Source organism: Desulforamulus aquiferis, assembly GCF_030577015.1.
Lineage (GTDB): Bacteria > Bacillota > Desulfotomaculia > Desulfotomaculales > Desulfotomaculaceae > Desulfotomaculum > Desulfotomaculum aquiferis.
In genome coordinates this window covers 1-57,671 of the sequence record NZ_JARPTC010000021.1, presented here as the reverse complement: position 1 = coordinate 57,671, position 57,671 = coordinate 1, and the positions used below count along the sequence as shown (strand labels likewise).

The 57,671-nt window shown below is 42.1% G+C and carries 61 protein-coding genes and 4 tRNA genes (1 of these 65 running past the window's edge); 13 read left to right on the top strand and 52 right to left on the bottom strand.

Annotation, left to right across the window (positions count from 1 at the left end):
• The 13 genes from P6N53_RS13955 to P6N53_RS13895 all read right to left on the bottom strand — a co-directional run.
• A protein-coding gene (locus P6N53_RS13955; protein ID WP_304544196.1) for a motility associated factor glycosyltransferase family protein crosses the window boundary here: on the bottom strand, positions 1-718 show its 5' portion. The gene continues 1,205 nt to the left of window position 1, outside the view; the window shows 718 of its 1,923 coding nt (coding positions 1-718); it begins with the start codon at positions 716-718; the stop codon falls past the left edge of the window.
• 22 nt (positions 719-740) lie between these two features.
• Positions 741-1,007 carry a DUF8042 domain-containing protein gene (locus P6N53_RS13950; RefSeq protein ID WP_304544194.1) on the bottom strand — a complete coding sequence of 89 codons (267 nt, stop codon included), beginning with the start codon at positions 1,005-1,007 and terminating at the stop codon, positions 741-743.
• A 109-nt stretch (positions 1,008-1,116) separates the two neighbouring features.
• Positions 1,117-1,965: a flagellin N-terminal helical domain-containing protein gene (locus P6N53_RS13945; protein ID WP_304544191.1), complete on the bottom strand. Its 849-nt coding sequence runs from the start codon at positions 1,963-1,965 to the stop codon at positions 1,117-1,119.
• A gap of 214 nt (positions 1,966-2,179) precedes the next feature.
• A complete protein-coding gene (locus P6N53_RS13940; RefSeq protein ID WP_304544189.1) occupies positions 2,180-2,533 on the bottom strand; it encodes a hypothetical protein in 354 nt (117 codons plus the stop codon).
• 39 nt (positions 2,534-2,572) lie between these two features.
• On the bottom strand, positions 2,573-3,604 hold the full coding sequence (gene flgL, locus P6N53_RS13935; protein ID WP_304544187.1) for a flagellar hook-associated protein FlgL: 1,032 nt from the start codon (positions 3,602-3,604) through the stop codon (positions 2,573-2,575).
• A gap of 3 nt (positions 3,605-3,607) precedes the next feature.
• The gene (gene flgK / locus P6N53_RS13930) at positions 3,608-5,041 is read right to left on the bottom strand and encodes a flagellar hook-associated protein FlgK (protein WP_304544185.1); all 1,434 of its coding nucleotides are present in this window, start codon (positions 5,039-5,041) and stop codon (positions 3,608-3,610) included.
• An 18-nt stretch (positions 5,042-5,059) separates the two neighbouring features.
• Positions 5,060-5,542: a flagellar protein FlgN gene (locus tag P6N53_RS13925; RefSeq protein WP_304544183.1), complete on the bottom strand. Its 483-nt coding sequence runs from the start codon at positions 5,540-5,542 to the stop codon at positions 5,060-5,062.
• Positions 5,543-5,571: 29 nt separating this feature from the next.
• On the bottom strand, positions 5,572-5,868 hold the full coding sequence (gene flgM, locus P6N53_RS13920) for a flagellar biosynthesis anti-sigma factor FlgM (protein ID WP_304544181.1): 297 nt from the start codon (positions 5,866-5,868) through the stop codon (positions 5,572-5,574).
• Positions 5,869-5,938: 70 nt separating this feature from the next.
• A complete protein-coding gene (locus tag P6N53_RS13915) occupies positions 5,939-7,021 on the bottom strand; it encodes a protein-glutamate methylesterase/protein-glutamine glutaminase (protein WP_304544178.1) in 1,083 nt (360 codons plus the stop codon).
• Complete coding sequence (locus tag P6N53_RS13910; RefSeq protein WP_304544176.1) at positions 7,008-9,104, bottom strand: chemotaxis protein CheA; 2,097 nt, start codon at positions 9,102-9,104, stop codon at positions 7,008-7,010. The genes P6N53_RS13915 and P6N53_RS13910 overlap by 14 nt, the downstream gene beginning before the upstream one ends.
• A 17-nt stretch (positions 9,105-9,121) precedes the next feature.
• Complete coding sequence (locus P6N53_RS13905; protein WP_304544175.1) at positions 9,122-9,607, bottom strand: chemotaxis protein CheW; 486 nt, start codon at positions 9,605-9,607, stop codon at positions 9,122-9,124.
• An 18-nt stretch (positions 9,608-9,625) separates the two neighbouring features.
• Complete coding sequence (locus P6N53_RS13900; protein WP_304544174.1) at positions 9,626-10,384, bottom strand: flagellar motor protein MotB; 759 nt, start codon at positions 10,382-10,384, stop codon at positions 9,626-9,628.
• Positions 10,384-11,148: a flagellar motor protein gene (locus tag P6N53_RS13895; protein WP_304544173.1), complete on the bottom strand. Its 765-nt coding sequence runs from the start codon at positions 11,146-11,148 to the stop codon at positions 10,384-10,386. Before P6N53_RS13895 ends, P6N53_RS13900 begins: the two co-directional genes overlap by 1 nt.
• A 205-nt stretch (positions 11,149-11,353) precedes the next feature.
• Here P6N53_RS13895 and P6N53_RS13890 point away from each other — a divergent pair, with 205 nt between their 5' ends.
• Positions 11,354-12,145, top strand: a complete 792-nt coding sequence (locus P6N53_RS13890) for a 2-phosphosulfolactate phosphatase (RefSeq protein ID WP_304544172.1) — start codon at positions 11,354-11,356, stop codon at positions 12,143-12,145.
• A gap of 163 nt (positions 12,146-12,308) precedes the next feature.
• Complete coding sequence (locus P6N53_RS13885; RefSeq protein ID WP_304544171.1) at positions 12,309-13,166, top strand: hypothetical protein; 858 nt, start codon at positions 12,309-12,311, stop codon at positions 13,164-13,166.
• A 22-nt stretch (positions 13,167-13,188) separates the two neighbouring features.
• Here P6N53_RS13885 and P6N53_RS13880 read toward each other — a convergent pair whose 3' ends face one another.
• The 8 genes from P6N53_RS13880 to P6N53_RS13845 form a co-directional block, all read right to left on the bottom strand.
• Positions 13,189-13,692, bottom strand: a complete 504-nt coding sequence (locus P6N53_RS13880; protein WP_304544170.1) for a hypothetical protein — start codon at positions 13,690-13,692, stop codon at positions 13,189-13,191.
• Positions 13,693-13,838: 146 nt separating this feature from the next.
• Complete coding sequence (locus P6N53_RS13875; protein WP_304544169.1) at positions 13,839-14,243, bottom strand: (deoxy)nucleoside triphosphate pyrophosphohydrolase; 405 nt, start codon at positions 14,241-14,243, stop codon at positions 13,839-13,841.
• Positions 14,244-14,268: 25 nt separating this feature from the next.
• Positions 14,269-15,051 (bottom strand): lipase family protein, encoded by a 783-nt coding sequence (locus tag P6N53_RS13870; RefSeq protein ID WP_304544168.1) that lies wholly within the window; start codon positions 15,049-15,051, stop codon positions 14,269-14,271.
• A 61-nt stretch (positions 15,052-15,112) separates the two neighbouring features.
• On the bottom strand, positions 15,113-15,769 hold the full coding sequence (locus tag P6N53_RS13865; protein WP_304544167.1) for a YczE/YyaS/YitT family protein: 657 nt from the start codon (positions 15,767-15,769) through the stop codon (positions 15,113-15,115).
• A gap of 380 nt (positions 15,770-16,149) precedes the next feature.
• Positions 16,150-16,788 (bottom strand): HAD family hydrolase, encoded by a 639-nt coding sequence (locus P6N53_RS13860; RefSeq protein ID WP_304544166.1) that lies wholly within the window; start codon positions 16,786-16,788, stop codon positions 16,150-16,152.
• 144 nt (positions 16,789-16,932) lie between these two features.
• Entirely contained in the window at positions 16,933-18,828 is a 1,896-nt protein-coding gene (locus P6N53_RS13855) for an NADH-dependent [FeFe] hydrogenase, group A6 (protein ID WP_304544165.1), read from the bottom strand.
• Positions 18,782-20,716 (bottom strand): NADH-quinone oxidoreductase subunit NuoF, encoded by a 1,935-nt coding sequence (locus tag P6N53_RS13850; protein WP_304544164.1) that lies wholly within the window; start codon positions 20,714-20,716, stop codon positions 18,782-18,784. The genes P6N53_RS13855 and P6N53_RS13850 overlap by 47 nt, the downstream gene beginning before the upstream one ends.
• Positions 20,658-21,218, bottom strand: coding sequence for an NADH-quinone oxidoreductase subunit NuoE family protein (locus tag P6N53_RS13845; protein ID WP_304544163.1), 561 nt, complete (start codon positions 21,216-21,218; stop codon positions 20,658-20,660). The genes P6N53_RS13850 and P6N53_RS13845 overlap by 59 nt, the downstream gene beginning before the upstream one ends.
• A 160-nt stretch (positions 21,219-21,378) precedes the next feature.
• Here P6N53_RS13845 and P6N53_RS13840 point away from each other — a divergent pair, with 160 nt between their 5' ends.
• The 3 genes from P6N53_RS13840 (at position 21,379) to P6N53_RS13830 (ending at position 23,333) form a co-directional block, all read left to right on the top strand.
• On the top strand, positions 21,379-22,377 hold the full coding sequence (locus P6N53_RS13840; RefSeq protein ID WP_304544162.1) for a GGDEF domain-containing protein: 999 nt from the start codon (positions 21,379-21,381) through the stop codon (positions 22,375-22,377).
• A gap of 141 nt (positions 22,378-22,518) precedes the next feature.
• Positions 22,519-22,668 carry a DUF1540 domain-containing protein gene (locus P6N53_RS13835; protein WP_304544160.1) on the top strand — a complete coding sequence of 50 codons (150 nt, stop codon included), beginning with the start codon at positions 22,519-22,521 and terminating at the stop codon, positions 22,666-22,668.
• A 125-nt stretch (positions 22,669-22,793) separates the two neighbouring features.
• Positions 22,794-23,333: a hypothetical protein gene (locus tag P6N53_RS13830; protein WP_304544158.1), complete on the top strand. Its 540-nt coding sequence runs from the start codon at positions 22,794-22,796 to the stop codon at positions 23,331-23,333.
• Between the two features lie 39 nt (positions 23,334-23,372).
• Here the strand turns inward: P6N53_RS13830 and P6N53_RS13825 are convergent, their stop codons facing one another.
• The 3 genes from P6N53_RS13825 to P6N53_RS13815 all read right to left on the bottom strand — a co-directional run bounded on the left by P6N53_RS13825 (position 23,373) and on the right by P6N53_RS13815 (position 25,387).
• Complete coding sequence (locus P6N53_RS13825) at positions 23,373-23,780, bottom strand: hypothetical protein (protein ID WP_304544156.1); 408 nt, start codon at positions 23,778-23,780, stop codon at positions 23,373-23,375.
• 267 nt (positions 23,781-24,047) lie between these two features.
• Complete coding sequence (locus P6N53_RS13820) at positions 24,048-24,683, bottom strand: flavin reductase (protein ID WP_304544154.1); 636 nt, start codon at positions 24,681-24,683, stop codon at positions 24,048-24,050.
• Positions 24,684-24,817: 134 nt separating this feature from the next.
• On the bottom strand, positions 24,818-25,387 hold the full coding sequence (locus P6N53_RS13815) for a hypothetical protein (protein WP_304544152.1): 570 nt from the start codon (positions 25,385-25,387) through the stop codon (positions 24,818-24,820).
• Positions 25,388-25,561: 174 nt separating this feature from the next.
• Here P6N53_RS13815 and rnhA point away from each other — a divergent pair, with 174 nt between their 5' ends.
• Both rnhA and pepF read left to right on the top strand, forming a co-directional pair.
• Positions 25,562-26,026 carry a ribonuclease HI gene (gene rnhA / locus P6N53_RS13810; protein WP_304544548.1) on the top strand — a complete coding sequence of 155 codons (465 nt, stop codon included), beginning with the start codon at positions 25,562-25,564 and terminating at the stop codon, positions 26,024-26,026.
• 75 nt (positions 26,027-26,101) lie between these two features.
• Positions 26,102-27,889 (top strand): oligoendopeptidase F, encoded by a 1,788-nt coding sequence (gene pepF, locus P6N53_RS13805; protein WP_304544150.1) that lies wholly within the window; start codon positions 26,102-26,104, stop codon positions 27,887-27,889.
• Here pepF and P6N53_RS13800 read toward each other — a convergent pair.
• From P6N53_RS13800 to P6N53_RS13755, 10 genes are all read right to left on the bottom strand, one after another.
• A complete protein-coding gene (locus P6N53_RS13800; RefSeq protein WP_304544148.1) occupies positions 27,881-28,594 on the bottom strand; it encodes a zinc ribbon domain-containing protein in 714 nt (237 codons plus the stop codon). The genes pepF and P6N53_RS13800 overlap by 9 nt on opposite strands.
• 57 nt (positions 28,595-28,651) lie before the next feature.
• Entirely contained in the window at positions 28,652-29,767 is a 1,116-nt protein-coding gene (locus P6N53_RS13795) for a Nif3-like dinuclear metal center hexameric protein (RefSeq protein ID WP_304544146.1), read from the bottom strand.
• Between the two features lie 39 nt (positions 29,768-29,806).
• Positions 29,807-30,505 (bottom strand): tRNA (adenine(22)-N(1))-methyltransferase, encoded by a 699-nt coding sequence (locus P6N53_RS13790; protein ID WP_304544144.1) that lies wholly within the window; start codon positions 30,503-30,505, stop codon positions 29,807-29,809.
• 151 nt (positions 30,506-30,656) lie between these two features.
• The gene (locus P6N53_RS13785; RefSeq protein WP_304544143.1) at positions 30,657-31,106 is read right to left on the bottom strand and encodes a tripartite tricarboxylate transporter TctB family protein; all 450 of its coding nucleotides are present in this window, start codon (positions 31,104-31,106) and stop codon (positions 30,657-30,659) included.
• The gene (locus P6N53_RS13780) at positions 31,099-32,622 is read right to left on the bottom strand and encodes a tripartite tricarboxylate transporter permease (protein ID WP_304544141.1); all 1,524 of its coding nucleotides are present in this window, start codon (positions 32,620-32,622) and stop codon (positions 31,099-31,101) included. Before P6N53_RS13780 ends, P6N53_RS13785 begins: the two co-directional genes overlap by 8 nt.
• 89 nt (positions 32,623-32,711) lie before the next feature.
• Positions 32,712-33,701, bottom strand: coding sequence for a tripartite tricarboxylate transporter substrate binding protein (locus tag P6N53_RS13775; RefSeq protein ID WP_304544139.1), 990 nt, complete (start codon positions 33,699-33,701; stop codon positions 32,712-32,714).
• A 303-nt stretch (positions 33,702-34,004) separates the two neighbouring features.
• Positions 34,005-35,165: a UxaA family hydrolase gene (locus tag P6N53_RS13770; RefSeq protein ID WP_304544137.1), complete on the bottom strand. Its 1,161-nt coding sequence runs from the start codon at positions 35,163-35,165 to the stop codon at positions 34,005-34,007.
• 6 nt (positions 35,166-35,171) lie between these two features.
• Positions 35,172-35,450 carry a UxaA family hydrolase gene (locus P6N53_RS13765; RefSeq protein ID WP_304544136.1) on the bottom strand — a complete coding sequence of 93 codons (279 nt, stop codon included), beginning with the start codon at positions 35,448-35,450 and terminating at the stop codon, positions 35,172-35,174.
• A 93-nt stretch (positions 35,451-35,543) separates the two neighbouring features.
• A complete protein-coding gene (locus P6N53_RS13760; RefSeq protein ID WP_304544135.1) occupies positions 35,544-36,581 on the bottom strand; it encodes an Ldh family oxidoreductase in 1,038 nt (345 codons plus the stop codon).
• A gap of 21 nt (positions 36,582-36,602) precedes the next feature.
• Complete coding sequence (locus P6N53_RS13755; protein ID WP_304544133.1) at positions 36,603-37,544, bottom strand: hydroxyacid dehydrogenase; 942 nt, start codon at positions 37,542-37,544, stop codon at positions 36,603-36,605.
• Between the two features lie 372 nt (positions 37,545-37,916).
• Here P6N53_RS13755 and P6N53_RS13750 point away from each other — a divergent pair, with 372 nt between their 5' ends.
• Complete coding sequence (locus P6N53_RS13750) at positions 37,917-38,633, top strand: FadR/GntR family transcriptional regulator (RefSeq protein WP_304544131.1); 717 nt, start codon at positions 37,917-37,919, stop codon at positions 38,631-38,633.
• A 106-nt stretch (positions 38,634-38,739) separates the two neighbouring features.
• Here the strand turns inward: P6N53_RS13750 and P6N53_RS13745 are convergent.
• The 11 genes from P6N53_RS13745 to P6N53_RS13695 all read right to left on the bottom strand — a co-directional run bounded on the left by P6N53_RS13745 (position 38,740) and on the right by P6N53_RS13695 (position 48,339).
• Positions 38,740-38,815: transfer RNA gene (locus P6N53_RS13745), tRNA-Val, on the bottom strand.
• Between the two features lie 5 nt (positions 38,816-38,820).
• Positions 38,821-38,896 (bottom strand) — tRNA-Glu (locus P6N53_RS13740).
• A 103-nt stretch (positions 38,897-38,999) separates the two neighbouring features.
• Positions 39,000-39,074: transfer RNA gene (locus tag P6N53_RS13735), tRNA-Ile, on the bottom strand.
• 8 nt (positions 39,075-39,082) lie between these two features.
• Positions 39,083-39,157 (bottom strand) — tRNA-Asn (locus P6N53_RS13730).
• 123 nt (positions 39,158-39,280) lie between these two features.
• Complete coding sequence (gene rpoD, locus P6N53_RS13725) at positions 39,281-40,381, bottom strand: RNA polymerase sigma factor RpoD (protein WP_304544129.1); 1,101 nt, start codon at positions 40,379-40,381, stop codon at positions 39,281-39,283.
• Positions 40,378-42,198 carry a DNA primase gene (gene dnaG, locus P6N53_RS13720; protein ID WP_304544127.1) on the bottom strand — a complete coding sequence of 607 codons (1,821 nt, stop codon included), beginning with the start codon at positions 42,196-42,198 and terminating at the stop codon, positions 40,378-40,380. Before dnaG ends, rpoD begins: the two co-directional genes overlap by 4 nt.
• A gap of 208 nt (positions 42,199-42,406) precedes the next feature.
• Complete coding sequence (locus tag P6N53_RS13715; RefSeq protein ID WP_304544125.1) at positions 42,407-43,408, bottom strand: deoxyguanosinetriphosphate triphosphohydrolase; 1,002 nt, start codon at positions 43,406-43,408, stop codon at positions 42,407-42,409.
• A gap of 6 nt (positions 43,409-43,414) precedes the next feature.
• Positions 43,415-44,023: a flavodoxin family protein gene (locus P6N53_RS13710; RefSeq protein ID WP_304544123.1), complete on the bottom strand. Its 609-nt coding sequence runs from the start codon at positions 44,021-44,023 to the stop codon at positions 43,415-43,417.
• 99 nt (positions 44,024-44,122) lie between these two features.
• On the bottom strand, positions 44,123-44,704 hold the full coding sequence (thpR, locus tag P6N53_RS13705; protein ID WP_304544121.1) for an RNA 2',3'-cyclic phosphodiesterase: 582 nt from the start codon (positions 44,702-44,704) through the stop codon (positions 44,123-44,125).
• Positions 44,705-44,956: 252 nt separating this feature from the next.
• Positions 44,957-45,688 carry an SWIM zinc finger family protein gene (locus P6N53_RS13700; RefSeq protein ID WP_304544118.1) on the bottom strand — a complete coding sequence of 244 codons (732 nt, stop codon included), beginning with the start codon at positions 45,686-45,688 and terminating at the stop codon, positions 44,957-44,959.
• Positions 45,685-48,339, bottom strand: coding sequence for a DEAD/DEAH box helicase (locus P6N53_RS13695; protein WP_304544116.1), 2,655 nt, complete (start codon positions 48,337-48,339; stop codon positions 45,685-45,687). The genes P6N53_RS13700 and P6N53_RS13695 overlap by 4 nt, the downstream gene beginning before the upstream one ends.
• 214 nt (positions 48,340-48,553) lie before the next feature.
• Here P6N53_RS13695 and P6N53_RS13690 point away from each other — a divergent pair, with 214 nt between their 5' ends.
• On the top strand, positions 48,554-48,763 hold the full coding sequence (locus P6N53_RS13690) for a 3-hydroxyacyl-CoA dehydrogenase NAD-binding domain-containing protein (RefSeq protein WP_304544114.1): 210 nt from the start codon (positions 48,554-48,556) through the stop codon (positions 48,761-48,763).
• Here the strand turns inward: P6N53_RS13690 and P6N53_RS13685 are convergent.
• Positions 48,721-49,041 (bottom strand): hypothetical protein, encoded by a 321-nt coding sequence (locus P6N53_RS13685; protein ID WP_304544112.1) that lies wholly within the window; start codon positions 49,039-49,041, stop codon positions 48,721-48,723. The genes P6N53_RS13690 and P6N53_RS13685 overlap by 43 nt on opposite strands.
• A gap of 200 nt (positions 49,042-49,241) precedes the next feature.
• Here P6N53_RS13685 and P6N53_RS13680 point away from each other — a divergent pair, with 200 nt between their 5' ends.
• Together P6N53_RS13680 and P6N53_RS13675 are read left to right on the top strand one after the other, a co-directional pair.
• A complete protein-coding gene (locus P6N53_RS13680; RefSeq protein WP_304544110.1) occupies positions 49,242-49,967 on the top strand; it encodes a LytR/AlgR family response regulator transcription factor in 726 nt (241 codons plus the stop codon).
• Between the two features lie 416 nt (positions 49,968-50,383).
• Positions 50,384-51,262 carry a sensor histidine kinase gene (locus P6N53_RS13675; RefSeq protein WP_304544108.1) on the top strand — a complete coding sequence of 293 codons (879 nt, stop codon included), beginning with the start codon at positions 50,384-50,386 and terminating at the stop codon, positions 51,260-51,262.
• An 82-nt stretch (positions 51,263-51,344) separates the two neighbouring features.
• On the opposite strand, the gene P6N53_RS13670 is transcribed toward P6N53_RS13675, so the two are convergent.
• Complete coding sequence (locus P6N53_RS13670) at positions 51,345-52,235, bottom strand: 3'-5' exoribonuclease YhaM family protein (RefSeq protein WP_304544105.1); 891 nt, start codon at positions 52,233-52,235, stop codon at positions 51,345-51,347.
• Between the two features lie 689 nt (positions 52,236-52,924).
• Between P6N53_RS13670 and P6N53_RS13665 the strand changes: the two genes are divergently transcribed.
• The gene (locus P6N53_RS13665) at positions 52,925-53,545 is read left to right on the top strand and encodes a TetR/AcrR family transcriptional regulator (RefSeq protein ID WP_304544103.1); all 621 of its coding nucleotides are present in this window, start codon (positions 52,925-52,927) and stop codon (positions 53,543-53,545) included.
• Positions 53,546-54,410: 865 nt separating this feature from the next.
• Here the strand turns inward: P6N53_RS13665 and P6N53_RS13660 are convergent.
• The 3 genes from P6N53_RS13660 to P6N53_RS13650 all read right to left on the bottom strand — a co-directional run bounded on the left by P6N53_RS13660 (position 54,411) and on the right by P6N53_RS13650 (position 56,092).
• On the bottom strand, positions 54,411-54,827 hold the full coding sequence (locus tag P6N53_RS13660) for a DUF2178 domain-containing protein (protein WP_304544101.1): 417 nt from the start codon (positions 54,825-54,827) through the stop codon (positions 54,411-54,413).
• Between the two features lie 2 nt (positions 54,828-54,829).
• Positions 54,830-55,027 carry a helix-turn-helix transcriptional regulator gene (locus P6N53_RS13655; protein WP_304544099.1) on the bottom strand — a complete coding sequence of 66 codons (198 nt, stop codon included), beginning with the start codon at positions 55,025-55,027 and terminating at the stop codon, positions 54,830-54,832.
• A 507-nt stretch (positions 55,028-55,534) separates the two neighbouring features.
• Complete coding sequence (locus P6N53_RS13650) at positions 55,535-56,092, bottom strand: helix-turn-helix domain-containing protein (RefSeq protein WP_304544098.1); 558 nt, start codon at positions 56,090-56,092, stop codon at positions 55,535-55,537.
• 114 nt (positions 56,093-56,206) lie between these two features.
• Here P6N53_RS13650 and P6N53_RS13645 point away from each other — a divergent pair, with 114 nt between their 5' ends.
• Positions 56,207-56,791, top strand: a complete 585-nt coding sequence (locus P6N53_RS13645) for a LysE family transporter (protein WP_304544096.1) — start codon at positions 56,207-56,209, stop codon at positions 56,789-56,791.
• A 93-nt stretch (positions 56,792-56,884) separates the two neighbouring features.
• Here the strand turns inward: P6N53_RS13645 and P6N53_RS13640 are convergent, their stop codons facing one another.
• Positions 56,885-57,133, bottom strand: coding sequence for a hypothetical protein (locus tag P6N53_RS13640; protein ID WP_304544094.1), 249 nt, complete (start codon positions 57,131-57,133; stop codon positions 56,885-56,887).
• Complete coding sequence (locus P6N53_RS13635; protein ID WP_304544092.1) at positions 57,133-57,423, bottom strand: PadR family transcriptional regulator; 291 nt, start codon at positions 57,421-57,423, stop codon at positions 57,133-57,135. The genes P6N53_RS13640 and P6N53_RS13635 overlap by 1 nt, the downstream gene beginning before the upstream one ends.
• Positions 57,424-57,671: the final 248 nt, after the last annotated feature.

Here is a 57,671-nt window from a genome sequence, read left to right as displayed (position 1 = left end):
GTTTGTTTTTGTATATGTCCCCTGCAATAGATAATAATTCATCAATTCCAGGACTTTTTAAAAGTTCACCACAATTTAAAAAATTGTTCCTTATGCCGATTAAGCTATCTTCAGTATCGTTACCCATCATAAATATTTTATTAGTTTTCTGAAGTTCTATACTTTGTGATATCAATCTGCAAAACTTAAGATATTCTAAATCCATAATAGGTAAAGTTATTATTAATATATCGTTTAAATTAAAGGTAAATGAAGATACTACCCTGCAAACTTCTATACTAATTTTCTCTTTATTACCAACTATAAAAGATACGTTTTTAGAATTAATTTCTTCTGTAAGATCTTCGTGATGAAGAAGATGATACAACATATCAATATTATTTTCTATGATAATGACAACTGATTTCTCATTAATCCTCTTAACCACTTCCCGTAAGTGATATCCCATACCAACTCCGATTACTATGACAATCCGCCTGACCATATCTTTGGGCAATTTACGTACAGTATAATTCGCTTCCTCGGATGGATCATACATACTATTTATTTGTAGATAATGACCTTCAGGATTTTTTTTATACATTACATAGTGTCCCATAGGTGATTGAAGTACCCTAATGTTTTCATTATTATCCACATCTTTTATTGCAAGTAAATCCTCTACGAAATCATATTTCTTTTCTTTTAGAGCCTGTATATTTTTGTCTATTATTTTCATCCTTTAAACTCCTTACCGTCTTTTACTCAATTATTATATATTGGGGCAATTCATATTTTAATAGATCTACTAGATATACAACATCATGATGAAACATAGACAATTTAATTTCATTTATTAATGCGTTAAGTTTGTTAAGAAAGGCTTCCTCTATTTGCTCCCCTCGGGCTTGCTCATTATCTAATAATTTTGAAATATCATCGATTAAAAGATTAACCATTTCATATGCATTGTTAATATTTCCCTCTCTTATTGTTTCTACAACAACGTTAATTCTCCCCATCATCATTCTCCTTATATCATTATACTAGCTTTTTAAAACCAAATAAATTTTCTGATTGGTTTTAAAAAGCCAGCAAAATGTTTGCTGGCTCTAAAATATTTTTTAGTTAGTTTAACTATCTTAATAATTGAAGTACGCCTTGAGGCAGTTGGTTGGCCTGGGCCAGCATAGCCTGAGCAGCTTGGTTCAGGATGTTGGTCTTAGTGAACTCCATCATTTCCTTAGCCATATCTACGTCACGAATACGAGATTCGGAAGCCTGCAGGTTCTCAGCGGCAACATCCAGGTTCTTAATGGTGTGCTCCAGACGGTTCTGAATAGCACCTAATTTGGATCTTTGGGTAGAAACAGCGGTAATAGAGTTGTCAATCGAAGTAATCATTGCATTAGCATTGGAACGATTAGAAATAGCAACACTCATATCAATAGTTACTGCAGAATCAATGTAGCCTAAATTCACAGTAGTTTCAGTTGCTCTCATATCTGCAAAAGTAACACTGATAATTTGGTCTTGGTTTGCACCAACATGGAACACTAAAGTGCCAGCATCAGAACTAATTAGTTTTTGAGTGTTAAACTCTGTGGTGTTAGCAATTCTGTCAATTTCGTTCTTAAGTGCATTAAATTCTTCCTGCAGAGCATCTCTATCAATAGTTACGTTGGTGTCGTTGGCAGACTGAACAGCCAGTTCTCTCATACGCTGCAGAATAGCATGGGTTTCGTTCATTGAACCTTCAGCGGTCTGCAGGAGGGAAATACCGTCTTGAGCGTTTCTGGAAGCCTGTTGCAGACCACGGATTTGGCCGCGCATTTTTTCGGAGATGGACAGACCGGCAGCATCGTCACCAGCACGGTTGATGCGCAGACCGGAAGATAGTTTTTCAATGGATTTAGAGGTTGCACCTGTGTTGATAGTAAGGGAACGGTGGGCGTTCATCGCCATCATATTGTGGTTGATAATCATGTTTGTTTTTCCTCCTTGATTTTACAATTGGCATCCTTGCCTATTTAGTGGTTTTTTTAATCCAGCCCACCCTGGATATATTTAGTGATAATTAACATCTTCATTGTCGGCCGCCAGTGAATTGTTAATTATCTGCTTACTCAATACTTTTATCGGATAAGAATTCAACCTACTTTATACTTTATCTTAATAATTTTTATTGCCATTTATTACCTTAGGCAAAACTATCTATATTGGATCCTTTGAATCCTTCTAATTGTGCAGCCAAAAGATTAAATTCTTCTATGCTTATCTCTTTTTCTGAGCCATTCCTTTTATTCTTAAGAACTAACTTAAGCCTAGGAGGTGGTTCTTTAAGGGATACGAAAACAGGATAATTCATAGCATTTGCAAGTTTATTGAGATACTCTATGGCTCTGTTTAACTCTTCCTTTAGCATGTTTAAGTCACGGCCTTGGGCTTGAACTAGAGTTTCTTGAACCCCTGCCTTAGGCTTCATAGACTGGTCAACATTTTTCAAAACATCATGCATAACATAGGGCTGCAAACCACCTGCACCTATTTTCATAGTCACTCACTTCCTACATTAAATTTATAGGGAGTCAGCTTATCTAAGGAAATCAAGTAAAGATGTGCTGAGTACATTTGAGCCGATTGCCAATGATGCCTGGTAGGTTAGTAATTGCTGGGATGAAAGTATAGATAGCTTAGATAAATCAGCATCCTCAAGTGTAGACATAGTACTTTCCAAATTTAAGTTTTGGTTTAATATTTGTTTTTTCATGTCTTCAAACTGATTAAAGCGTGCCCCTACTGCAACGCGATGTTGCAGTATCCTGTCACTAACCTTTTGTAAACCACCAATACTTTCTTCAATTTTTTGTTGCTGAGCAGCGGGATCGGCACCGTCATTTAAGGAGTTCCTAAATGTAAATAATTCTTTAAGAACTCCCGAAAAATCATCGCTCACCGACGGGTCGTCCATATAGATTACCTGGAAATCTGAACTTACACCGTTGATAGTAATTGTTTTTGGGGTAGGATCATTAGCCCAACCAAATATGCCTTCAGATGCCGTGGCACCAAACCCAACCGCATTTGCACTTATAGGATAAGATGTATGGGCTGCTACTTCACGCATTACTTGATCTGTATTACCCATGAAAACAATATACTCCACTCCCGAGTCATCCTTTACCCTCTTAAAAGGGGGATGTCCATTATCCGTGCCGGCAAAAACATATTTCGAGCCCACCGCAGAGTTGCCCAGCTCTACAATCTGGTCAATCAGCTTATCAATTTGCGAAGCAACGGATTTGCGATCATCCGGGTTATAAGAGTCGTTTGCGGTTTGTGATGCATACTCATATGCCTTTGTCAGAACACTTCCAATGGTACCCAGAGCCGAATCGCATACATCTAGATAAGCCAAACCATCATTCAAGTTACGATCATATTGCTCGTTATATATTAAATTTCCTTTAATTGCCAGGAGGGGGCTTAAGATATTAGGATCATCACTGGGACGGTTAACACGTTTTGTGGTGGCTATCTGCTCCTGACTGGTGGCTAAGCGTGATAAATTACCTTGTAGATGTTTTATCATTGAGTTGGCCAAATACTGGTTAGTAATACGCACTTCTTACACCCCCATTCTATTGATGATTACGTCTAACATTTCATCAACAACCGTGATCATGCGGGCCGAGGCCTGCCAGCCATACTGGAACTGCATCATTTTAGTTAATTCTTCATCGGTGGAGACACCTGAAACCGAATCACGCAATGCAGTAATTTGAGTTTTGATAGCTTTTTGGTTGGCCGCCATTGAGTTGGCATTTTTAGCTGCATTACCTACATCGGTGACAATAAAGCCATAATATTCGCTAAAGGTACTGTTACCTAATGAAGCTATGTCTTTGTCTCTAATTTCCGCTGCCGCATGCGCTATGGCTCCGTCAAGTTTATCAGGGTTTTTAAACAAATCAGGATTTACCTTAAAATCACCATTTTCAAGATTCCCAGTATATAAGAATGTTTCATAACCAGTACCTGAGGCTGATAAAATAGTGTTCATTTCATCTCTAATGGCCTCTGCCAGTGTATTTAATTTATCCTGTTCGTCAATTAGCTTCTGTCTTGCGTTGACTAGGCCAACCAACGAACCACTGAATTCCTGGTTATCTAGTTTTTCACTCAGATTAACTATTTCTCCGCTGCTGGTGGAATTCACTATAATTTCTCCGCCAGCATTTACTTCAAGCTCTAAATCATTCAAGCATACACCGCTGCTGGAATTTAGCACTTCTGTTCCGTAGAATGCTAAAGTTAGTTCACCATTAGGTTTACCGTTATTAAATCCATCAGTTACCTGAACAGGTCCATAATGACTTAATTGTTCAAGTAACGCATCACGCTTGTCTAATAAATCATTTGGTTGTTGGCCCACTACGTATATTTTTTTAATGGAATTTGTGAGATCATTAATTTGGGTAATGATACTGTTAATTTGGTCAACCTGGTCCTTCATCATGCCACCTTTAACTACTCCCGCATCTACGTCCAGCACACCAGTTTCAATAGTGTCAAGCTGCTTATATACGGAGCTAAGCATAACCGCTAGATTACTAGCCGTTTCCACCACAGTGGCCTTTACCCCCAGGTCAGTGGGGTAGTTATTCAAATCCATCCAGCCCTTGAAAAGCTCTACAATTTGCTTGCTGATGCCGTTGGTAGCAGGTTCTGCAAAGCATGCTTCAGCCTGCTGGAAGATGGATATCTGATCCTCCCAGTAGCCGCTGTCTGCAGTGGCCATACGGACGTTGTTATCCAAATACTCATCCTTGATCCGGCGAATGTAATCCACCATGGAACCGGTACCAAACTGTCCCGGGGTGCAGGAGCTGTTTATCCCGGGAACTGTATAAGGATCAGTAGCCCTTATGACTGCTTCTTGTCTAGAATATCCAGGGGTACTGGCATTGGCCAGGTTGTGACCTGTAATATCCAACGCCTGTCGGTGTACCATAATCCCCCGTCGTGCTGTTTCTAAGCCTAACCAAGTTCCTCCCGCCATATCTATACCACCTTGCTACTATATAGTCCTATTAATTACCGAAATTACTTTATCTTGAGTTTTGATCTCTCCTGTGCCCTGATAGGTATTACCATCCCTTGGCTGAATAAGATTTCTCAGTTGCTGTGAAAATATCAGGCCACGCCGGGCCAGAACATTATTTAACTGGTTAAGTTCATTCAAGGCCTTTAGGTTTTCTTTAGATTTTTCAGCCATTCGTATTAGTTCAGACTTTGCTTTTGACTCCGGAGACTTTTCCAACAGCTGACTTAGGGTTGGGTTTCCCTCTACACCACCTAAATGCTTAGCTAACTGCTCCTGAACAGCTTCACGCTTCTTATCCTGCTGAGCCAATAGCAAAATCAAAGATTCTTGCCTTTTTACAACTGTCAGGATGGTTTCAATATCATTCTTTTGCATTGCCAGATTATGTTCTTGAGCAACTTCCTTTAACTCAATGACCTTTTCATTTTGCAATTTTAAAATCTCATACAAACTCAAAAGTAAAGACTCCATTTGCACCATCCTTATTAAATCTTCTCGTCTAGGAGCCTCTCTTTAATGATCTCGGCTGCAATTTTGTCACTATCTATTTTATAAGCGCCTGAGTTAATATCCCTTTTAATCTTGCTGACAAGCTCTTCCCGAACCTCGGGCAGCTCACGAAGGGTGGACTCAATCTCCTTCTTAAACTTGGCCTCTCCGGAAAGCTGCACAGAGTCTTCCTGGGTTACGGATTTTTTATCTTTAACCATAGTTTTGTCTGTTTTATTTTGGTTGTAGGCCTTTAACACATTGTTAAGGGGGGTATAACCATTTATTTTCATTTATCTCACCTTCGTTTTTCTCACTGTTATATATATTGTCGGCATTTTTCAGCCAACCTTAATAACAGTTTTAAAAAACTGCCTGAATTTCTTGTGCAATTTGTTTCAAGGGGACAACTTTTCCCGCCGCCCCCAAATCAACAGCGGCTTTGGGCATGCCATAGACCACACAGCTGCTTTCATGCTCGGCCATGGTGGGGCCACCCTGGTTTTTAATTGCCAGCATTCCCTGGGCGCCATCTCTGCCCATGCCGGTAAGCAGCACCCCCATGGTGCGACAGCCTACCACTTCTGCAGCAGACTTCATAACCACATCAACTGAAGGCCGAAAGCCTCCAGGGGCCAGGGGCTGACCAAAATTACCTAGACTTACAGCAAAACCTCTGCCCCTGCTTTTAAAGGTCAGATCAAAGCCGGCCGGGGCAACCAAAACTTTGCCGGGTTTTATTTCATCGCCCTCTTCGGCATGGGATACTTCTATTTTGCTTTTGCGGGCTAGATGCTCCGCCATGGATTTGGAAAAACCAATGGGTATATGTTGAACAACCACTACTCCCGCCGGTAAATCAGCAGGAAGTAATGGTATTATCTGCTGCAGTGCTGCCGGACCGCCAGTTGAGCAGCCTATTACAACCAGATCAATTTTATTGCACACCTGTCTTTTGGCCGGTGTGGCGGCAGGTTTTACCTGGGGTGGGGGAGTTCTCCGCTGGGTCACGGGAGGAGTGATGTTGGTTGTCTTGAAAACCCGTCTCATGGATACCCTAGAGGCCACCTTTAGCTTTGCCTTCAGTTCCTCCACCATAGCCGGCAAGTCCGAGGGTGAACTGGGCTTGGCCACAAAGTCTACCGCTCCGGCGGACAGGGCATCCATGGTGGATCTGGCACCCTCATGGGTATGGGCGCTCAGCATTACTGCGGGAACTGGACACTCCACCATCATTCGGCGAAGGGTAGCAATTCCGTCAAGCTTGGGCATTTCTACATCAAGGGTAACCACATCTGGTCTTAGTACTTTAATCTGCTGGATAGCATCTATGCCATCGGCAGCCGTACCTACCACTTTAAGGGCTGGATCTTCCTCTAAAAGCCTGGTGATGATGCGACGCATTAAAGAGGAATCATCCACCACAAGAACTTTAACTTGCAGCATAGGCTGACTCCTCGGCGCCTAGTTCTTTAACCAATCCCCTTACATCTACTATCAAGGCTACTTTACCGTCTCCCAGGATACATGCACCGGATAGTCCCGACACTTGGCCCAGATAATCTCCCAGGGATTTAATTACTATTTCCTGCTCTCCCATCAGTGTATCAACAACCACCGCTATTTTCTTATCCCCGGAACCAAGAATTACCACAAACATTTTGGTATCCTCGGCACAATCCTGGCACTGGAAGAGACGCCCCAGTCTTACCAGGGGTAAGATTTTATCCCTCACTACGATGACCTCATTATTTCCAATACGGCGCACTTCATTGTCGGCAATCCTGATAGTTTCTGAAACATTGGTCAGGGGGAAGGCATAAACCTGTTTGCCCAGGGTCACCATCAGGGCACGGATGATGGCCAGGGTCAAAGGTAAGCGGATAATGAAGCAGGTACCAACCCCCAGGGCTGTGGTCATTTCTACCGTTCCATTAATTTGCTCAATGGCTGTATTGACAACATCCATCCCTACCCCTCGGCCCGAAAGATCACTTACTTCATTGCTTTTCGTTGAAAAACCTGCCCTGAAAATAAGATTTAGAGCCTCACGGTCTGTAAGTCGCTCCACTGACTCCCGGTCATAAAAGCCCAGCTCAACGGCCTTGTTCCTGATTTTATTTACATCTATTCCCTTGCCATCATCTTGAATGGTAATCATTATGTGACTTTCTGCGTAGGACGCCTTTAATAACAGGGTTCCCACCCGGGGTTTACCCGCCTTTTCCCGTTCCTCGGGCATCTCAATACCATGGTCAATGGCATTTCTAATCAAATGAATCAGAGGATCACCGATTACTTCAATAACGTTACGATCCAGTTCAGTCTCCTTGCCCTCAACAACAAAGTCAATTTCCTTGTTTAGCTTCTGAGCCGTATCCCTGACCATACGGGGGAAACGGTTGAATAGCTGGGCCACAGGCAGCATCCTGGCCTTCATTATTTGTTCCTGAAGGTCTCCTGTTACCTGTCCTAGGTGATTAGAGATCTCATTAATGGATTCCACTAAATCATCGGACCCAAAACGTCCTTCAAATATTTCTGCAAATCTATTCAGCCTGGTCCGGTCTATAACCAGTTCACCTACCAGGTTCATGAGGTTGTCAAGCTTATTTACATCTACCCTTACAGTCTTAGTAGCCTTTTTGTCCAAGGTATCCCCGTTGCCATTGGCTGTTCCATTCTTAATCTCTTTTATCTCAGGGAGCTTAACACCTGGTTCCGAGCTTCTGGGTTGCTCTACAAAGACTTCCGCTCCAGGCAATACCACAGGTTGAACTTCACAATTGGTAACCTCAGAAATGGTAATGACCATGTTTTTGATCCTGTCACCATCTTCCTTGGTAACCAGAAGCACTTGGAAACCTGTATCATATTTGCCTTCCTGAATATCCTCAGCACCAGGAACACTCTTAATTACATCTCCTGCCTGCTGCAGTGTTTCAAAGATCAAAAAGGCCCGAACGTTCTTCATTTGGCAATCATGGGCTATGTCCACAGCAACCTGGAAGGACTGAAAGCCCCTTAACTCTGCCTCTCGAAGGACTATCTCTTCAACCTCCCCGATTTCGATCCATTGGCGTTCTTGGCTAGAGCTATTAGCAGTGGCTTGTCTCTCAGAAACTGCCGGGGCGGCTTCCTTTTTCTCTGCATCACCATCTACAAATCCCCTGATCTTTGCAACAACACCGGAGGTATCTACAGGCTGCCCATCACCTGTAACCTCATCCTTCAGTGCCTTCAAGGTATCTAAAGCCTCAAACAGCACGTTAACCATGGAAGAAGTTACACTAATATCCCCCTGACGGATTTTGTCAAACAGATTTTCCATTTCATGGGTTAGTGATGTCATATTTAGGTATCCCATGATTCCTGAGGAACCTTTAATAGTGTGGGCAGCCCTAAATATTTCCTGGATAGTTTCCTGATTGTTTTCCTCTCGCTCCAAAATCAGCAAACCATCATTTATTACCTGAATTTTTTCCTCTAATTCATCTATAAAAATGCCTACTTCAATATCTGAAAACATCGTCCTCACCCCCTACCCTAGTTACCTAAGAAATCTGCCTGGATAAGTTGCTCCTTTTCATCTTCCATCAACACTCTATTCTGATCCAGAAGAATAACCAGTCTGGCTTCCAAAATTGCTATTCCCCTCAAATAGGCCGCGTCAATGCCATTCACCACCGGCGGAGGTGGCTCAATTGACGAAACAGGAATCCGTAGTACCTCTTGTACAGAATCTACAATCATACCTATTTTCTGCTCAGATACCTCAACAATTATGATCCGGCTGGCCTGGGTCCTCTCGCTTACACCCAATCCAAAACGATTGGTCAAATCAATAACCGGAATAATCCTGCCCCTTAGATTGATAACTCCTTCTACAAAATGAGGGGTTCGGGGGATTTTGGTGATACTCTCCATCCTTATTATCTCAAAAACCGAGTTAATATCTATACCATAAATCTGCTCCATTAATTGAAATACAACAACCTGTTCTTCCTGGGCACTCTGGGTCAAGGTAGACATAAAATTCACTCCTTTTTATTAATCAATAGCTAAATTAATGGCCTCAGGTTCCACCTCTTGAAACTTAGTTCGTAAAACAACTATATCAACCCGCCGATTTTGCTGGCGGTTGGCATCGGTATCATTGGGCACCCTGGGTCGATATTCGCCGTAACCTGTAGCTGATAAGCGATTTGGAGAAATATCGCTAAAATTTATTAAGCGATGAACTACACTGGCGGATCTGGCCAGGGACAATTCCCAGTTTGAAGGAAACCTGCCTGTCCTAATGGGCAGAGTGTCTGTATGCCCTTCTACACGAATGTAATTGCTGGTTTGACGCAGAATACCGCCTATCTTGTCAACAATTTCTTGGGATGACGGGTTTAACTCTGCAACACCAAGGGGAAATAATACCACATCCTGAAAGCTTACCACTACTCCTCTTTCTTCTATAGTAACAGTTACTTTTCCAGTAAGCCCGTTTTCATCAACATATTCCTGGATTTGTTGCCTAAGCCTCTCCATGTTCTCTAGCTCGGCTTGATTTATGTCCAGCTCAAAATCTATATCCTCTTGGATCCCCGGAACTATGGAAGGTCCGCCCGTTTCTAGGATACTCTGACTACCTCCCATGCTCTTTGACAGCGAGGCCGCGATGGCATGATATTTATTAGCATCAATTTTACTTAAGGTGTACATCACCACAAAAAATATTAATAAAAGGGTGATCAAGTCTGCATAGGTGATCAGCCATCTTTCCCGATTTTCCTTTTCATAACCCCCGCGTCTCCTCATTAGGCATCACCTTTATGCTGGGCCGGCTTAATGAAGGCATTTAACCTTTCCCGAATAATTATGGGATTATACCCTGCCTGTAGGGCCAGAATACCCTCAATCATCATTTCCCGCAAAACCAGTTCTTTTTTGCTCAAATTTTTAAGCTTTGCACCAATGGGCAGCCAAAAAACGTTGGCCGAGCCTACACCGTAGAGGGTGGCAATAAAAGCCATTGCAATGGCCGGACCCAGGCTGTCGGGATCCGAGAGACTTCCTAGTACGTGGACCAGCCCCATGACCGTGCCTATAATACCCATGGTGGGCGCATAGCCCCCGGCGGACTCAAAAATATGTACACCAACCTGATGTCTCTCATAGGCTGCATATACTTCCGTTTCTAAAATGCTCCTCACCATCTCAGGATCAGTCCCATCCACCACAAGCTGCATGGCCTTGCGAAGAAAAGGGTCTTCAATTTCATCCAATTGATTGTCTAGATAAAGTAATCCCTCACGCCTAGCTGTTTCTGACAATTTAACAATTAGATCTGTTGTTTCCGAAAAATCGGGCAGTTTCTTTGTTACAGCTCTTTTAATTAGAGTTGGCACCGTTAGTACTTCCGAAGTGGAAAAGGCTACGGCAGTAGCTCCAATAGTACCACCAATTACAATAATGAAAGCACTCGGAGCAAACAGGGCACTAACATGTCCTCCCTCAAAAAGAAAGCCGACGATTAGGCAGGCAGCAGCAAAAAATAGTCCTGCCGGAGTCATCATATCCAAGAACGTCACTTCCCAACATTATTATTTTACGACTAAATCCTTTAAAAATCCTGCTATTCTTAATTCTTCCATAAAAATATAGGTTTTTGTAAGAACTTAGCATGCAGCTTCAGGTATTGACCAAAGAACTATTTCACCCCAGTTCGTAGTATAATAAAATATCTGGTTAAATCTAGTCTTATGAATTGGAGGCCGCCCCTTAATTATGAGAGTTTCTGTTATAGCCACTGCCGGAAATATTGCTGGAGAAGCCCTATCAAATAAATCGGTCGTCATGTTTGATATCTTAAGGGCCAGCAGCACAATTTCAACAGCCCTTGCCAATGGCTGCAAAGAAGTGATACCTGTTATCGATGTGGAAGATGCCTTTGCCCTGGCAAGGCAATTGCCTGAGGGTTCTTTTATACTTGGTGGGGAACGGGGAGCTATCAAGGTGACAGGTTTTCATCTGGGTAATTCACCTTTGGAATACACAGCCAGCGTAGTAAAGGACAAAACAGTTATTATAAGCACCACCAATGGAACCAAGGCTATCAGATATGCTGCTGGGGAAAATGGCCGGGTGTTCATTGGTAGCCTGCTAAATTGTTCCTCTGTTGCTAAAGCTCTGGCAGATCTTTCAAAGGACATTGTACTGGTTTGTGCCGGTACCAGGGGGAAGTTTTCCCTTGAAGACACCCTGGCTGCCGGCCTTGTTATAAAGGATTTACTAAAGTTTTTTAATAAAAATCCTTGGCAGGCTAAAACTCAAGAACACAATAAATTTTATCTTGAAGAGACACCCATATTTAATAATGACGCTCTGATATTAGAGGATGCCGCTGTGGCTGCCCTTCGATTAGCAGAATATTATTGGCAAAGTCCTATACAAGGTCTCTTGGATTCACTACATGGCCAAAAGCTTCTTCAACTGGGTTTGGCTGCTGATTTAGATTATTGCTCTAAATTAAATCACTTAACAAATGTACCGGTGTTTTTTAATGATAAAATCCTATAAATAATATAACAAATTAATTTCCCCAATTTTACCAGACAGCCTAGTTTCTATAGCTTGCAACTTGCAAGGAAGTTCTATAAAATGTATATACAAACTTTTAGATTGTGGCAGGCTTCTTGGTTGCCCAACCGGAAGCCTGTTTTTGTTGGAGGTGATATACAAAATGAAAACCTGGTATGTTGAAGATGCTGGTGGTGGATGTCGCGCCTTCGGCGAAGTTGTTGTGCTCGTTTGTGAGGAAACCAGGGAGATTTATTCAGCCAGGATTCCTGTAACCTGGACCAATAAGATGGGCTGGGAGGAATTGGTATGTCAATTAATGTTAGGCTTAATGAAGGAAGCTCAGGCAACCTCTGAAGATAAATATTTGGTTTGCTCCGGGAATATTTTTAATGTTTACCATAATTGGCTTAAGGAGCATAATTATAATTGGGAAACCCACAAAATGGATGGTCTGGCCCATGAGGCAGCCGAAGGGGAATTTCACCGGATGGTTGTTGAGGCCGGTTTTCCAGAGGAAATAAAGCTGGAGGAAAGGGATTATCGCAGCTATTATTCCCAAATAGAGCAGTGGGTTAACGCCTGCCCAGAAAGGAAAAAACTTTACTGGAAGGATCGGGAGGTACGTAAAAAACCCTCTAAGCCAAGGTATATTCTTAAAAGCACCATGGCACGCACCAGAACCTGCCGCCATTGCCAAAAGGTCATCTCACCCTTTAGCCCGGTGGTAGAACTTAAAATAAGACAGGAGGGCCGGAAGCAAAGATATTTTTATCATCCCGGCTGCAGTCCTGCTAAGCCACTTAAGACCCAGCTAAACCTCTTTGAGATAGATTGGAATGGAGGCAAGCTAACAGGAATTATTGTTCCCTGCCCGGAAACCATTCATTGCTCTATCTGCGGTCAGCCCATTGACCCAGGCCAGAAGACCTTCTATGCTTATGATGAAAATCTTTTAATTTGTGGGCACCCAGCTTGTTTTGAAAAAAGCTTTAACAATAATAGAGCACAAACAATTTGAGGGCACCCCATATGGTGCCCTCTTAATGTAATGTGATATTTTGATTGTTGGTCCCCTCTAATAAAAGCTGTAAATTTGACAGCTCCTCAATACCGTCGTTTACAGAAACCAATTCCTTCACCTGATCGTATAACTTATCTAGGCCAGTATGTACATCCCTAATTAACAAAGCATAGGGCTTAAATTCTTCCTCACTAACTAGAGTGGGTGCACCCTCTTCAAGGACATTCCAGTCAGCCATGATAACCAAATTTTCCTTCTGTACCATGAGAACTAAAAACTCCCACATTTCTGTGGTAAAGGCTACGATTAGTCCATCCCCCTGGGCCCAGTCAACTTCTAGGACAACAAGATACTCACCGGTATCGGTAAGCACCAGATCCCAGGAGAACCAATAGTCTACCTCTTCTCCGGAATGAAATCTGTCAAAAATGTCTGCCATATCTTCCTTTATTGAAGGTATTACTACAACCACAGCCATTTCTGATTCTCCTAAAAACGCCGGGAAAACCACCTGTTTTTGCAAAATTTATCTCCCCTTCTAAATTAAACAGGAAAACCTCAAAAACAATATCCCCGGTCATTAAACTGGGGACGTTGCTTATATCTATCGGTCTGAACTAAATTATATCATAGAAGGTATGTTAAATTAACAGGTGATATTCTTATCCTTTAACATTTTACTTTATTCCTTGTACTCCTAAGCTTCTCCACCACAGGAATATCCGCTTCAGTAAATTCATAACCCAGCATCTCCTCAGGTGTTAACCAGCAAAAATCTTGACAGTCCTTGGTTTTAGGACTTTGTCCTAGGTAATGACAGGTATAACAAAGGAGCAGGATATGACGGTCTCCGTAGTTATGTGAAACCACTTCAAATATATCCCCTACCTCTATATCCATGTCCAATTCTTCTTTTATTTCTCGCTTAAGCCCCAACCTTGGATCCTCTGAAAATCTCAACTTTCCACCTGGAAACTCCCACTTAGAACCATGGTCTGCGTCCTTATTGCGTTGGGCTATGAGGATCTGCTCTTCCCTATGAATGATAGCAGCCGTTACAATGATAGTTTGCATTCTTTCTCCTTAGTAATCTCCTATGTTAAATATTGCGTACCCAATGGGAAGCTATGGCTTCACTTAACAGATATAATGCCCCTGCACCTGTAAAATAAGCAGTATGTCCTTTAACAGGATTGAACTTATCCAATTCGCATTCAAGGTTTTCATCGGGACCACAACAATTGTAATCTACCAGATGAGGACAGGCTACGTCCAACTTACCTGCCAAATTAGTCCAATGGGCCTGGGTGGGACGTTGCTGCAAATTAACTCTCCTATCCAGCCATTTGCGGAACCAAAAAATCGGACTGCCAAGGGTTACGAAATGATTTATTCTTTTTGATAGTTCAGGATTTTGTTGTAATGCACAGTAAGAAACCATTGTACCCAGGCTGTAAGCTACCAGGGTGACCGGCTCTTTAGATTTTTCCAGCATGGAGTATAATCTCTCGTTAACAGCATTAAAGGCTTCATCATTTAACAGATAGCTAAAAATATCCCCGAAATTATCAGCCACCAGATTAACCAGTCCATCTATGGGGCCACGCCCCAGCATTCTACTGATGTCCCCACCTTCAATAATATAATGCCACATTTCCCTTCGCAGGTCACCAACAGTATCTCGATAAAAAAAAGAGGTTATTTTCTTCCACCCATCCCCTGGTTGTGGAACCAAGTCATAATAATATACTCCGTCAAAGTTTATTTCTCCTAGGTCGATACCTTGTTTAAGTAAATAGGGCAGCAGCTGGTCTCCCCATTCTCTCCAATAATATCGGTTTGGATTATTGCCCATACCATGAATAAAAACAATTAAACCCATGGTTCACACCCTCTTTTTGTGCTTACCATAGGTTATGATGGTTGCCATTGGTTGGTGACCCTTAGGGTGCTTTACAGGATTTTGAACCTTCACTCTGATTAATTTGAAACCATTTTTGCCTGCTGCACCAATTAAAAAGGTTTAAGAATACTTCCGAGGACCAGCCGATGGTTAAGGAAAAGATTATGGTACCGGCGCCAACAGGTCCCCCCAGTAAATAGCCCAGAGTTACTGCCAATATCTCCAGGATAGTTCTAACAATTCCAATACGCCAGCCGGTTTTCCTGTGGAGCCCCATCATTAAACTATCCCTGGGTCCGGTGCCCATATTGGCAGAAATATATACCCCTGTACCCAAGCCACAGCCTAACACTCCTAGGGCCAAATAGACCCACCGCCCTAGGTAAGACTCCTGGGGCACTACCCAACCTGCAGCAGCTATTAAATCAACAAATATACCGACAAAAAACATATTGATAATGGTTGCTGAACTGGGCTTAATGCCCAAGGGGTAGGCTATGGCAACGCAAAGCAATCCGGTACCTATAATCACCTGACCAAAGGTAAAGGGTAAGTAGTAGGTTATACCTAAATGTAATACATCCCAGGGGCTTAACCCGAGCTTCGCCTCAATCAGCATGACCAGGGAAAAGGAAAAAATAAAAAGACCCAGCATTAGCCAGGTTACTCTAGCTATCAGTTGTAGAGGTTTGTTCATGATTGACTCTCCAGTTAGAAAGGATTCTTATATCCATTGTATTTCACATAGACCCTAATGTAAACCGCTTAAAAATAATAAGGCCTATAAACAGGTCTTCAGTGTGTCGAGAAACTACCTATATTCAGGTTTTAATAATCCCTCACGACTCCTCTCTCCGCAGTGGACAGCGCTAATCACTCTCTTCGGGCGAAAATGGGCCGCCTTCGATTAAACATCGTGTTTACCTCAGGCTTGCCCGGACGTCCATGTCCGGGCACCCATTTTCGCATCCTCAGCTTCGCGATGCGCTGTTTCCACTGCTCCGAATGTCGCTGCTCGGGATTATTAAAACCCAGTTGTAGCTTTTTCAACAGTCTGAAGGCCTATAAACAGGACTTTTATTTTAAACCTAACAACTTTATTAAGTCATCCCATTCCTCAAGAATAACATTTGGCTCATGGTGCATAATTTGCAACCGATCTGACATCCCCCAGGTGACTCCCACCGCCATAACTCCGGCTCCCTTGGCAGCCATAATATCAAAGGGGCTGTCTCCCACATAGGCAGCTGTGTCCGCGGGCAAATTCATGAGGTCCAAAGCCTTTAGCAGCGGTTCAGGCTGCGGCTTGTGCCTGGTAACGTCCTCAGCACCAACAACAACCTCCATAAAATTATCTATCCCCACATATTGGGCACTTCTAATAGCCACCGATCGGCTCTTTGAGGTAACCAGCCCCAAGCGGTAGCCCTGGGCTTTTAAAGTCGAAAGCATTTCCACCGTTCCCGGAAATACCTGGGTCATGACATCATGTTCAATGGCATAGTATTGCTGGTATAGCTTAAAAAATTCCTTGTGCCTTTCTTCCCCCGCATATTCTTTAGCAATTTGCACCAGGGGCAGTCCTACAGAGTTCATTACCTCATTAACCCAGGGTATATTCAGCTCATTAAAAACCCTTTGATAAGTCCTCCTAATCAACGGCAGGGAGTCTATTAAGGTGCCGTCGAGATCAAATAAAACCGTATTTATTTTCATAATAACCTCCTGGCTTTGTATACCAGAATATTATAGCATGATGTTTAGACTAACGGTCTATGTTTAATAGGTTCTGTTTTTGGACTAATGAGCATACTTATGGGTCTTGGTGATCACAAGACCCATAAGTAATAGCTTATAAGATTAGTGCAGCAGGCCTGGTAAATTTCCAACAGGTATATCCTCTTTATCCTTCTCCGGCTCAAAGTCGAATCCTGGCAAGGGACCCCGGGCGGTATATTTAGTGTGCAAAATTTCCTTGGCCTTCTTACTCATGGGTTTCCCTAAATAATCCTTATATACTTGAATTACCGCCGGGTTTTCATGGGAGCGCCGCATCTTTTTGCCTAAATCCAAGGCAAATAAGCCCTTGGCCCGATTACTTCTATGTTCCATGGTCAGTTCCGGTTTTTCCGGGTCATTGGTGATGGGCTGTCCTCCACCCCCGACGCACCCACCTGCACAGGCCATAATTTCGATGAAGTCAAATTTCTCTCCCTTTTTAAGTCTTTCCATTAGCTTTCTGGCGTTGCGGGTGCCATGGGCAACCGCTAGGCGGACAGTTTTACCCTTTAGCTCAACTTCCGCCTCTTTGACCCCCTCAGTACCCCTTAGTTCTTTGAATTCCAACCGTCCCATTTCCTTCCCTTCGGTTAAGGCCAGAGCTGTTCGAATGGCTGCCTCCATCACTCCCCCACTGGTGGCAAAAAGATTGGCTGCCCCGCTGGATAAGCCAAGGGGTTGATCAAAATTCTCATCTGGCAGCTTCTTTAAATCAATGTCAATCTGCTTCAGCATTTTAGCCAATTCCCTGGTCGTTATGACATAATCCACATCCCTGATACCATAGGTTTCCATCTCTGGCCTGGCAGCCTCAAATTTTTTGGCAGTACAGGGCATAACCCCTACCACAACCATATCCTTAGGATCAATCCCCTGTTGCTCGGCATAATAGGTCTTAGCCAATGCCCCAAACATTTCCATGGGAGATTTGCAGGTTGATATATTGTCTATATACTCGGGATAAAAATGTTCACAGAGCTTTATCCATCCAGGACTGCAGGAGGATATTAAGGGCAGGGGACCACCCTTGTCTAATCTTTCCAGCAACTCATGCCCCTCTTCCATGATGGTTAAGTCCGCAGCAAAATCAGTGGAAAAAACACTATCAAAACCCATGCGTCTTAATCCTGCTGCTAGTTTTTCTGAAACCACTGTTCCCACCGGCAGATTAAATTCCTCACCAATACTAACCTGAATTGCCGGGGCAGTTTGAACCACCACATGCTTTGACGGGTCTTCGATAACCTTCCATACCTCATCAATATAGGACCGTTCAGTTAGAGACGCTGTGGGACAGGCCAGAACACACTGTCCACAGGCGATGCAGGCCACGTCACCTAAATCCCGTTGAAAGGCTGGAGCTATAACCGTATCATAGCCCCGGTAGAGGGGAGAATAAACCCCTATTCCCTGTTTGTTCTTACAAATTGCCTCACATCGACGACACTTAATACACTTGCTGTAATCTCGAACAATAAAAGGATTTTTTACAACTGGCGGAACATGTCTATGCTGTCCCGTTAATTTTCCATCCCTGGCCCCAACCTTGTTGGCCAGGGTCTGCAATTCGCAATTTAGATTCCTGGCACAGGTGGTACACTCTCTGTTATGTTCTGACAACAAAAGCTCAACCACCCTGCGCCTGGCTCGGCGTACCCTTGGGGTATTTGTGTGAACCCTTAGCCCTTCAGTGACCGGGTAAACACAGGCTGCCTGCAAATTTCGGCTGCCCTCAATCTCCACTACACAAACCCGACAAGAGCCTGCCGTGTTTAAATCCTTTAGATAGCAAAGGCTGGGGATCTCATAGCCGTTTTCCCGGCATGCCTCAAGTACATTGGTTCCCTTATCTACCTTGACAGGCTCATCATTTATAAAAATATTTACCAAATCCCCGGTCTTTTCCAGGGGAGGCTTTCCAATAGGGCGCTCACGGGGTAGGGTATGTGGTCCTTCCGTCTGCCGGTTTGTTGTCATCCTTCATCTCACCTCCCATAGCAATTTTAAAGATGGCATCCTTAGGGCACCTGGACTGGCATGCGCCGCACTTTACACATTTCTGGCGATCAATATAATAGGTTTTTTTCTTCTCACCAATCACTGCATCCACAGAACAAGCTTTAGCACAGATGCCGCAGGCAATGCACTTCTCTTTATCCACAACGAAATCAGTTAATTCCCGACACACTCCCGCCGGACATTGTTTGTCACGAACATGGGCTATATATTCATCTCTAAAAAACCTCAGGGTAGAAAGAACCGGATTCGGTGCAGTTTGTCCTAAGCCGCACAGGGAGGCCTCTTTAATATCCTTAGAAAGTTCCTCCAACTCTTCTAAATCTTCCATCTCCCCCTTACCCTCTGTGATTCGCTCCATGATTTCCAGCATACGCTTAGTGCCCACCCTGCAGGGAGTACATTTGCCGCAGGATTCATCCTGACTAAACTCCAGATAAAACTTTGCTATATCCACCATACAATCAGTTTCATCCATGACAATTAATCCACCGGAGCCCATCATAGAGCCTACTTGAGTCAAAGACTCATAATCAATGGGAGTATCCAGTAAGTCAGCCGGAATAACCCCTCCCGATGGGCCGCCAGTTTGCACCGCCTTAAATTTCTTGCCACCCGGCACTCCTCCGCCGATATCGTATATGATAGTTCTCAGGGTAGTACCCATGGGGACTTCAATTAGCCCAGTATTATTGATTTTGCCGGCAATGGAAAAAACCTTGGTCCCTTTACTTTTTTCTGTTCCCAGGGAAGCGTACCACTGCCAACCTTTTCTTAGGATAATTGGTACATTAGCATAGGTTTCAACATTGTTTAGTAGGGTAGGCTTATTCCGGAAACCACAAACTGCCGGAAAGGGCGGCCTGGGTCTAGGTTCTCCCCTTTCACCCATGGCCGATTTGAGCAGTGCAGTTTCCTCGCCACACACAAAGGCCCCCGCACCAAGTCTCAATTCAATATCAAAGGTAAAATCGCTGTCAAATATCTCCTCGCCCAATAATCCCATTTCCCTGGCCTGTTTTAATGCCACCTCTAAACGTCTAATGGCTATGGGATACTCCGCCCTAATATATATCACTCCATGGTTAGCACCAATACTGTAGCCCGCAATGGCCATTGCTTCTATAACACTGTGGGGATCTCCCTCCAAAATGCTGCGATCCATAAAGGCTCCAGGATCACCTTCATCTGCATTACAAACTACATATTTAGGTTGTCCCTCTGCCTGGGCAGTAAATTGCCACTTTCGTCCTGAGGGAAAACCTCCGCCTCCCCGTCCCCTAAGACCTGAATTGCTGATTATTTCTATTACCTGCTCAGGTTCTTTATTATGTAATACATCATAGAGGGCAAAATAACCATCATTTGCTATATATTCTCTGATATCTTCCGGGTTAATAACTCCACAGTTTTTCAATGCTATTCGCAATTGGGACTGGAAAAAGGGAATATCCTTCATATGCTGAAAAATTTTTTTGTCTTTTCCTTCCCTATATAGAAGCCTTTCAACAATTTGACCCTTAACAAAATGCTCTCCCACCAATTCCTCAGCATCCTTCTCATTTACCAAACAATAAAATGTTTGCCCCGGATGAACCAGCACAATTGGCCCCATTTTACAAAAACCAAAACAGCCGGTAGGCACGACACTTATAGACTTAGTCAAATTCTTAATTTTTATCTCTCTATTAAGGGCCTTAATGACAGGCTCACTGCCACCTGAAGCACAACCAGTTCCAGTACAGACTAAAACTTGATACCCCTGTTCTCCAGCCTCTCCAAACCTAGGCCTAAGGCCCGGTAGGTGTTGGTTCCTGATAGTCTCCAACTCCAGGTAAGTCTTTACCATTATCTTCACCTGCCGTTTCGTTCTTTTTATAGCGGCTTATCAATTTGGCTACATCCTTCGTGGAGAGTTTACCATGAACATCTTCGTTAACTGTCAGCACCGGAGCAAGTCCACAGGCACCTATGCAGCGGCTGCTTCGAACGGTAAAAAGCATATCCTCGGTGGTATCTCCATCCTTGATACCTAGCTGTTCCTTAAAGCCCTCATATATTTTTTGAGCACCTTGAACATAACAGGCAGTACCAAGACATACATTGACATTGTATTTACCCTTTGGTTCGGTGGAAAACAATGAGTAAAAGGTCACAACACCGTTTACGGCACTTACCGGAATACCCATTTTATGAGAAATATAGGCCTGAACTTCCTCAGGAAGATAACCAAAAACATCTTGAGCCTTTTGCAGCACCCGAATAAGCTGTTCATGATCCTTTCCATAGATAGCAAGAATTTCATCCAATTTATTAAACTTCTTTTTTATCTCATTATCCTTCAAATCCAATCCATATCACCTCCAAAAATCTCAAGGTTAGTTTATCCCAATAAACAATTGTAATTCAAATTATTGTACTTATGTAAACCAAATAGTTGGTTAAATATATCTGAAATAAATTATTTTTGTTATAATTAATATGTCTAACATTTAGATGGGGGCATCGTCCATGAATTTTGGAATTGACGTAATAGAAAAAATAAAGAATCTTGTTGAAGTTAATGAAAAGCTAACCCGCCTGCATTGGATTGTTGCACAAATTGCGGGAGAAAACGATTTAAAGACTATGTATAATCTTATTTTGAATGGTTTTATGCAAATAGCCGAGGTTCCAGGCTGTCAGTTTGTGCTGCTGGATGAAAATAAACAGCCCTTAGAAATTATTAGCCGGGGTATTGACTCCAACCAATATATAGTTTGTCCCAATCTGCAAGAAAAAGATAAAAATCCTTTGTCCACAGTGTCAACCAATAATGCGAGCTACCAAAACAGTAATCAAAAGCTGCAGAGTGTTTTTCTCTATGGACGAAATGGTGAAACACTGGCAGTAATTTTTGCCCTATTCCCTGAGCAATATAAAGCCAGTGAAGAAACAAACATGATCTTAGAACTCTTTACCATTCAGGTCAGCCTGGCCCTGGAAAATGCCATTCTAAATAAAAAGCTCCAGGATTTATCAGAAACCGATGCCCTAACAGGCCTATTTAATCATCGCTTCTTTGCAGAGCAGCTCCAAAAAGAAATTAGAAAATGCCATCGTCATAGCAGATCGATGAGCCTATTTATGCTGGATGTTGATGATTTTAAGGGTTACAACGATACCTATGGTCACCCGGCTGGTGACGAGATATTAAAGACCCTGGCCAAAGTATTTCTTAAACACCTTAAACCTTCTGATATTGTGGCCAGATACGGCGGCGAAGAATTTGCGTTCATTTTACCCAAGACCAGCCTTCATGAAGGGATATCCCAGGCAGAAACAATTAGAACGGCGGTAGTTGATACTGTCTTTCCATATCGTAGAGTAACTGTTTCCATCGGAGTGGCCAACTACCCAACCCATACCACCAATGCCTCTGACCTTTTAAAGCTTGCAGACCAAGCCCTCTATTACGCAAAATCACATGGACGAAACAAGACTATAACTGTTGATCAATCCTATAGCTAAAATATTAAATAAGTCCCACAGTCAAAACTTTGACTGTGGGGCTTTATCTTGTATATTTATGTATTTTTACCAATATTAGATGAATTTTTTTAGTTCTGCTTGGGTAAGATAAGGTTAATCTGAATGGGAGGTGATTTGGAAATGCCTACAATCAAGTGTTCAGTAACAGAGTGCCAATACAACTCTGATGTTATGTGTGATGCCCCAATGATTCAGGTTAATCATTCCGGCTCTGAAAACTCAAGTACATCAGAAGAAACACAATGTGAAACCTTTAAACCAAAGCATTAGTATTAAAGGCAGGGCTGATCACTATTGATCAGCTCTTTTTATTTTAAACAATCTTATTATTGGAACCATTTAACAATTTTTTTAATAGGATATAGCAAACTCTATCTAGGAGGTTGTGAAAATCCATGATTGATACTGTTGAATCAAAAGCCGGCAAGCATCATCCAAAGCCGCCAGTAGTTGCTCCTACTTTCTTGCAGCGTCTCTGCGAACTGCTGCACCAGCAAATAACCGTTTATCTGAACTGTCCCGGTGCTGCACCGGTGCAGGGTATGCTCCATGCTGTAGGTCAAGACTACATTGAGCTGCACCGGGGTGCTCCTACCCAATTAAATGTTACAATTATTCCTTTATGGAACGTTTGCTCCGTGGTGGTGGCAGGTGTAATGGATGATATTTGCCCACCTCCCCAACCCATCCCTTGTTCCCCCCATTATCCAGTAAACCCAGGTATGCCTGGTTGCCCGGTAACAGGCGATTGTCCAACTCCAGGTTTCTCACCTGGTATGGGAATGGGACCTGGTATGGGTATGGGTCCCGGCATGGGAATGGGACCTGGCATGGGTATGGGTCCCGGCATGGGAATGGGACCTGGCATGGGTATGGGTCCCGGCATGATGGATGTAAAGGATGTCAAAAAGGAAGAAGAGGAAGAAAAGGAATAGCTGTATAAGCTTAAAAGCCGCTGATTAGCGGCTTTTAAGCTATTTATTTTGAATCACTTGCAAATTAACAATTTCTGCTTCTGCATCAATAAGCGGGACCTCACGGGAACCATAGTCAAAGGTGCTATCAAAGGTAAGGGTCTCTCCTGGCCTGAGCACTTTGCCCTGGGACAGGGTTAGAATTCTTGAGTCAAATACCTGCCCCTCCCCCATTAAAACAACCTTACTTTCAATGGCAGTTACAGAATATTCCGAGGTATTTTTAACGCTGCCGGTAACCCTCAGCCAGTTTTCATCCTGATGACCAACCTCCGATTTAATTGTTACCTTTCCCTTTACTTGCTCTTGCTTAACTGGCTCTACAATTGAGGTTTCCTGGGAACAACCCTGGATCAACAAATATAGCCCTAGGATAAGGGACAATTTTATTGCCTTCCAGAAATACACAGTAAAAACCACCTCCATTTACATACTATCATAATTCGTCCGGGGAGATGGTTTATTTAGCATAATTTACTTATTTTTTTCAAGGGGCAGATATGTAGCCAGCCCACTAAAAGCACTCTGCTGGTGCATCATGCCATTTAAATGCCTTTGATTTGTTAGATAGAGTTTTTTACCCGAGTAATTTCTGCGAAATTCTATACCGCTCACCTCCTGGGTCTGTTTACATATTTATTTTATCCATATCTGCACATTCAATGCTGTAAAAACTTATTCTAACTTTTCAAATTCCTCTGGGCCAACGCCACACACAGGACATTGGGCTGGAGGTTGATCCCCTTCATGCACATAACCACATACTTTACAAACCCATTTCGTCACATTATCTTTCGATTGGGCAGTTGGCCGGTTTTTGATCTTATGATATAAGGCATAGGTCATTGGCTCTCCAGCTCCCGAGGTTTGTGCACAAATAACCTCTCCGATGAACAATGTATGGGTTCCTAAATCCATGCTGCCTACAACCTTACATTCAAAGCTGGCCAAGGAATCCTTCAATAAAGGTGCCCCTGTTTCAGCAGTTTCATATTCTATCCCATCAAACTTATCAGCATCCCTACCTGAACGGAAACCAAAATTACGCACTAAAGACAGGCCCTCTGTGTTTAAAACCCCCACCGAAAATACCTTGCTTGAATTAATATATTCATGGGTAAGATTATTCTTGTTAATACCAATGGCGAGGGTTACAGGATCCGAGGTTATTTGAAAAACTGTGTTAGCAGCTTGCCCATTGATTTTTCCATCTTTTACTGATGAAATAATAAAAAGGCCATAGGATATACTTCTTAATGCTTTACTAATTTCGTCCTTGCAGTTAGCGAGTTGTATCTCGTTAGTACCCAAAACTAATTCCTCCTTAATAGCTCTTAGCATAACCCGTTTTATTAATATTAACATTTATATACAATTAAGTTATTTCAGGTTTAATAAAAATTCCTTACATAAAAAATAATAAACCTCCCCAAAGGGAGGTCGCATCAATTAAGGGATGCTCTCTTTTTCCGCCATCTTAAGAAAAACCATATCGGTAAAGCAACGGTTGCTACAAGAAGCAATGTGGAAACCGTATTGGCTACTGGATCTGCCTCCCAGTAATCAGCTACACCAGGGGTGTAAATTTCAGACTGGGCAGACTCTGCAGCCGAGCCGGCAGCTGCTTGAGCTAGTTCGGCTCCCCCCTCTGTCTGTGCCGCCGCAGGGCGATGTCCGAAGCTGTTCATTAAAAACATCCACATCCAGAAGTTTCCGGAGAAAGGAGAAAAGGATGGGGCAAAGCCTGACAGGTTTGAGCGACCTGCCGTTGCCGCTCCTGCGGCAGCCCCTGCACCAGTGGCAGCTTTACTGGACGGAAGATTAGTATAGGGAATCTTATCCCCTGAAGTTTCTGTCTTGGCAGTACCTGAATCATTTGTCTTGCTCGGGCTAGATTGATTTGTGGTGGGCTTCGGCTTAGCTATAGCCCCACCGGCCTTTTTAGCCCAGGCTGGTGTAGTCATGGTAAAGAATAAGCAAAAAACAAGCAGTAAAGAAGTAACTCTTTTCAACATTAATCACCTCTCGTACATAATACCACAAGCTTTAACCCCCTGCCAACAGATGGTATAATTAGTTTGACTAAACTGGTAGAATAAGGTATATAGGAACAAGCATATCTTCCAGCTCCACAACCATAAATCTAAAGCTAATTTGAAATGAGGATTCTAGAGATGGACAATAAAAAAATGAAAGAGGTAGTCATTTACACCGATGGGGCTTGCTCAGGAAATCCTGGCCCAGGTGGCTACGGGGTTGTCATGCTTTATAAAGGGCATCGTAAAGAACTTTCTGCCGGTTTCAAAGATACTACTAACAACAGAATGGAAATACTAGCAGCAATAGTGGCCTTGGAAAACCTCAAAGAAAAATGCAATGTAACCATTCATACCGACTCCCAGTACTTAGTTAATGCCATGGAGAAGGGTTGGGCAAAAAAATGGCAGGCCAACGGCTGGATGCGCAATAAAAAAGAACCTGCCCTAAATCCAGATTTGTGGATCAGAATGCTGGAACTTTGTAAATTTCATGAGGTTAAATTTAAGTGGGTGAGGGGTCATGCCGGAGACCCTGAAAATGAACGCTGCGATCAACTTGCCGTAGAAGCCGCCAAACAGCCTAACCTGCTTCCGGATGTTAGGGGGGAAATTTAAACCATTAAATGGCATGGTAATACATGGCCATTAGCTCATATTATAAAGAATGAAAATTAGTAAGGAGGAATAGCCTTGAACAGCAACATAAAAAACCGGGATGAGATAGAGGATATCTATAAATGGAATACAGCCAACCTCTATAAGGACTCAGAGGAAGCTGCAAAGGACATGCAGTTCATTAGAGAGCTCCTGGAAAAGTTTCACGGCTTGAGTGGAAAGCTAAGCAATAAAGAGACAATATTAGAAGCTTTACTTCTGCAAGATACTTTAGATCAATTAATGGAAAAATGCTATACCTATGCCCACATGAAGCTGGATGAAGATAATGCAAATACTGCCTCCCTGGCACTATTTGATCAAGTTAAAAGTCTTTTTGTCACCTATAGTGAAATGACCAGTTACTTCATACCAGAATTGATGAAAATAGACTACACTCTGCTGGAGGAATATTCAAAAGCTGAAGATTTTCAAGATTACCGACATTTTATCAAGGAAATAGGTCGTAATAAGGAACATATCCTATCAGACCCAGAGGAAAAAATCCTTTCCTCCTTCAGTGAATTGACTGGAGCACCAAAGAGTATATTTCAAATATTAAATAATGCAGACCTTAAGTTTGGGCATCTCAAAAATGAAAATAACGAATCAGTAGAACTTACCCATGGGCGCTACCACGGTATGCTGCAAAGTCAAAACAGAGAAGTTAGAAAAAACGCCTACAACCAGCTATATGGTGTATACAAATCCTTCAGGAACACCATCGCCCAGACCTTGATTAATTCTGTTAAGAAGGATTGTCTCCTGGCACGACTTAGGAAACATAATAGTGCCTTAGAGGCCAGTGTTTTTGCCGACAATGTTGATCTATCTGTATACAATAACTTGATAAACTCCGTGCGAAAAAACATCTCTCTATTGCACAGGTATGTTGAATTTCGTCGGCAGGTAATGAAGCTTCCTGAATTACAGATGTATGATTTATACGTCCCCCTGGTCTCAGAGCTTAATAAAGCCTATACCTATCAGGAGGCAGCTAAACTGATGTTGGATGGATTGGCTCCCCTTGGTGAAAAGTATCTACAGGATCTTAAGGGCGGTCTTGACAATGGTTGGGTCGATGTTTATGAGAATAAGGGTAAAACCTCCGGGGCCTACTCCACAGGTACCTATGGTTATCACCCCTATATTTTGCTGAATTTCAACCACACCATTAATGATGTATTTACCCTGGCCCACGAAGCAGGTCATGCCATGCATACCTTCTACTCACACAATAACCAACCTTACCGAAATGCCAGTTACACCATCTTTGTAGCAGAGGTAGCGTCTACCCTTAACGAAAATTTACTTATTAATCATCTATTAGCAAAATCAACGGACAACAAAGAAAAGCTGTATCTTTTAAATTATAATTTAGAGCAGTTCAGAACAACGGTATTTAGACAAACCATGTTTGCAGAGTTCGAAAAGATTATTCACCAAAAGATTGAGGAGGGCATCAGCCTTACCCCGGATAGCCTGTGCGAAATCTATTATGAATTGAATAAATTCTACTACCAGGGAGTACAGCTGGATGATGAAATCAGTATGGAATGGTCCAGGATTCCCCATTTTTATAACGCATTTTATGTGTATAAGTATGCAACAGGCTTCAGTGCAGCAGTAGCACTATCTAACGGTATCCTCAAGGAAGGTCAGGAAAAACTGGAAAAATACCTGGCTTTCCTATCCAGCGGCGGCAAAGATTATCCCATAGAATTGCTTAAATATGCCGGTGTAGATATGGGCACACCCCAACCTGTGGATGACTGTCTCAAATCCTTCGGAGAAAGTCTCGATTTAGCAACAAAGCTACTCTAAAGGATCCCAAAATATCATCCGCCCACAATGGTTACAATAGGTTATTTCCTCAAGTCTCTTTAATTGTTTTAGCTGTTCAAAAGATATAGACAGGTGACAACCCGAGCAGGTATCCCTAGTGATTCTGCTGACTGGATTCGGATACTTTCCCTTTAATCTTAGATATTCAGTCATGCTTTCCTGTTTAATATTCCTTATAAGTTCTTCGATTTCCCGGGCCAAGTCATTGGCCCTTTCTTTTATTTCCTCCTTACCTTGGAGATATTCCTGATGCAGTTCCTTAAAGCTCCTGGTGTCATTTGCTAAGGTTGCTTTTTGCTTTTCCCACTGCTGTTTAATATCTTCCCTTTGCTGCATGGATTCTAGTTCTCTATCCTCTATTTCCAGCAGCTTTTTCCTCAAATCACCATGCCTTTGCTGATAGGTTTCAATTTGTTTGGTCTGCAGGGAGCCACCATATATTTTCTCACTCACTGCAGATATTTTGTCTTTTATTACTTGAGCCTCCTGGGAAAAGTGCTTCTGTAGCTGACCAGCCTGTTCGTATAAATCCTTTAATTCCTTAAGCTTTTCTTGACCCTGCTCAATCTCGGTTTTTAGTTCCTTTAGTTTTTTAGTTATCTTGGGATCTATCCTTTTGTTCAAGCTCTTTTCTCTCTGCTCCTCCAATATTTGTAAATGCCATAGTCTTTTAAGTTCAAGCATTTTATCACTCCTATTTCTATATAAAAATAAAAGGACAGGGGCAATATACCCTCTATCCTAAAGATACATAAATGGATCAGATTGACGTTTTGTGAGAATAACCTCTGTGTTAATGCTTCTAGCTCTGCATAGCTCGGCCAATTTTGTTTGCAATTCTGTCATGATCAAATGCTCTGTAGCAAAGTGTCCGGCGTCAATGAAGTTCAGTCCGGCAGCCAGCATATCCTGGGCCGTATGATATTTAATATCTCCGGTAACATATACATCTGCCCCTGCGGCCAAGGCTGCCTGCCACATTTCCGCACCAGATCCCCCACATACGGCAACTCTACAAATGTTTTTCCACATATTGCCGCCAACCCTAACTGTTGATAGACCTAGACTTGCTTTACAGCCTAGGATAAAGTCGGCAAAACTTATAGCCTCCTTTAATTCCCCTACACGCCCAAGTCCTTGTTGGTTTGTCTTGTTTTCCAATGGATAAAGATCATAGGCAACTTCCTCATAGGGGTGAGCCTCCAGCATTTCTTTGATAACCAACTTTTTAAGGGAGGTAGGTATAATAGTCTCGAGTCTTATTTCTTCTACCTTTTCCAGCTTCCCTTGCTCACCAAGATAGGGATCTGTTCCCTCCTGTGGACAAAAAGTCCCTGTCCCCTTTACTTGAAAGGTACAGTCACTATAGTTGCCAATCCACCCAGCCCCTGCACCACATATTGCCTGCGTTACCTTTTCAACCTGCTCTGAAGGAATAAAAACCACAAGCTTACTAAAACTTTCACCGACAGCAGGATATAATACACTGCTATTGCTTAACCCAATTCTCTCAGCAAGAAGGCTATTGACTCCCCAGGCTGAGCTATCTAAATTTGTATGGGCAGCATAGACACCAATATTTGCCTTTATTAGTCCTGTAATCAATGCTCCCTTTGGGTCATCCATTCGTATATTTTTAATTCCCTTCATTAACAAAGGATGATGGCAAATTATTAAGTCTATCTTTTTCTCCTGGGCTTCCTTTAGTATGATATTATCCACATCAAGGGCTAATAGTACTCTCCCCACTTCTTCCTGGGGGTTGCCAATTTGCCAACCGCTATTATCCCAATCCTCTGCCAAAGACCTGGGTGCTATTTCTTCGATTAGAGCAACTACATCTCTTCCGGTAGCCATTCTTAAACCTCCACATAGCATTCTTTATTTTAAACAATTTTAATTAAGCAGTTTCTCTTCCACTTTTCTTATTTGATTAATTTTATCCTTTATCATTTCTGCTTTTTTAATGGACTGGTGGTTAGTGCTCTTAAATAAACCGGTTAATACCTTATTGTATTTCAATAACAGCCTATCAATAAGTTCTTTAAGCAAAGGATGGTTTTTCTCAACTAGTCTTGGCCCTAATTCTAACAGTACCGGATCTAACTGACAATTATTACCTTGTTCAGCAACGATAACTAGATACAGACGCCCATCTTCCATTAATAGCTCTTCATCCAATATATACCAGCCGGTTGTCGTTAGATATCGCCTTAACTCTGCTTCATCTGCCATTGGCTGAAGGATTAGTCTCCTGGCAGCTTTGGCAACCTCTGGCGATTCTGACAGAACGTCCCTTATGGTGCCGCCTCCCATCCCGGCTATGCAAATAACCTCAACCTCACCAGGCTTAAGGATTTGTAATCCATTACCTAATCTAAGATCGATCTTTGTTGTTAAATTATTATTGGCCACATTCAATCTTGCAGCCTCCAGTGGTCCAAGGTTAATATCCCCTGCTACAGCCCTGGGGCAGGAACCACCTGCAACCAAATATATAGGCAAATAACCGTGATCAGTGCCTATATCCGCAACGATACTTCCCTTTGGGACGTATCTGGCCATAGTTTCTAAACGATTACTAATTTTTAGCATGTTGATACCTCAAATAAATGTTTCTGCAAATGGACAATAAAATCCTCTTAATTTCAGTTTTTCTTTTAAGCATGGCCATTTTATGTCCATTTATTTCATATATAAAGAAAACCAGCCCCTGTTCAAAGAACTATTGGGCTGGTTTCCTGGTTTAAAACAGTATTCCCGAAGGAGTTGGTACCCTTAGGAACATGGTAAATACAGCATAAATGGCTCCAGTTAAAATGGTTGCAAAGGCTAAAGAAATGCCTAAAGCCGGCAGCGTAAGGCCCCTTTCATTTAGGTACCAAGACATCAATGTTAAAAACAGCATACTGGAAACATAAAAGCCAATCATATTAACTGCAACAATGTAAACTATGGTAGCCAAGATCATTTGTAAAGCTCGACCATAATCGATATTTACATTGTCCGCCTTGTTACCAGTTTTATTCAATACCCCTGCAATGATTAGGTAGATACCAGAGAGGACCAGAAATCCTTCCAGTAATAGCGGGAACAGATTGTGATGAGCTTCTAGCTCCCGTCCCTGGAACCAAAAAACTGCCGCAACCACAAAACACACTATACCAGTCAAAATATCAACTTTTCTTTTAGTCAACTTTGGCACCTCCCCTGGCAGCAGCTGCTTTAGCTGCACGTTTCTTAAGGAAGAAGGGGGTCATCACCGAAGCTATTGTCAGCAATATTAAAATAAAGGAGATGGTGCTGCCAAAGAACACGGCCCATATAGATCCTTCTGCTCCGGCTAAAGCCATGGATTTACCAAGGTTTTCTTCAATGATATGGCCTAAGATTAAACCCAGGGCCATAGCACCTGTATCCAGACCTATACGTCCTCCAAAATGCCCGATGAGACCGAATACAATCATCATGGCCACATCTAGCATACTGTTACGTATAGCATAGGAGCCGATAATGGAAAGTACCACGACACCGACACCAATGTAAGAGGTTGGAATGTTTAAGATGCGGGCAGTGCCTTTAATTAAGGCCAGTCCCACAAAAAACATTAAGATATTAGCCACAATCAGGGACATAATGAAGGTATAGGCTACATCTCCGTGTTGGGTAAAGATTTTAAAGCCAGGGGCAATTCCGTGTGCCAGAAGACCTCCCATAATAATAGCGGCCACAGCACTACCGGGGATCCCTAATGTTAACAACGGAATTAAAGAACCACCGATTACAGCATTATTGGCACTTTCAGAGGCTACTACGCCCTCAATGGCACCTTTGCCATATTTAGCAGGATCTTTATCCCATCGCTTAGTTTCATTGTAAGCTATAATAGAGGCTATTTCTCCACCGGCGCCGGGGAGAATACCAACAACAGTACCAATCAGGGATGAACGCATAATGTTCATCTTACATTTTTGATATATCTTGGTTAATACCCGTCTTAATGCACCTGGGGTTGGTTTATAGTCTGCAATGAATTTATCTCTGCTGCCTACCAAGTTAATTACCTGAGAAAATGAGAATAGACCAATCATGGCTGGAATTACTTCAATTCCTTGAACCATGGAGTAACTGCCAAAGGTAAAGCGTGGTGCTCCGGTCATCGGATCCAATCCGATACAAGCAATTAACAGGCCAATAGCACCGGAAATCAATCCCTTCAGTACATTGTCCATAGACATGGCTGCAATGGTACTGAGTCCAAAAATACATAACCAGAAAAATTCAGGAGCTCCAAATTTCAACGAGAATATGGCCAGTGGAACTGCGACAAAAGCTAAGAATATGGTTCCAACAATCCCGCCAAAGGAGGAAGAGAATAGGGAAGTAATGAGGGCTTCGTCTGCCCTTCCCTGCTTACATAGGGGCCAGCCGTCAAAGGTAGTAGCTACTGAGGACGGTGTGCCTGGTGTGTTAATCAAAATTGCTGAGTTGGCACCACCGTAAATTGCACCTGTATATACTGCCCCTAACATAACCAAGCCTGTTGCAGGATCCATTGCAAATGTTAGTGGTACTAAAAGGGCTACCCCCATGGTGGCTGTTAGCCCAGGAAGGGCCCCAATCAAGATACCGCCGGTAATTCCTAATGCAGCAACTAGCAGGTTAACCGGTGTCATTGCATTTAGAAGACCTGCCAGCATATGCTCCCACATAGATCCACCTCTTTTCCGATATTTTTGCTAACTGGTGGAACAGGGTAGGAGAATTGAAGTCAATCCTCCTACCCTACTATTTTAGGCGATTACTTCATAAGGCCAAACTTAGTTAACAGATCTTGAGCGTGGCTCTGTTGTTCCATTACATACTTCTCGAACTCGTCACCACTCAGGTAGTCATGGGGTTGACCGGCCTTTTCCATATCAGCAACATAGTCTGGGTCATTAGCAATTTTCTCAAAGGTGTCACGCAGGAACTTCAGGCTATCTTCAGGTATACCCTTAGGTGCCACAAAGCCACGACGGATATCTGCTACCACATTAACACCTTGCTCTTTCATGGTAGGTACATCTGGCAGAGGAGCATATCTTTCCTCAGTAGCAATACCTAGAATAGTCATCATATCCAGGCTGCGCATTACATCATTGTAGTTACCCATCATTACATCAAGTTCACCGCCAAGGAGCGCTGCGTTCAGGTCAGCGGCACCCTTGTAAACGATTTGAGCAACTTTGATACCACCAGCTTGATCCTGGAAGTCCAGTAGGGCCATATGGTTACCGGTGTAGGTACCGGTGATACCTACTTTTAACTTGTCAGGGTTAGCCTTGGCATATTCTACTACATCTTGTACAGAGGTAAACTGACTATCCTTCTTAACAACTAGAACCTGGGGATCTGTTACTACCTGGGCAATATAGTCAAAGTCTTCAGGCTTGTACTGTGCACCTTGGCCAATTGGTTGCAAAACGATATGAGGCACGTTTACACCACCGATGGTATAACCATCCTTGTCAGCCTTAGCGATGTCATTGAAGCCGATTGCTCCACCGGCACCAGACTTATAAATAAAAGTCCAGGGCTGTGAAGGAACATATTTGTTCCAGTATTTTTGCATAAGACGGGCTTGTACGTCACTGGAACCACCTGCAGTGAAGGCAATAATCATATTAACGGGCTTTTCGGGATACTTACTTCCAGCTTCCTCAGGGGCCTTTGAACTACCACAACCTGCCAAGAAAGACATTGTAAATAAAAGGGTTACCATTAATACGAGCATCTTTGGTCTGCGCACGAGTAATCCTCCTTTTTAGTTAACTGGCTGCATTGTTAACAATACAGTTACCAATATAACAAATAATTTAATCTTATGCACCAGTTTTCTCTGTGCCAATTTTGAACATTTCTACAAGCATGTTACGCTTATGGTAATACTCATTTAAAATATTCTGATTTTTTGGCATAAATTATAGAAATCTTACAGTTCTCTAACAGTTCTACCAGGAATAAATGCAACAGGGATGACAAAGGAAGGATATTATTTGCCGGGTGTAAGGAATCAAGGGTTGATTCCTTACACCTAGGCTGAAAAGGAAGATTAAGCGCTACGATATAGTTTGGTAAGCACGAATTCTTTATGACCAAGAACTTCCGCATTGGTCATGCGGCCATTAAGGGTGCGCATCATCATGGACATAAGGGCATCAGCCGCACCATCCAGATCCATCTCACCGCGTAAAATTCCACTCAGGTCCACATCGATGTGCTCAGACATGGTAGATACGGTAATGGGGTTAGCACACACTTTAATTACAGGGATGATGGGGTTACCAACAATGTTACCCTGACCTGTGGGGAAGAAGTGGCAAATGGAACCGGCAGCAGCCATTAGGGTTACGCACTCAGCAGCAGCTGATGAGGTATCCATAAAGTGCAGGCCTTTACCCTGGGGAGCTTCTGCAGGGGCCAGTACACCTTGTACCATAGCCTTCTTGCCAATCTTTTGAATGTTACCAAGGGCCTTTTCTTCAATGGTGGTTAAACCACCGGCGATGTTGCCCTGGGTAGGCTGGGTGCCGCAGAGGTCTACACCCTGGCTCTTGATGAAAGCGTCATACTCAGTCCAAGTCTTCATGAACTTTTCTCTGATTTCAGGAGTAGCACAGCGATCGGCAACCAGGTGCTCACCACCGGTAACTTCTGAGGTTTCACCAAAGAACAGGGTCATGTTCATATCTACCAGACGGTCATAAAGACGACCGATGGAGGGGTTGGAAGCTAAACCGGAAGTGGTGTCGGACTCACCGCACTTGGTGCTGATGGTCATATCGGTAAAGCTGCATTCGGTTTTCTTTAATTCGGTTGCATACTGTACAAACTCCATCGCCTTGCGGGAAGCCATTTCAACGGTTTTGAAATCACCATTACGCTCAATGGAGAAACCAGCTACGGGCTTGCCGGTTTTAGCAATACCATCTACCACCAGGTTGGTCCAGTTAGGCTCGATACCAATAACTACTACAGCTGCCACGTTGGGGTTTGCACCGGTACCAATCATGGTACGGAAATGCAGTTCTAAGTCTTCACCAAACTGCAGGCGACCATAGGGGTGTGGAAGAGCCATGGTGCCTTGAACGTGGGAAGCTACAGCTTCACATGCCGCGTTGGAGATATCATCAACAGGAAGGATAATTACGTGGTTTCTGCAACCAACTGTGCCGTTTTCACGACGGTAACCCATAAAAGTCGGTACTGACATTTTATCTTACCACCTTTCAGTCTTTAGATTATGAGTGTGTACATGCTCGCCCACTTTAATAGCTTGGACGGTTTTGCCAATGGGAACATGGTACTTAATTACTCTTTCTCCGGCAGCCATGTCACGGAGAGCAATTTTGTGACCTAGGGGGATATCACTTACGGATTTGATTTCAACAGTTTTGTCGGAGTCCTGGATCTTACCGATTACGGCTTCGCCGGTTTTAATGTCAGCTACGGCTACACCAACCATGTCTTGTTCGTCATGGATCAAGAATTTAATCAAGGTTGCTTCCTCCTTTTGTGCTACTTTAGTAGCCTTTAATTTATATTTTTTACCAAGAACTTTAATAAAGTGCTTTGGCAAACCTTTATTAGTTTAGCCTAATGGCTTAACTCCTACGCTTTGAGCCAATTGATTTAGCTCAGCCAAAAGCTGGTCAGTAACTGGAACACCTTCTTGTTGGCGTATTTTAGCCTTATTGAATCTACGCTCACCAGGAATAAATATTTCATCGGTTCCGGCTGCCTTAGGAGACTCTTTGATCTCTGTTATCATTTGATCCATTCGACCAAGAAATTCATTCATAGGCATAAATTTTGATACATCCATAGCTATAAAGAAGTGTCCAATATCAACTGGTTTGGTACTTTCATCATAGATCCAGCCAACTTCTTTACCAACTGCAGAGCCGCTTAACACACCGGACATAGCCTCCACTGCAAGGGCCATGGCATAACCTTTGGGACCAGCCATTGGGAGTACTGCACCATCAAGGGCTGCTTTTGCATCAGTGGTGGGTCGACCATCCTTGTCAATAGCCCAACCTTCAGGAATTGGTTTTCCCTGCTTAGCTGCCAATATGATATTGCCCCTTGCTACGATGCTGGAGGACATATCCACCACCACTGGCTGTTCCTTGCCAGGAAAGCCAAATGCTATTGGGTTTGTACCAAAATATGCTTCTTTACCACCCCACGGAGGAATTCCTGAAGGGGTATTAGTAAAGGCAAGTCCTACCATTCCTGCTGCACTGGCTTGTTTACAGAAGTAAGAGGAGGCTCCGTAGTGATTACTATGTTTTACTGCAACCGAGCCAACTCCAGCCTCTTTTGCCAGTTCAATAGCTACATCCATGGCTTTGACCCCTACCAACTGTCCCAGCCCATTATCACCATCAATATTGGCTACAGCAGGAGCTGTTTTATATACTTTAATTTCTGCCTTAGGGTTTATTCTGCCGTTTTGAATCCTTGTAAGATAAATGGGAAGTCTGCTTATCCCGTGTGTATCTAAACCTTCCAGACTGGTATCCACAAGTACATCTGCTACAATATCAGCATCAGCCTTGGGAACTCCGGCTCCCTGGAGCAGGCTGGAGCAAAACTCTATTAGTTGTGAAGCGGTGAAATTCATCTACAGCCCTCCGTTCCTTTTCTACCTTACTATGCACATAGAGCCCTGCCCTTTGAGTACCTTCAGGCACTCTCTGGCCACTAACTCTGAGGTTCGAACTTGCGCTTCTTCAGTAAGCCCTGCAATATGTGGTGTTACTATTACATTTTCTAACTCCAGGAGCTTGTTACCCTGGGGAGGCTCTTTGACTAAAACATCAAGGGCAGCCCCGGCGATTTCTCCTGACTTAATTGCTTCGTAAAGATCATCTTCGTTTATCACACCACCTCTGGCTGTGTTGATAACATAGGCGGTCTTTTTCATGGTCTTTATACTATCCCGGTTAATAAGATTTCTAGTTTGGTCATTTAAGGGTACATGAAGGCTTAGATAGTCAGACTCTGCCAACACCTTCTCCAGAGAGTCCATGCATACGCCAATATCTGTACAAGCTAATTCATAGGGTGGTAAGAAAGGATCAAAGCCAATTACATTCATACCAAAGGCTTTAGCCCTTGATGCTAATCTCGCACCGATTTCGCCTACCCCTACTAGTCCTAAGGTTTTACCATAGATTTCTTCTCTGGTAAATAATTTACGGTTCCAGTTTCCCTTTTTAACATCTTGTGAAGCTTTCTCCAAGGGGCGAGAAAATGCAAACATTGCGGAAAATACATACTCAGCAACCGAAACTGCATTAGCATTTCTTGCAAACACTACTTTAATGTTTAGCTCCTTGGCAGCAGCAACATCAATGTTATCAAGCCCTACACCCAATCTTCCAACAACCTTTAAATTAGGTGCCTGCTCCATTAATTCCCTGGTTACTTTTGTTTGGTTCCTTACAATTAGCAAGTCCGCATCCTTAATTGTCTCTAGAAGATTATCACTCTTCCACAGGTTTTGGTCATATTTAACCTCGCCCTGTTCGCGTAAAATCTCTAGACCTTCTTCCCAAATAAGTTCTGTTACTACGGCTTTCATACTAGTCACCTCGTTTTTTACAATTATGACTTGGTTGTTCTAGTTTAAGTAAATTTGTTTAATTTCATCCACACCTATAGTTTATTGCATGTATGTTGTAAGGTATAAAGTAATAGGTATGTGGTATTACCTATTACATTGTACCTTTTCTCCCTATCTCCGTCAAACCCAAAATGTCACCCAGGTGACTATGTTCAATAAATAACTATTTCATTCTTGCTATTTCGACAGTTTATTCCCTTTTTGGGGACAAGTTTGTTTGCGTTGGATATATGTTCCTTTACAAAAACAAGTTGTGTCTTGGGTAAGTTATATAGTATGATACGGTTGTGGTATTACCAATGCCATTTTATAACGCGGGAGTTGATATCCTTGTTTGATAATCGTATTGGTCGCAGCGAGTCCCTGAGAAATGAGGTTGCTGGTTATATTCAAAACCTTATAGCTAAAGGAAAATTAAAGCCTGGCGACCGTCTACCCACTGAAAGATTGATGGCTGAAAAGTTTGGCGTAAGTAGGACTGTAATACGAGATGCCGTAAAAACCCTTGCTGGCATCGGCCTTCTAGAGGTCAAGCACGGTGTGGGCATTTTCGTTTCCACAGTGGATAGCAATGCAGTTGGCAGGCAGCTTTCCAGTCTTCTGTCATACAACCTTGAAACCTTAGAACACATATATGAGGTAAGGATCCTATTAGAAAAGGCTTCAGCCTTCTGGGCCGCTGAGCGCTGTACCGAAGAAGATTACCAGAGAATTAGAAGTCTTCTTGAAGAGGCTAGAAGTGTGGACCCAGTTGACTATGCGGATCGTTTCGTAGATTTAAACCGTAATTTTCACCTGTGTATTGCTGAAGCCTCCCAGAACCCGGTGGTAGCCATGATGACAGAAAATATCCTAAATCTTCTCGAGACAACCTCCGACGAAACCCATACCATTCCCGGACGCGCCCTTCGTTCCATTGACGAACACGAAAAGGTTTTAACCGCCATCGTAGAACGTAAGTCAGATGAAGCAAAAAAGACCATGGAAGAACATCTGAGCAGCGTATTGACCACCCTGAGAAATAATACAGGCATTGAACAATCCTGAGCCAGGGACGGCTCTTTTTCTTCCTCTCAAGGAAGCAAAAGAGCCGTCCCTGCTTTTTTCCGCCTTCCAAAACATCAAAAACCCCACATACTACGTGAGGTTTGATTGGTGGGCGATGACGGGATCGAACCGCCGACATCCTGCTTGTAAGGCAGGCGCTCTCCCAGCTGAGCTAATCGCCCTTATATGGTGACCCCTACGGGATTCGAACCCGTGTTACCGCCGTGAAAGGGCGGTGTCTTAGACCACTTGACCAAGGGGCCATTTTAGAAATCAGAGGTGAGAAGTTAGAGGTGAGAACTATATGTCACTAGAATCCTTTAGTTAATCGGGAAATTTCACACTTCTAACCTACCACTTCTCAAATGGTGGGCCCACCAGGATTCGAACCTGGAACCAGCCGGTTATGAGCCGGATGCTCTACCATTGAGCTATAGGCCCGATAATATTGGCTCCCCGAGTAGGATTCGAACCTACAACCTACCGGTTAACAGCCGGTTGCTCTACCATTGAGCTATCGAGGAGCATCACCATGCAAGAGTTATTATACTAAAACAGATTTGCCAGGTCAACATGCAAATGCATTAAAATTTATTAGTTTTTGCATTTTTTTATAAAGATTGGACAACTTCTATTCAACATCAAGCTTAATCAAGGTAATCCTTAAGCTTTTTACTCCGACTGGGATGACGCAGCTTACGTAGGGTCTTTGCTTCGATCTGTCTAATGCGTTCCCTGGTTACGCCAAATTTTTGACCCACTTCTTCCAGAGTGCGTGCCCTTCCATCATCCAAGCCAAATCTTAAGCGAAGCACCTTTTGTTCACGGTCTGTTAAGGTCTTCAGAACCTCATCAAGCTGCTCTCTCAATAGAGTAAAGGAAGCCTCTTCCGCAGGTGCCCTAGCATCAGCGTCCTCGATGAAATCTCCCAGGTGAGAGTCTTCCTCCTCACCAATAGGTGTTTCCAAGGATACTGGTTCCTGGGCTATTTTCATAATCTCCCGGACCTTTTCACCGGAAATTTCCATTTCCTTGGCGATTTCTTCAGGGCTTGGCTCACGACCCAGTTCCTGAAGAAGCTGGCGGGAAACTCTTATAAGTTTGTTTATGGTTTCAACCATGTGTACCGGAATACGAATTGTACGGGCCTGATCAGCAATGGCCCTGGTTATAGCCTGTCGAATCCACCAGGTTGCATAGGTGCTAAATTTAAAGCCCTTACGGAAATCAAACTTTTCTACAGCTTTAATAAGGCCTAAATTGCCCTCCTGGATTAAATCAAGAAACAGCATGCCCCGGCCAACATAGCGCTTTGCAATGCTAACCACCAAACGAAGATTGGCCTCTGCCAAGCGACGCTTAGCCTCTTCATCCCCTAATTCCATTCGTTTGGCTAGCTCTACTTCTTCCTCAGGTGAAAGCAGGGGAACACGTCCAATTTCCTTTAGGTACATTCGTACGGGATCATCTATACCGATACCTTCAGGAATAGACAAATCCAACTCAACCTCAACCTCTTCGGGGGTAGCTTCTGTAGTCTCATCTACTTCCAGTGGCTCAAGATCGGTTACCTCAGGGACAACCTCAATACCCATACCTGCTAATTTTTCATAAATGTCATCAATTTGCTCAGGCGTGAGTTCTGTTCCCTGCAAACCATCCATTATTTCGCTATATGTAAGGACGCCTCGTTTTTTGCCCTTCTCTACGAGTTCTTTCACTTGCTCAACTTTTATTTCCTCACTCACGTTGCCACTCCCCTTTCGGGCCCCTCGGATTTCGAAATTGATAAGTTTATTTCCCGACGAAGCATAAAAACTTTTTCGGCATCTCCTGCTCGTTCGGCCGTAGCCAGTTGTTCTAAAAGATTTGCCAGTCTTGCCTTGTTTCCAGTTTTTTTAATAGCTTTGACTAAGTCAGCAAAAACCTGTTCCAGGTTTTGTCCTGGAATATCTTGAACCAGAAGCTCACTATATATTCTTTGCTGTTTTTCCCCAAGCCTTGTATATATTGTTGCTGAAACTCCATCTGCTTCTAAATCCAAAATTGTGCGGTATATTAACTGGTAATCCGGGTCTTGAAAAAATTCTCTTCCAAGCTCCTGATTAATCCGGTTGAGCCAACTTTTATCCTCCAAGGCCAGTCTAATAAGGTTTGCCTCTGCAGTAGCCCTGGCATCGGCAGGCCTTTTAGAATGCTGGTTAATGGAATTACTTGCTATATTATGGCTATCTTTTGAAGAAATATCCCTAAATTGGGATTTTTTCCTGTTATTTATCCTATAGCTTTTTATTTCATCAAGAACAGTTTCCCAATTGACCTGTAAAACTGTGGCCGTATGTTGAACTGCTTCTTCTAATTCTATTGAACTGGCCACCGCAGCCAAATTGGGTAGCACCTCCTGAAGTATCCTTTGTTTAGATGCACTGTTACCAATTCCGTATTGTTTTACAGCCTGTAACAGTTTAATCTGAACTAGAGGTAATGCCTTAGCTATCATATTTGACCATCCTTCTAGTCCCTGGGCCTGAATAAAATCATCAGGATCCATACCGTCAGGAATAGTTGCTATGGTAGCCTTACACCCTAGTTCTTGAAGAATTTCAGCAGCCCTAATGGCTGCCTTAACACCCGCCGCATCTCCATCATATGCAATAACCACATTATGGGTGTAGCTCATTAAAAGTCTGCCCTGTTCCCTAGTAAAGGCTGTCCCCAAGGAGGCAACCGCATTGGTGACCCCACGCTGGTAAACAGAAACCACATCAATATAACCTTCCAAAAGCACTGCGAAACCCTGCTCTCGAATCCCCCTTCGCGAAATGTGCAAGGCGTATAAAAGCTTGCCTTTATTAAAATACTCACCCTCGGGAGAGTTAAGGTATTTAGGTGGGTCATCGCCCATTGTTCTGCCACCAAATCCGACTACTCGACCCTGGGAATCCCAAATGGGAAATATAACCCTGTCCCTAAACCGATCATAGCAGCCATTCTCTTTGCTCTGGGCTAAACCTAACTTTACCAATTCATCCCGGGAGACGCCCTTTGAGAGAAGATATTTGGTTAAGGCATCCCAACCTGCCGGAGCATATCCCAATTGAAAGGTCTCTTGGGAAGTTTTGGTCAAATTACGCTTTGCCAAATACTGCATGGCCCTTTGTCCAACTTCCTTCGATAACAGCAAGCGGTAATAATCCCTGCTGAGTCCGTAGATTTCCCAAGCCCGTTCCTTTTTACTTTTTTGTGTTGTATCTGCCGGGGAATATCGTTCCGGGATTGCAACACCCGCCTTGGCCCCCAGTGTTCTTACTGCGTCAGGGAAAGAAACACCTTCCACCATCATAAGAAATTTAAAAACGTTTCCTCCAACTCCACAGCCAAAGCAATGAAATATTTGCTTCTCTGGATTAACATTGAAGGAAGGCGTTTTCTCTTGGTGAAAGGGGCAAAGGGCTAACAGGTTTTTGCCACGCCGCTCCAGCGTCAAATACTGGGATACAACTTCCACAATGTCGGTTCTTTGTCTTATGTCCTCAACTACCTCATCCGGGATATATGACCCCATGTTAAACCACCCTTGAAAAAAAACAGTTATTATAGTAAAGTTTCTCCATAAAGGGATTTTTTCCTGCTAATGGAATCACCACGTAATTGAGGCTACAGTTTAAAGACTATTCGCTATCCCTTGAAAATATCCTGCATTACTTCGACAATTTTTCAAGGGCAACAACTTTATTATTGCCAATATTTTCAATGAATATATCAAAATTATATTAACCTAAGGGAAAACCGTGTGGTATATATAGATTTTTATATTGAGCAACTGCAAAGCGATCAGTCATTCCAGCAATATAATCTACAATAACCCTGGGGATACCTTCCTGCTCAGCCCTGCTCAATACATCTCCAGGAATTTTATTAGGATTATTTAAAAAGTAGAAATATAGATTTTCCACCAAGTGCCTAGCCTTACTCTCTTCGGTTTTAGCCTCAGAACCTATATACACATTGTTAAACATAAAACTCCTTAACCTGTCCATGGCCTGTTTAACCTGCACACTCATGCAAATTTCAGACTTACCCTGGCTGGATTTGATTAAATCTAATACCATAGTATTAATTCTCTGACTATGACGATTTCCAAGTATCTCCAAGCAACTCCTAGGCAAATCCTCCCTGTCCAAGACACCTGCACGCAATGCATCATCTATGTCATGGTTAATATAGGCAATGCGATCTGCAATCTTGACCACTTGGCCTTCTAAGGTGGCTGGTTTATTTGGACCGGTATGATTTAATACCCCGTCCCGCACCTCCCAGGTTAGGTTTAAACCACTGTGACCTTCCAGTTTGTCTATTATACGAAGACTTTGCTCATTATGCTTAAAGCCCGGTGGATAAACTTTATCTAGGACCTGTTCCCCTGCATGACCAAAGGGTGTATGCCCTAGATCATGTCCCATGGCAATTGCCTCGGTCAAATCTTCATTAAGGCGAAGGGCCTTGGCACAGGTTTTGGCAATCTGAGCCACTTCAAGGGTATGGGTTAGTCTTGTCCTATAGTGATCTCCCTCCGGGATAATAAACACCTGGGTTTTGTGCTTCAACCTACGAAAGGCCTTTGAGTGGATAATCCTATCCCTATCCCTCTGAAACAACGTGCGAATAGGACATTGTTCCTCAAATTTTTCTCTCCCCTTGCTATCAACGCTGCGGCAGGCATAAGGGGACAGCAGCTGCCTCTCAAGTTCCTCAGTTTGCAGCCTGATTTCCATGGGGAACTACCCCTTTTTCCTTTCCCTTAAAGCCATTGTCCCCTGGGCAACTTCAGCCACCCGTCGGCCTAATATCTGGCTGCGCTTTATTCCTATCTGGTCCTTATCTGAAGGCTTCTGGGCACTGGCTCCCTGGTGACCTGCATCATCTAAAAACGAACCATCACCTACAATCGTCATGCCTTGCACCAACATCATATCCTGCATTGCCCTGATGGTAGTTTCCTGCCCGCCGAAACGGGAACCACCTACCGCCACTGCAGCACCCACAACATCTACCAAAGCTTTCTCCTTACGTATTGCTCTGGTCTTATCCCAAAGAATCTTTAAGGGAGAGGCCACAGTACCAAAGTAAACAGGGCTTGCCATAATTATTCCATCAGCCTCTTTAAGTTGGTTTAATAGTTCCTCTACCTTTGTTCCTTGGTAACAAACCCCCGCACAGGGAGTGGTGCAGGCATCGCAAAACAATTCATTAAGAGTTTTCACAGCGGGAGCTACATTTATCAGTTTTGTTTCCGCACCCAGCTCACTGGCTGCCCCTAGAGCCTCTTTTAGTAAAAAAACAGTGTTGCCATCATTATTCGGACTACCATTCAAACCAATTACTAACATGGTTTCTACCTCCTTATATATTAAGAAGGGAAATGCCAGAAAGATGGCTAATATCCCTAAATACTCCGATATATAAAAATTATGCCTGCCATTCTTACTTTAGACCCCAGGCTGGCATTCTAATGCTGTACTTTCAAGTATTTTATAAATTGGTCCTGCTGAAGTGAGTTTGCTTTGGAATAATTCAATGGATGCTACCGACAACTCACCAAAATTTTTCTGTCTTAGACTGTCAATTTCTTGCTGTATATCATTTGGTACAGCACCTTCCTTGATCCTTCCCAAGGTAAGGTGGGGAGAATACCTTCTTTTTTCTCTAGCAAAACCCAAATGGCTTAACTTAGCATCTAGACTATTATGCAAGTTAAGCAGTTTTTCCCTTTGGCCTTCTATGCCTATCCATATAACATTAGGTTTTCCCGGAGAACCAAAGGTCCCTAGTCCCTTTAATTGAAGTTTAATGGAAGCCATTTTCTGAACTGATTCCTTTATTGCCAGGTGGATGTCATTTCTTCTCTCAGTCGGTACCTCTCCAAGAAATTTAAGTGTAAGATGTAAGTTCACATCTTCTACCCACTTAATGCCCTTACTTTTTTGGGCTAAGTGTCTTTGTACCTGTGAAATATTCTTTTTTAACTCCCTTGGCAGATCAATGGCTACAAATAAACGAAGGAGTTCCATTTTTCGCCCCCTCTGCTTGTTTATCATTCGACAATAGGTAAGAAAATCCTTTTTTGTAAAGGCGTGTTTTTCTAGGTTTTTAACCTTGTGCTTAAAATAACTTAGCCTTTAGGCTTATCCTGACCAGATTTATACATTTTTAAATATTAACTTTAAAATATGACAAAAATCCACTTGTTTTGTGACAATAAAAGCAGGACAACCCTTCAGCTGTCCAGCTTTTATTTAACATCTTGATTGTAAGTTAATAAGTTAAGTGCCTGGCACCCTAATCCCAAAGATGTTCGGGATATCCTCTGCCGCTATTCCCCGTTTGCTTTTCCTGCCTGCATTTTTCAGCATGCTATCAAGCTTCTGCTCCATGGATTTCCGGATCAGTTCTCTTCCATCAATATCTCTGAGCTCGAAAAACAGCAGCGGATTCTGATCCAATCTGGCACCTATACCATACAATACCGCCGCCACATGTTTGCACATACTTGCGTAATCAGGACAGCTACAGTTAAAATGGATTTCCTTCGGAGATGGAAACATGGAATACCTTTTATCCGTGAACAAAATCTCCATTTCCTTGGGAAATTTTCCTTCTATCAGCTGTTCCAGGGTATCAATTCTGTGATTGCATAATTCAGAGATTTTACGCCATTTCGTACTGTTTAGGGTATCAATCAAAATCTCCGTATCATAGGGCTTTGCCCTGCTCCCCTGTACTATGGCAGTTACTCTTCCTTTCGATAGCTTTAAATCCAACACTGCATTGCTACGGACATAGCTTTTACCTCTAGCGATCCGGTTACTGTAATCTGCATAGCTCTCCAGGTTTAGGTTCCAGGCCTTTCCCCACCAGCTCTTGGCCAGTGTCCTTCCCTCAATGATGACGGGTTCCAAACCTGGGTTATTCTTCTTCAATTTTTTCAGTGCCTTTTCCGCTTTTGCCTTTTTCTCCTCAACTGATACATACTTTGGATATCCGTAATAGCTCATGCCTTGTCACCGCCCAATGCAAATAGCTCCATCAGTTCTTCATTACTGTACTCCGTAATCCACTGCTCTCCATTTGTACTCAGAATGTCCCCAGACAGTTTTCGCTTCTCCTCCAGAATCGTATCAATCTTCTCTTCTATGGTACCTTTGGTAATAAACTTGTGCACCATGACATTCTTCGTCTGCCCAATACGAAATGCACGGTCGGTGGCCTGATTTTCCACAGCAGGATTCCACCATCTGTCAAAATGAATTACATGATTGGCTCCGGTCAGATTCAGGCCAACCCCGCCTGCTTTTAGAGACAACACCATATAGGGAATATATTGTTCTCCATTGAACTGTTCTACAATCTCATTTCGTCTTTTCACCGGGGTGCCGCCATGAAGTACAAAACCCTCTTTATCGAATATTCCCGCAAGAAAATCGGAAATTGGCTCCGTCATTTCTTTGAATTGAGTAAAGATAAGAACCCGTTCCCGTTTCTCCCGAATCGTTTCACAAATTTCTCTAAGTTGCTCAAACTTGCCACTTTGCTCCGGCTTAAATTCCTCTCGACCTACATATTGATCCGGATGATTACAAATCTGTTTAAACTTCATAATACTGGATAATATAAGCCCTTTTCGTTCAATTCCTTCCGAATCCTCCAGCTTCTCCTCAATCTGTTTAATAAGTTGCTTATATAGAGCAACCTGCTTATTGGACAGGGTGGTGTAGGAGTTTATTTCTAATTTATCAGGTAGATCTGATATGATCTTTTTATCTGTTTTCAGCCTTCTCAGGATAAAGGGCTGTATCATTTTACGCAGCCTGGCATATCCGCCCGAATGTTCTTGAAGCTCTTTCGCAAAATCCGTAAATTCCTTGGCAGTTCCCAAAAGCCCTTGATTCAAGAAATCAAACAAGGACCATAAATCACTCAATCGATTTTCAATAGGAGTTCCAGTCATAGCAATCCTAATTTCAGCTGGAATCTGTTTGATAGCTTTTGTCTGTTTAGTACCGGGGTTCTTAATGGCTTGTGCCTCATCCAAAATCAGGTAATCCCACTTCCTGTTATTAAGTTCTTCCAGCTTGACTGCCATGCCATAGGTGGTAATATACAGGAAATAATCTTCTTTGATCTGAACCGCTTCTTTTGCTTTTAGCTCACTCTTGTGCAGTATCTGGTAAGGCATTTCCGGTGCGAATTTATCAATTTCCTTCTGCCAGTTGCCAATCAGAGAGGCTGGCAGAATCAGCAGTGCATGTCCGCCGCAATGAACCCTGGCATATTCCAAATAGGCAATCATCTGAACGGTCTTGCCCAGCCCCATATCATCTGCCAGACAAGCCCCAAATCTCATCTTAGAAATTTGATAAAGCCACTGATATCCGTTTCTTTGATAGGGCCTAAGTGTCGCATGGAAAGAAGGTACGGTATTTACCTCCGGCAGTGCTGCCGGCTGGGTTAGATTCTCCTTCATTGTTTTGAGCCATTGCCCATTGGTAACCGACACCTCTAGCTCATCGGCCGGGATATTCAGCAGCTCATTCCCATTCAACTCAAGCCTTATGGCCTCTCCAAGGGATAATGCCCCCTCTTCGGCAAGGTCCTTTACCTTCTCATAAGCCTGAAGCAGGGCTTCCAACTTAGCTTTACTGACCTCAACCCATCTTCCTTTGTATTGTATGAGTCCTTCTGCCATGTTCAGAAACTTCCTTAGTTCCTTTTTGGTAAGTGGCTCATCTCCTATTTTAAGAGCAGGTGAAAAATCCATAATAGCATCCAACCCCACCCTGGAGGGTTCCTTTTCTCCCACTGTAATCGAAAGCCGGATAGAATTGCTGCCTTTGCGCCACCAATCCGGTACCCTGCACATGATGCCGGCTTCCTCATAAAGGGCAATTTCCTTTAAAACAATGTATGCTTCCTCTCTAGTGAGCTTCAGGGGCGAGAACAATTCCCCACTTTCCAGCAATTCAGAGATAAAGCTGCTCTTCTCCGCAGCCTTGATAACTGTTGAAATGAGGTTAAGCAGCTTCTTATCCTCCCCTCTAAATTCCTCTAATGCATTTTTCAAAGGGTTGTGTACTGCTCGCTTACTCTTAACCGTCTTGGTTGAGTAAGTGGCCATAAAGGCAAAAGGAAATTGTTCTTCTTTATTTTCAACCAGGTGAAAAAACACCCTGCCTGCAACATTGATATTGGAGTTATAATCCGTAAAGTACCTGTTAACGGTACCATCATAGTCCCTGATTTCCGTCCGGAAAACAGTCAACAGTTCCTCCCAGAGCCTTCGAATCCAGTCCGCGTCAATATATTCCATGCCAATTGCAAAGGGAATTTCATCCTTAAGCCTTTCCACTTCGTTATTTCCCAATTCAACCTGAACTTGATCCCGACTGATTTCGAGATCCGCCTGTTGGCTAATTTTTCTAATGAGCAACTCTGTTATGTGATGGAGGTACTCGAGGGAAGGCGAAAACCACTTTGCCCTTTCCAGGAAGCCAAGATGAAACAGGGCCCTGTGTTTGTCTGCTTTGAACTGCATCATCCAGGTTTTAAGAGGATCCTGCAGTTCCAATAGGTCCTCCTCAATGACAAAGCCTGAAGGTGTGAAGTAGGCGCATAATTGCTGTTCTTCCTGTTTTTTTATTCGTGGCATTAGACTTGTCCTCCGCTAGCCGGTTAGGTTATCTACAAATCTATTATAACCGCTATTGCCTCTTCTTGCAGCTATTGCTAAAGCTTGGTGCAATTTTCCCAGCCTTAGACTTTGTCCTTTCGATATTTTACCTAAGAGTTTGATAATTGGAGGTTTAACCGGCAATATGTTGTATAATCCTGGATAAATACTTAATTTCCAGGGGGCAACAGTAATGAAAGCTAAGGAGATAAAAACTATCTGTAACTTGGGTACCGGTAACATGGGCTTTGGTACGGCTTTAATGTTTGCTTTGGCCGGGTATCAGGTTAAGATGTTTGGCCGTTCAGAGGAAAGCGTTAATCGAGGTTTTAAAAACATTAGGGTATACTTTGGCGAAGATTACCTTCGCGTTATCGTATGGGTACTCTCAGAGGAGGGATAGTCCCAAACCTCACCCGCCCAATAGAACATGGTGTCGTTATACAGCTCCACCGACTGACGGTAGATGTCATGGCTTCTGTCCAGTATCTCCTGTGCCTTTTCTGTCTCGGGAGTATCCTTTGCACGGAGACGCTGTTTTCGACTGGCTGCAAGCTGTGACCTTGCACTTTCTATTATATTTTGTTTTGCCTTCAGCTCCTTTCTCACCACCCAAAACCATAAAGCTATGAATGCGGCGGTGCTGAAACAAGCAATGGAACAGGCAATTATTGTAGTCAAATAGGTCATCCCCCCTCTTTTTTCATGCCTGCAAGTAATCGTTTCTGTACAGAAACATCATAGCAATTTGCGAGAAAAAATGTGTCTTCCGGTGTGAAATGTAGTAGAAAACGGTGTGAGGTGCAAAAAATTGCCTCTGAACGATAAAACTTGCGGTATAATTATTTTGAATTTTTACACATTAACGGAGGTGAACTGATTTGCATATTGCAATATGCGATGATGATAAGGAGGAGCTTGTCCGTATCTCATCATTTCTAGAAAAATACAAGCGAGAGCATAATGCCTCGCTTACATATAAAGCCTTTCACAGTGGAGCGGAACTGCTTTCCACAGTAAAAAGTGGTGATTATGCACTGTATCTTTTGGATGTGATTATGCCTGCGGTTAACGGTATGGAAGCGGCAAAGGAAATCCGTAGCTTTGACACTGAGGCAAAAATCGTCTTTTTGACCTCTTCGCCAGAATTTGCCGTAGCAAGCTATACCGTCAAGGCGATGGATTATATTTTAAAGCCGGTAGGTGAAGGTCGTCTTTTTGGTGTTCTTAACGAACTGATGACAGACAGCCAAAAACCACAGCAAGGGTTAACCGTAAAATCAAAAAACTGCATTGCACGGATTTTGTTTTCAAGACTTGTCTATGTGGAGGTCATGAATAAGCAGGTGTATTTCCACCTTTCGGATAACAGTGTTCGTGAGGTAACGGCACGTCTTTCAGAGTTTGAGCAGACACTTCTTGCAAGACCCGAATTTATGCGAGTTCATCGTTCCTATATAGTTAACCTGTGTCAAATCAATGAGCTTACATCAAACGAACTGACTACACATCAAGGAAAAAGCATCCCTGTATCGAGGATACTGTATAAAGAGGTACGAGATGCCTATGTCAAGCAGCTGTTTTGGGAAGAGAGGAATACTCTATGAATCTATTGGAGTTTTTAAACTTTTCTAGTGTACTTTTATTCGGCATTGTGCTTACGCTGTCGTTTTCTGGCTTACCCTTTCGCAAAAACGCTGGGCAATATAGTGTTTTGTTTTTGGTATTCGGCTTGATACAAGCTCTTGCTTATTCAATTCTAGGATCGGAATTTTTATTCAAGGCTTATCCTGTTTTAATTCATTTGCCACTTTTTCTGGCTATAAAATTCTATTATAAAAAACCAGCCCTCCTCGCAGGAATTTCGATATTTTCTGCCTACCTGTTTTGTACACCGAGAAAATGGATTGGCACATTTATTTCATCGTTCTGGGGCTATGATGCTAATATCTCCTATATAGTACAGATTGCGATCACTCTACCACTGTTGTTTATCATCGTAAAATGGGTTGCACCCTATGTAGTGCGCCTTAAATATGAAAACAGCAAGACTCTGAAGTTAATTTTTGCAGTACCTATGCTTTATTACTTTATGGAATATACACTTACCGTATATACCAATTTACTTTATACAGGTGGAGCGGCTATTGTTGAATTTATGGATGCTGCCGTGGTGATTATTTATTTTGTTTTTACCGTAATCTTTCTCAAGACATTGTATGAAAAGGCAGAAATAAAGCTAGAGTATATGGCTTTGCGTGTAATGGAAAATAGTTTTAGCAAAGAAATAGAAATGCTTAGGGAATCCCAAATGCAGGCAGTTATTCACAGGCACGATTTGCGGCATCATTTATCTTTGCTGTATGGTTTTGCAGAAGGTGGGGATATAAATAAAATCAAAGGTTATCTTTTACAGGCACAAAGGGATCTGGACAAAATTACTCCAATCCTGTTTTGTGAAAACGACACGGTCAATCTGGTGCTTTCCTTCTTTGACAGTAAGGCAAAAAAGGTGGGGGTCACATTGCTCACTGCTGCAAAGCTGCCCAAGGAACTGGGAATTTCCGATACAGAGCTTTGCAGCGCACTGTCCAACGGACTGGAAAATGCTATCACTGCTGCAAGCAAAATCGAGGACAAGTCTTTACGCACCGTTAGGGTAAGCTGCTCTGTCAATCGAAATAAGCTATTAGTTATGATACAAAACGCGTACACCGGAGAAATAGAGCAAAAAAGCGGTGCGCCATCTTCCAAACAGGAAGAACACGGTTTCGGCTGCCGGAGTATTGAAGTCATTGCAGAAAAGAGAAAAGGCTTTGCCACCTTTGAAACCGAGGGCGGTATCTTTACCCTGCGTATGGTATTGCCGATGGAGAACATCAGTAGCCTGCCGGTGGTATAGCATTTTGGCGGAGAATGATAAAAAATAGGGTGTTGGGTACACTAAATCGCTCAAGATTTTAGCATCCAACACCCTTTTATACTTACATCTCCCTCCCTTCCCCTTCTGCAGATGTAAACATTTCCACCATAGCATCCAGCATATCCAACTGATGGAGGATTGCCGCTTCCAAAAACTCGGGTCTCTTCAGTGATTGCCACTCATACTCCCCATGATGGATAACGATCATGTGCAACAGCTTTTTTCGCAATACCTCTGGAAAGTCTGGGATCTGAGAGATGTAACGTTCCACCAATCCTACCCCTAAAACTACATGACCTGAGAGACTTCCCGCATCGTCAAAGTCAATGGTTGCTCGGCAACGATATTCTTCCATTTTTCCCAAGTCATGCAATAAAGCAGCGGTTACTAATAAATCCCGATCCATTTGAGGATATACTCTTGCCAGTCCTTCTGCTGCTGCAACAAGACCCCTGCTGTGCTGCCATAAACCACCTAGGAAGGAGTGATGGTTACGCTTAGACGCCGGTGCCTTGGCTATACCCTCCACAAAACCTTTATCCTTAACCATAACAGTTAGTAATGATTGCAAATAGGGATTTTTAAGGGATGACGTTATATTTAACCATTCCTCCCAAACAAATTCCACTGAAACTTCGGTAGAGGGAAGGAAACACTCCATATCTATATTCTCGTCATTGCAGGCTGTAATAGAATAAAGACTAATTTGAGCCACTCCATTGTATTCACTAACCAGGCCTGTAACCTTAACCACATCACCAACAACACAGCAGTTGCTAACTTCTTCAACTTGTTCCCAGACCCTACCTCCCACCTGACCAGTTTTATCTGACAAGGTAAGAGCAAGGAAAAACCCTGAGCCGTCACGAAAGGGAAGAAGTTTCTTATTCTTGACAGCGTATACCCTCTGCATCTGTACCCCTGGCTTTAAATCACCAATAAAAGAACTCATCATCACCCCTCCTATTTAACTTAATGCCCTAATTAAAATAACAAAACTCAGCTCACCAACCCCCAACCACCAAAACCATAAAGCTATGAATGCGGCGGTGCTGAAAAAAACAATGAAACAGGCAATTATTGTAGTCAAACAGGGCCCTCCCCTTTTTTTATGCCTGCAAGTAATCATTTCTGTACAAAAACATCATAGCAATTTGTGAGAAATAATGTGTCTTCCGGTGTGAAATGTAGTAGGAAACGGTGTGAGATGCAAAAAACCAGAACGATAAAATTTGCGGCAGCTTTGACACTGAGGCAAAAATCGTCTTTTTGTCCTCTTCGCCAGAGTTTGCCGTGGCAAGCTATACCGTCAAGGCTATAGTTCAGCAGCATTCACCTTTTGCGGAATTAGAAAACCTCCACCCAGAATAACCATCAAAGTCAAGGCAACAATTTTGCAACTTAAAGCTCTTATCACACCCATACCCCCCATTGTTAATGTCGCTTATATATAATAATGTATTTAACATATACTACCTAGTGAAGGTGTAAACAGCATCAAATAATTAAACTAGGAAATAAAATAAAATATGTGCTATAATTATTCAGTTAACCTCAGCGACCGCAGTCACATACCGTAGTCATGTTTTAACTTTAGTAAAATTCAATGTCAATCAATTTATAAATTGAAGGTGAAAAATAATGATAAAAGAGAATATGAACAAAAGAAAACTACAGGCGACCAAAACAAAAAGAAAAATCTTTGAGGCCGCAAGCCAATTGGTCGAAGAACATGGAATAGAAAACGTAAGTGTAGATTCCATCGTAGAGGCTGCAGGGGTATCCAAAGGTGCCTTTTATGTGCATTACGAATCCAAAGATGCGCTAATAGCTGCTTTGGTGAATGCATACACAAACATAGCTGATATGGATTATAAATCCTTTTTAATATCACTTTCTGATCGCCAATCTTCCCTTGATATATTACTTCTATTTGCGGAAAGAATCTCCGATTTTATTGAGTTTAATATTGGATTGGAGAATATGCGGGTACTGTATAAAGCTCACATAACAAAAACTATTGATACAACATCTGCGATGGACTATAACCGGGAGCTTTATAAAATTTTTGTGGAGATATTGGAAAAAGGAGTCCGAGGGGGTGAGTTAAGGGAAGATATACCTGTTGAATCTCTGGCAAAACACTTAGTTCTTGCCATTAGGGGTATTGTCTTTGAATGGTGCATCCGTTATCCCGATTTCGATTTTAAGGAACAGATTCGTGATCACTTTAAAATATTACTGTACGGCTTAAAGCGGTAAATTCGGGCAGCTAACTACTTGAAAAAGTAGTTAGCTGCCCTCCCTTTGCTTCATTTAATTATTTTAAAGCCCAATTTCCTTTGGTCATAGAATTTTTTCGCCGCTTGTCGGCTGCTATAATAATAGACCAATCACCGTTTTTTCACATTATGGAACACTTCTTGCCGCTATTACTATTAACATCTAAGGCGATAACCCATGCGATAGTGCATAATTGGAGATGGCGTAGTGATAATTTCTTCATTTCAAGCTCATATTCCATTCAGTAAAGTTACTACTTTTTCACTAATTACAAGCGCGGATTACCCTCATAATTCCACTGATAAACTTTAATTTATCATTCCTTCTTCGATTTAATAATAGCAACTTCCTTTCTGTTTCAGTTTACAGATTACAGATACTTTGTTAAATGCTCACTTTATGGAGTATATCCTTACGGTTTATCTTTATCTGCTTTTCGGTTTTATTCAAGCTATCTTTTATTAGTTTTATTTCCTCAAGAATAACAACGGTACAAATCACAATTAACCCAGCTAATAAGACAATGCCTCCGTATATAGGATAAAGATATGTTTCGGATACACCGCCACCAACAATAGAGCTGAAAATCATTGAGAATATAACTATGATTATGCAGACAGTTTTGGAGACCTCAGCGTGTTGCACAATATAGGAAAAGTGCGCAATAGTCATCACTAAACCCTAATCCGCGCATGGATGCGCGGCTCTGCGTACGGTTTCGGCTCACGTCTCGTGAATTCCCGAAGTTTGGTTATTACCTGCATATTTTCTCAGATTTTGGGAATTAGAAGCCGTAGCCCCCAAATTCAGAGGCCGCCACGAACGGCGGCCCCTTGAATGAATCTTACATTTCTTTTTGATATTTAACCGCAAAGTAAATTGATATTAAATAATATAAAAGGAAAATTCCAATGGTAATTCCAAATAGCCATAATGGATAATCAAATAAAATCATAACATATGCTAATCCTATGATAAACCACTGGATAATATCAGCCGCTCTTGCCTTTGATTTATTCTGAATTATTACATTGCGTTCATCATTTAAATAAATTTCATTCTGCTTCTTAATTTCAGGGTGTTTTTGCTGGAAGTGTTTCATAAATAAATTAAAAAGACTGCTACCAAATAATGACATTCCAATCCCAATCAAGACTCCTGAGATATTTTTAACCTCTTCTGCTCGAAATAAAAAGCCTGTGACGATCAGCCCAATTCCCAATATAAGTATAAAGACATAAAATGACGTTTTCTTTACCATGATTATTCCTCCTCATAAATAAAAATTTCTTCGATTGGCATATCAAAATATCGTGCTATTTTAAATGCTAATATAATAGATGGATTGTAACGACCATTCTCTAATGAACCAATCGTCTGTCTAGATACTTCTAAAGCAGCCGCCAATTCTTCTTGTTTAACTCCTTGCTGCTTTCGAATTTCTTCTAACCTGTTTTTCAAAAGTAACATCCCTTCTTTATTTATGGAAAGCATGCTTTACATTTACAAGATAACACTTATTACTTCTTATGTCAAGCTAACTTTCCATCTAGCTAAAAAAATAATAGCAGTAAAAAAAGGTACTGTCTTGAAAGACAATACCTTTTCTCTACATATAAACTCTTAAAGCCTTGGTAGAAATGCTTTGATACTTTACTTATACTATTTTCATTATATTTATTTAGTCTTCGATTGGTCTTTGTTGATTACAGCAGCCTGAGTGACTGCAAACACTTTAAGACCAATCCCGTTTTTTACTATTATGGAACACTTTTTGACAGCTTACTCTTTCTCGTCACGCAGACGGTCTAATAACTCCTGAGTTTTTAACGTATTTTCCGTAACCAAGCTTATTCTAATATTCAAAGAGCGGTGATAAGGGCGCGGGAATTATCGTCAGCACTATGTCAATAACCCTGTCCCCTTGTCACCCCAATAAGTTAACTGCCTGGCACACCTATGTCTACTCTACATTGGGTAGTAAATAATCATGCTCAGTTTACAAGTTTTCTTTCCTAAATTTTTATAGTCATGAGGACAGTCTGCCTTAAATCGCATAGAATTTCCCTCAGTTATAACAAAATCCTCTCCATTTACAGTGATAACAACCTCCCCGAAAAACACAGTAATGAATTCCTGTGTGCCTTGGGGATGTGCTTCTGCATTTAGGAGGCCCCCACCATCAATTTCCAGAGTATACATTTCAAACCTTCTCGTACTATCAAAAGGAAATATAGGGAAATTTCTTAATTTGCCATTGTCTTCAACAAGAGGTTGTATTTCAGACTTATAGACAAGTTCAATATCAGATTCAGGTCTACTCATAAGTTGGGTAAAGGATATTTTAAGTCCATTAGATATTTTCCATATTGTTGATACAGTTGGATTTACATCCCCTCGCTCAATTTGACCGAGCATACTTTTACTCACTCCAGAAAGTTTTGCTACACTTTCAAGGCTTAATTTTCTCTCCTCACGAAGCTTTTTTAAATTTTCAGCAATAACGGAATTTAATTTATCTACCATATTTACACCAACCCCTTGACATTATATTGCACAAATTCTATCATTATATCGCACGCATCATATATTGTTCATTTTGTGTATTATATCATACAAAAAAATAGGAGGTAAATATCCATGCCAAATTTAACTGCTTTTTTATCCTATGTTCTTGTCACAACCTTTACACCCGGGCCCAATAATATAATGTCCATGTCAAATGCTAGTCGATATGGATTTAAGAATAGTATATTTTTTAATGTAGGAATTTTCTTTGGATTTTTTTTTATAATTGCTTTATGCAGTATTTTCAGTGCAACACTTTATAGCCTCATCCCTTCTATTAAACCAGCCATGACTTTTATTGGTGCCGCTTATATATTGTGGCTTGCATGGAAAACCTACAAAAGCAAACCTCATAGTGAGGATAAAAATGAAAAACACACAAATACTTTCTTGGCCGGCTTTCTTTTACAATTTGTCAACCCAAAAGTTATTCTTTATGGAATTACTACGGTTTCAACTTTTATTATGCCGCACTATAAATCTGTATTAATGCTCACATTTTTTTCTGTATTTTTAGCTTTCGTTGGCTTTATTGCAACTTGCTGCTGGTCATTATTTGGCTCTATATTCCAAAAGTTTCTAATTAGTAATAATACGATGATTAACACCGTTATGGCATTATTGCTTATATACTGTGCAATTTCCTTATTTTTCTAAAATTTTTAATATTCGTTACTTAAACTTACCAATGAATAATACCCATACTTAATTTTGCACTGAAGTCTCACAGATCCTTAAGGTATAAAATAATTAGTGGGCCAAAGACAATTTTTCTATGGCTTGTTCTAGGTTGTCTGCAAAGAAGATATTATTGTTCCTATTACAATCATAAATAATTTCATTAGTACTATTAGCTATAGCTCTCCGCAGATCTTGAATCCATATCAACTCATTATCATATGTACTTCGAATATTATCGCTGATAAAACTCCATATTGTTCTTTCCAGATGTGATCTTTCAATTAATAGATTACTGTCGTGTTTATTGCATTGCCCCATTAATAACTGCATCTTAACTTGATTTTCATATCCATCAAGCAACATATTTGGTTCACTGGTATTGAGTTCCTTGGACCATGCAAGCTGAACCAGGAAAGGCTTTTTATTTCACTAGGCTCAGCTGGAGAAAGAACCCATTCTTTTAACGCAACAAGGCCTTCACTGGTTATACTATAGATTTTTTTTGTTGGTGAACTTTCTTGATGCTTAACTACATTAGTTACCAAACCTTTATCAAATAGCTCTGTTAGTGATTTATATATTTGATTGTTATTTCCTGACCAATGCATAAAAGCTGATTCTTGAATAATTTTTTAAAAATCGTATCCTGTCATTTATTCGTGGCTTAGTATCCCTAAAATTGCATAACTGATTGACATATTTAAGGGGATGGCCTGTTTATAAATCATTATAATTTTTATCGTAACCCATAATGCATATTTTTTGAATACTGAACCATCAAAAATACACTTTTTTCATATAAAAATATGGTGTTGACATCCAAAATTCGGTCTGTCATCACCCTATTTATGTGATA

What these genes read in the sequence shown, in the direction of transcription:
- P6N53_RS13950 (WP_304544194.1), bottom strand. Translation starts at nt 1,007, where the DNA reads ATGATGATGGGGAGAATTAACGTTGTTGTAGAAACAATAAGAGAGGGA.
- P6N53_RS13945 (WP_304544191.1), bottom strand. Translation starts at nt 1,965, where the DNA reads ATGATTATCAACCACAATATGATGGCGATGAACGCCCACCGTTCCCTT.
- P6N53_RS13940 (WP_304544189.1), bottom strand. Translation starts at nt 2,533, where the DNA reads ATGAAAATAGGTGCAGGTGGTTTGCAGCCCTATGTTATGCATGATGTT.
- flgK (WP_304544185.1), bottom strand. Translation starts at nt 5,041, where the DNA reads ATGGCGGGAGGAACTTGGTTAGGCTTAGAAACAGCACGACGGGGGATT.
- flgM (WP_304544181.1), bottom strand. Translation starts at nt 5,868, where the DNA reads ATGAAAATAAATGGTTATACCCCCCTTAACAATGTGTTAAAGGCCTAC.
- P6N53_RS13915 (WP_304544178.1), bottom strand. Translation starts at nt 7,021, where the DNA reads ATGCTGCAAGTTAAAGTTCTTGTGGTGGATGATTCCTCTTTAATGCGT.
- P6N53_RS13910 (WP_304544176.1), bottom strand. Translation starts at nt 9,104, where the DNA reads ATGTTTTCAGATATTGAAGTAGGCATTTTTATAGATGAATTAGAGGAA.
- P6N53_RS13905 (WP_304544175.1), bottom strand. Translation starts at nt 9,607, where the DNA reads ATGTCTACCTTGACCCAGAGTGCCCAGGAAGAACAGGTTGTTGTATTT.
- P6N53_RS13900 (WP_304544174.1), bottom strand. Translation starts at nt 10,384, where the DNA reads ATGAGGAGACGCGGGGGTTATGAAAAGGAAAATCGGGAAAGATGGCTG.
- P6N53_RS13890 (WP_304544172.1), top strand. Translation starts at nt 11,354, where the DNA reads ATGAGAGTTTCTGTTATAGCCACTGCCGGAAATATTGCTGGAGAAGCC.
- P6N53_RS13885 (WP_304544171.1), top strand. Translation starts at nt 12,309, where the DNA reads ATGAAAACCTGGTATGTTGAAGATGCTGGTGGTGGATGTCGCGCCTTC.
- P6N53_RS13875 (WP_304544169.1), bottom strand. Translation starts at nt 14,243, where the DNA reads ATGCAAACTATCATTGTAACGGCTGCTATCATTCATAGGGAAGAGCAG.
- P6N53_RS13870 (WP_304544168.1), bottom strand. Translation starts at nt 15,051, where the DNA reads ATGGGTTTAATTGTTTTTATTCATGGTATGGGCAATAATCCAAACCGA.
- P6N53_RS13865 (WP_304544167.1), bottom strand. Translation starts at nt 15,769, where the DNA reads ATGAACAAACCTCTACAACTGATAGCTAGAGTAACCTGGCTAATGCTG.
- P6N53_RS13860 (WP_304544166.1), bottom strand. Translation starts at nt 16,788, where the DNA reads ATGAAAATAAATACGGTTTTATTTGATCTCGACGGCACCTTAATAGAC.
- P6N53_RS13855 (WP_304544165.1), bottom strand. Translation starts at nt 18,828, where the DNA reads ATGACAACAAACCGGCAGACGGAAGGACCACATACCCTACCCCGTGAG.
- P6N53_RS13850 (WP_304544164.1), bottom strand. Translation starts at nt 20,716, where the DNA reads ATGGTAAAGACTTACCTGGAGTTGGAGACTATCAGGAACCAACACCTA.
- P6N53_RS13840 (WP_304544162.1), top strand. Translation starts at nt 21,379, where the DNA reads ATGAATTTTGGAATTGACGTAATAGAAAAAATAAAGAATCTTGTTGAA.
- P6N53_RS13835 (WP_304544160.1), top strand. Translation starts at nt 22,519, where the DNA reads ATGCCTACAATCAAGTGTTCAGTAACAGAGTGCCAATACAACTCTGAT.
- P6N53_RS13830 (WP_304544158.1), top strand. Translation starts at nt 22,794, where the DNA reads ATGATTGATACTGTTGAATCAAAAGCCGGCAAGCATCATCCAAAGCCG.
- P6N53_RS13815 (WP_304544152.1), bottom strand. Translation starts at nt 25,387, where the DNA reads ATGTTGAAAAGAGTTACTTCTTTACTGCTTGTTTTTTGCTTATTCTTT.
- rnhA (WP_304544548.1), top strand. Translation starts at nt 25,562, where the DNA reads ATGAAAGAGGTAGTCATTTACACCGATGGGGCTTGCTCAGGAAATCCT.
- P6N53_RS13800 (WP_304544148.1), bottom strand. Translation starts at nt 28,594, where the DNA reads ATGCTTGAACTTAAAAGACTATGGCATTTACAAATATTGGAGGAGCAG.
- P6N53_RS13795 (WP_304544146.1), bottom strand. Translation starts at nt 29,767, where the DNA reads ATGGCTACCGGAAGAGATGTAGTTGCTCTAATCGAAGAAATAGCACCC.
- P6N53_RS13790 (WP_304544144.1), bottom strand. Translation starts at nt 30,505, where the DNA reads ATGCTAAAAATTAGTAATCGTTTAGAAACTATGGCCAGATACGTCCCA.
- P6N53_RS13780 (WP_304544141.1), bottom strand. Translation starts at nt 32,622, where the DNA reads ATGTGGGAGCATATGCTGGCAGGTCTTCTAAATGCAATGACACCGGTT.
- P6N53_RS13770 (WP_304544137.1), bottom strand. Translation starts at nt 35,165, where the DNA reads ATGTCAGTACCGACTTTTATGGGTTACCGTCGTGAAAACGGCACAGTT.
- P6N53_RS13760 (WP_304544135.1), bottom strand. Translation starts at nt 36,581, where the DNA reads ATGAATTTCACCGCTTCACAACTAATAGAGTTTTGCTCCAGCCTGCTC.
- P6N53_RS13755 (WP_304544133.1), bottom strand. Translation starts at nt 37,544, where the DNA reads ATGAAAGCCGTAGTAACAGAACTTATTTGGGAAGAAGGTCTAGAGATT.
- dnaG (WP_304544127.1), bottom strand. Translation starts at nt 42,198, where the DNA reads ATGGGGTCATATATCCCGGATGAGGTAGTTGAGGACATAAGACAAAGA.
- P6N53_RS13715 (WP_304544125.1), bottom strand. Translation starts at nt 43,408, where the DNA reads ATGGAAATCAGGCTGCAAACTGAGGAACTTGAGAGGCAGCTGCTGTCC.
- P6N53_RS13710 (WP_304544123.1), bottom strand. Translation starts at nt 44,023, where the DNA reads ATGTTAGTAATTGGTTTGAATGGTAGTCCGAATAATGATGGCAACACT.
- thpR (WP_304544121.1), bottom strand. Translation starts at nt 44,704, where the DNA reads ATGGAACTCCTTCGTTTATTTGTAGCCATTGATCTGCCAAGGGAGTTA.
- P6N53_RS13700 (WP_304544118.1), bottom strand. Translation starts at nt 45,688, where the DNA reads ATGAGCTATTACGGATATCCAAAGTATGTATCAGTTGAGGAGAAAAAG.
- P6N53_RS13695 (WP_304544116.1), bottom strand. Translation starts at nt 48,339, where the DNA reads ATGCCACGAATAAAAAAACAGGAAGAACAGCAATTATGCGCCTACTTC.
- P6N53_RS13690 (WP_304544114.1), top strand. Translation starts at nt 48,554, where the DNA reads ATGAAAGCTAAGGAGATAAAAACTATCTGTAACTTGGGTACCGGTAAC.
- P6N53_RS13670 (WP_304544105.1), bottom strand. Translation starts at nt 52,235, where the DNA reads ATGAGTTCTTTTATTGGTGATTTAAAGCCAGGGGTACAGATGCAGAGG.
- P6N53_RS13665 (WP_304544103.1), top strand. Translation starts at nt 52,925, where the DNA reads ATGATAAAAGAGAATATGAACAAAAGAAAACTACAGGCGACCAAAACA.
- P6N53_RS13660 (WP_304544101.1), bottom strand. Translation starts at nt 54,827, where the DNA reads ATGGTAAAGAAAACGTCATTTTATGTCTTTATACTTATATTGGGAATT.
- P6N53_RS13650 (WP_304544098.1), bottom strand. Translation starts at nt 56,092, where the DNA reads ATGGTAGATAAATTAAATTCCGTTATTGCTGAAAATTTAAAAAAGCTT.
- P6N53_RS13645 (WP_304544096.1), top strand. Translation starts at nt 56,207, where the DNA reads ATGCCAAATTTAACTGCTTTTTTATCCTATGTTCTTGTCACAACCTTT.
- P6N53_RS13640 (WP_304544094.1), bottom strand. Translation starts at nt 57,133, where the DNA reads ATGGGGCAATGCAATAAACACGACAGTAATCTATTAATTGAAAGATCA.
- P6N53_RS13635 (WP_304544092.1), bottom strand. Translation starts at nt 57,423, where the DNA reads ATGCATTGGTCAGGAAATAACAATCAAATATATAAATCACTAACAGAG.